The 57,671-nt window shown below is 50.1% G+C and carries 48 protein-coding genes (1 of these 48 running past the window's edge); 17 read left to right on the forward strand and 31 right to left on the reverse strand.

Annotated features, from left to right (window positions below):
• Window positions 1–248: 248 nt before the first annotated feature.
• From trpE to ACN4EG_RS11650, 14 genes are all read right to left on the reverse strand, one after another.
• A complete protein-coding gene (gene trpE, locus ACN4EG_RS11585) occupies window positions 249–1,781 on the reverse strand; it encodes an anthranilate synthase component I (protein ID WP_431629596.1) in 1,533 nt (510 codons plus the stop codon).
• Window positions 1,782–2,136: 355 nt separating this feature from the next.
• Entirely contained in the window at window positions 2,137–2,559 is a 423-nt protein-coding gene (gene psaD / locus ACN4EG_RS11590; RefSeq protein ID WP_431629597.1) for a photosystem I reaction center subunit II PsaD, read from the reverse strand.
• A gap of 281 nt (window positions 2,560–2,840) precedes the next feature.
• On the reverse strand, window positions 2,841–3,383 hold the full coding sequence (locus tag ACN4EG_RS11595) for a cyclic nucleotide-binding domain-containing protein (protein WP_431629599.1): 543 nt from the start codon (window positions 3,381–3,383) through the stop codon (window positions 2,841–2,843).
• 262 nt (window positions 3,384–3,645) lie between these two features.
• Window positions 3,646–4,980 carry an MFS transporter gene (locus ACN4EG_RS11600; RefSeq protein ID WP_431629601.1) on the reverse strand — a complete coding sequence of 445 codons (1,335 nt, stop codon included), beginning with the start codon at window positions 4,978–4,980 and terminating at the stop codon, window positions 3,646–3,648.
• Between the two features lie 944 nt (window positions 4,981–5,924).
• The gene (gene proC, locus ACN4EG_RS11605; protein ID WP_431629678.1) at window positions 5,925–6,716 is read right to left on the reverse strand and encodes a pyrroline-5-carboxylate reductase; all 792 of its coding nucleotides are present in this window, start codon (window positions 6,714–6,716) and stop codon (window positions 5,925–5,927) included.
• 72 nt (window positions 6,717–6,788) lie between these two features.
• Window positions 6,789–7,394 carry a cell division protein SepF gene (locus ACN4EG_RS11610; RefSeq protein ID WP_431629603.1) on the reverse strand — a complete coding sequence of 202 codons (606 nt, stop codon included), beginning with the start codon at window positions 7,392–7,394 and terminating at the stop codon, window positions 6,789–6,791.
• 1,002 nt (window positions 7,395–8,396) lie between these two features.
• Complete coding sequence (locus ACN4EG_RS11615) at window positions 8,397–9,152, reverse strand: YggS family pyridoxal phosphate-dependent enzyme (RefSeq protein ID WP_431629605.1); 756 nt, start codon at window positions 9,150–9,152, stop codon at window positions 8,397–8,399.
• 203 nt (window positions 9,153–9,355) lie between these two features.
• A complete protein-coding gene (gene pipX, locus ACN4EG_RS11620) occupies window positions 9,356–9,622 on the reverse strand; it encodes a transcriptional coactivator PipX (protein WP_431629607.1) in 267 nt (88 codons plus the stop codon).
• A gap of 249 nt (window positions 9,623–9,871) precedes the next feature.
• Window positions 9,872–10,741, reverse strand: coding sequence for an alpha/beta fold hydrolase (locus ACN4EG_RS11625; protein WP_431629608.1), 870 nt, complete (start codon window positions 10,739–10,741; stop codon window positions 9,872–9,874).
• A 45-nt stretch (window positions 10,742–10,786) separates the two neighbouring features.
• A complete protein-coding gene (locus ACN4EG_RS11630) occupies window positions 10,787–11,128 on the reverse strand; it encodes a DUF1815 family protein (protein WP_431629610.1) in 342 nt (113 codons plus the stop codon).
• A gap of 564 nt (window positions 11,129–11,692) precedes the next feature.
• Window positions 11,693–11,914: a DUF2839 domain-containing protein gene (locus ACN4EG_RS11635; protein ID WP_431629612.1), complete on the reverse strand. Its 222-nt coding sequence runs from the start codon at window positions 11,912–11,914 to the stop codon at window positions 11,693–11,695.
• A gap of 111 nt (window positions 11,915–12,025) precedes the next feature.
• Window positions 12,026–13,543 (reverse strand): ATP-dependent DNA helicase, encoded by a 1,518-nt coding sequence (locus ACN4EG_RS11640; protein WP_431629614.1) that lies wholly within the window; start codon window positions 13,541–13,543, stop codon window positions 12,026–12,028.
• Between the two features lie 123 nt (window positions 13,544–13,666).
• Window positions 13,667–14,647, reverse strand: a complete 981-nt coding sequence (locus ACN4EG_RS11645; RefSeq protein ID WP_431629615.1) for a hypothetical protein — start codon at window positions 14,645–14,647, stop codon at window positions 13,667–13,669.
• Between the two features lie 131 nt (window positions 14,648–14,778).
• A complete protein-coding gene (locus ACN4EG_RS11650) occupies window positions 14,779–15,378 on the reverse strand; it encodes a DUF1517 domain-containing protein (RefSeq protein WP_431629617.1) in 600 nt (199 codons plus the stop codon).
• A gap of 450 nt (window positions 15,379–15,828) precedes the next feature.
• Between ACN4EG_RS11650 and ACN4EG_RS11655 the strand changes: the two genes are divergently transcribed.
• Window positions 15,829–17,682, forward strand: a complete 1,854-nt coding sequence (locus tag ACN4EG_RS11655; RefSeq protein ID WP_431629618.1) for an APC family permease — start codon at window positions 15,829–15,831, stop codon at window positions 17,680–17,682.
• 280 nt (window positions 17,683–17,962) lie between these two features.
• Here ACN4EG_RS11655 and ACN4EG_RS11660 read toward each other — a convergent pair whose 3' ends face one another.
• A complete protein-coding gene (locus tag ACN4EG_RS11660) occupies window positions 17,963–21,943 on the reverse strand; it encodes a DNA-directed RNA polymerase subunit beta' (protein ID WP_431629620.1) in 3,981 nt (1,326 codons plus the stop codon).
• On the opposite strand from ACN4EG_RS11660, the gene ACN4EG_RS11665 reads away from it, so the two are divergent.
• Complete coding sequence (locus tag ACN4EG_RS11665) at window positions 21,942–22,088, forward strand: hypothetical protein (RefSeq protein WP_431629621.1); 147 nt, start codon at window positions 21,942–21,944, stop codon at window positions 22,086–22,088. The two genes, ACN4EG_RS11660 and ACN4EG_RS11665, sit on opposite strands and share 2 nt — an antisense overlap.
• On the opposite strand, the gene ACN4EG_RS11670 is transcribed toward ACN4EG_RS11665, so the two are convergent.
• The 4 genes from ACN4EG_RS11670 to rpsT all read right to left on the reverse strand — a co-directional run bounded on the left by ACN4EG_RS11670 (window position 22,085) and on the right by rpsT (window position 28,924).
• Complete coding sequence (locus ACN4EG_RS11670) at window positions 22,085–23,956, reverse strand: DNA-directed RNA polymerase subunit gamma (protein WP_431629622.1); 1,872 nt, start codon at window positions 23,954–23,956, stop codon at window positions 22,085–22,087. The genes ACN4EG_RS11665 and ACN4EG_RS11670 overlap by 4 nt on opposite strands.
• 157 nt (window positions 23,957–24,113) lie before the next feature.
• On the reverse strand, window positions 24,114–27,428 hold the full coding sequence (rpoB, locus tag ACN4EG_RS11675; RefSeq protein WP_431629624.1) for a DNA-directed RNA polymerase subunit beta: 3,315 nt from the start codon (window positions 27,426–27,428) through the stop codon (window positions 24,114–24,116).
• Between the two features lie 353 nt (window positions 27,429–27,781).
• A complete protein-coding gene (locus ACN4EG_RS11680; RefSeq protein WP_431629626.1) occupies window positions 27,782–28,615 on the reverse strand; it encodes a TatD family hydrolase in 834 nt (277 codons plus the stop codon).
• Window positions 28,616–28,627: 12 nt separating this feature from the next.
• Complete coding sequence (rpsT, locus tag ACN4EG_RS11685) at window positions 28,628–28,924, reverse strand: 30S ribosomal protein S20 (protein WP_431629628.1); 297 nt, start codon at window positions 28,922–28,924, stop codon at window positions 28,628–28,630.
• Window positions 28,925–29,057: 133 nt separating this feature from the next.
• Here rpsT and hisD point away from each other — a divergent pair, with 133 nt between their 5' ends.
• Together hisD and ACN4EG_RS11695 are read left to right on the forward strand one after the other, a co-directional pair.
• A complete protein-coding gene (gene hisD / locus ACN4EG_RS11690; RefSeq protein WP_431629629.1) occupies window positions 29,058–30,356 on the forward strand; it encodes a histidinol dehydrogenase in 1,299 nt (432 codons plus the stop codon).
• A gap of 242 nt (window positions 30,357–30,598) precedes the next feature.
• Window positions 30,599–31,054, forward strand: coding sequence for a universal stress protein (locus ACN4EG_RS11695; protein ID WP_431629631.1), 456 nt, complete (start codon window positions 30,599–30,601; stop codon window positions 31,052–31,054).
• A gap of 42 nt (window positions 31,055–31,096) precedes the next feature.
• Here ACN4EG_RS11695 and ACN4EG_RS11700 read toward each other — a convergent pair whose 3' ends face one another.
• The 3 genes from ACN4EG_RS11700 to ACN4EG_RS11710 form a co-directional block, all read right to left on the reverse strand.
• Complete coding sequence (locus ACN4EG_RS11700; RefSeq protein WP_431629633.1) at window positions 31,097–32,962, reverse strand: iron uptake porin; 1,866 nt, start codon at window positions 32,960–32,962, stop codon at window positions 31,097–31,099.
• 250 nt (window positions 32,963–33,212) lie between these two features.
• Window positions 33,213–33,959 carry a 3-oxoacyl-[acyl-carrier-protein] reductase gene (gene fabG, locus ACN4EG_RS11705; protein WP_431629634.1) on the reverse strand — a complete coding sequence of 249 codons (747 nt, stop codon included), beginning with the start codon at window positions 33,957–33,959 and terminating at the stop codon, window positions 33,213–33,215.
• Between the two features lie 128 nt (window positions 33,960–34,087).
• The gene (locus tag ACN4EG_RS11710; protein WP_431629636.1) at window positions 34,088–34,810 is read right to left on the reverse strand and encodes a Uma2 family endonuclease; all 723 of its coding nucleotides are present in this window, start codon (window positions 34,808–34,810) and stop codon (window positions 34,088–34,090) included.
• 179 nt (window positions 34,811–34,989) lie between these two features.
• Here ACN4EG_RS11710 and ACN4EG_RS11715 point away from each other — a divergent pair, with 179 nt between their 5' ends.
• A complete protein-coding gene (locus ACN4EG_RS11715; RefSeq protein WP_431629638.1) occupies window positions 34,990–37,098 on the forward strand; it encodes a hypothetical protein in 2,109 nt (702 codons plus the stop codon).
• A 55-nt stretch (window positions 37,099–37,153) separates the two neighbouring features.
• Here the strand turns inward: ACN4EG_RS11715 and ACN4EG_RS11720 are convergent, their stop codons facing one another.
• On the reverse strand, window positions 37,154–37,948 hold the full coding sequence (locus ACN4EG_RS11720; RefSeq protein WP_431629640.1) for a hypothetical protein: 795 nt from the start codon (window positions 37,946–37,948) through the stop codon (window positions 37,154–37,156).
• 547 nt (window positions 37,949–38,495) lie between these two features.
• Window positions 38,496–40,004, reverse strand: a complete 1,509-nt coding sequence (gene crtD, locus ACN4EG_RS11725) for a C-3',4' desaturase CrtD (protein WP_431629642.1) — start codon at window positions 40,002–40,004, stop codon at window positions 38,496–38,498.
• 198 nt (window positions 40,005–40,202) lie between these two features.
• Here crtD and ACN4EG_RS11730 point away from each other — a divergent pair, with 198 nt between their 5' ends.
• The 5 genes from ACN4EG_RS11730 to ACN4EG_RS11750 all read left to right on the forward strand — a co-directional run bounded on the left by ACN4EG_RS11730 (window position 40,203) and on the right by ACN4EG_RS11750 (window position 44,346).
• Window positions 40,203–40,694: an NUDIX hydrolase gene (locus ACN4EG_RS11730; RefSeq protein WP_431629643.1), complete on the forward strand. Its 492-nt coding sequence runs from the start codon at window positions 40,203–40,205 to the stop codon at window positions 40,692–40,694.
• Between the two features lie 23 nt (window positions 40,695–40,717).
• The gene (locus tag ACN4EG_RS11735) at window positions 40,718–41,239 is read left to right on the forward strand and encodes a photosystem I assembly protein Ycf3 (protein ID WP_431629645.1); all 522 of its coding nucleotides are present in this window, start codon (window positions 40,718–40,720) and stop codon (window positions 41,237–41,239) included.
• A 74-nt stretch (window positions 41,240–41,313) separates the two neighbouring features.
• Entirely contained in the window at window positions 41,314–41,607 is a 294-nt protein-coding gene (gatC, locus tag ACN4EG_RS11740; protein ID WP_431629647.1) for an Asp-tRNA(Asn)/Glu-tRNA(Gln) amidotransferase subunit GatC, read from the forward strand.
• Window positions 41,608–42,353: 746 nt separating this feature from the next.
• Entirely contained in the window at window positions 42,354–42,566 is a 213-nt protein-coding gene (locus tag ACN4EG_RS11745; protein ID WP_190574683.1) for a hypothetical protein, read from the forward strand.
• 379 nt (window positions 42,567–42,945) lie between these two features.
• Entirely contained in the window at window positions 42,946–44,346 is a 1,401-nt protein-coding gene (locus ACN4EG_RS11750; RefSeq protein ID WP_431629649.1) for a hypothetical protein, read from the forward strand.
• 98 nt (window positions 44,347–44,444) lie between these two features.
• On the opposite strand, the gene ACN4EG_RS11755 is transcribed toward ACN4EG_RS11750, so the two are convergent.
• Entirely contained in the window at window positions 44,445–44,606 is a 162-nt protein-coding gene (locus tag ACN4EG_RS11755) for a hypothetical protein (RefSeq protein WP_431629650.1), read from the reverse strand.
• A 687-nt stretch (window positions 44,607–45,293) separates the two neighbouring features.
• On the opposite strand from ACN4EG_RS11755, the gene ACN4EG_RS11760 reads away from it, so the two are divergent.
• The 4 genes from ACN4EG_RS11760 (at window position 45,294) to ACN4EG_RS11775 (ending at window position 46,932) form a co-directional block, all read left to right on the forward strand.
• Window positions 45,294–45,548 carry a hypothetical protein gene (locus tag ACN4EG_RS11760; RefSeq protein WP_431629652.1) on the forward strand — a complete coding sequence of 85 codons (255 nt, stop codon included), beginning with the start codon at window positions 45,294–45,296 and terminating at the stop codon, window positions 45,546–45,548.
• Window positions 45,545–45,892: a type II toxin-antitoxin system RelE/ParE family toxin gene (locus tag ACN4EG_RS11765; RefSeq protein ID WP_431629653.1), complete on the forward strand. Its 348-nt coding sequence runs from the start codon at window positions 45,545–45,547 to the stop codon at window positions 45,890–45,892. The genes ACN4EG_RS11760 and ACN4EG_RS11765 overlap by 4 nt, the downstream gene beginning before the upstream one ends.
• A 400-nt stretch (window positions 45,893–46,292) precedes the next feature.
• Window positions 46,293–46,601, forward strand: a complete 309-nt coding sequence (locus ACN4EG_RS11770) for a nucleotidyltransferase family protein (RefSeq protein ID WP_431629654.1) — start codon at window positions 46,293–46,295, stop codon at window positions 46,599–46,601.
• Window positions 46,588–46,932 carry a HepT-like ribonuclease domain-containing protein gene (locus ACN4EG_RS11775; protein WP_431629655.1) on the forward strand — a complete coding sequence of 115 codons (345 nt, stop codon included), beginning with the start codon at window positions 46,588–46,590 and terminating at the stop codon, window positions 46,930–46,932. Before ACN4EG_RS11770 ends, ACN4EG_RS11775 begins: the two co-directional genes overlap by 14 nt.
• Window positions 46,933–46,949: 17 nt before the next feature.
• Here ACN4EG_RS11775 and ACN4EG_RS11780 read toward each other — a convergent pair whose 3' ends face one another.
• Together ACN4EG_RS11780 and ACN4EG_RS11785 are read right to left on the reverse strand one after the other, a co-directional pair.
• Complete coding sequence (locus tag ACN4EG_RS11780) at window positions 46,950–47,516, reverse strand: Uma2 family endonuclease (protein WP_431629656.1); 567 nt, start codon at window positions 47,514–47,516, stop codon at window positions 46,950–46,952.
• Between the two features lie 104 nt (window positions 47,517–47,620).
• On the reverse strand, window positions 47,621–48,934 hold the full coding sequence (locus ACN4EG_RS11785; RefSeq protein WP_431629657.1) for a homoserine dehydrogenase: 1,314 nt from the start codon (window positions 48,932–48,934) through the stop codon (window positions 47,621–47,623).
• Between the two features lie 117 nt (window positions 48,935–49,051).
• On the opposite strand from ACN4EG_RS11785, the gene ACN4EG_RS11790 reads away from it, so the two are divergent.
• On the forward strand, window positions 49,052–50,116 hold the full coding sequence (locus ACN4EG_RS11790; RefSeq protein ID WP_431629658.1) for a ChaN family lipoprotein: 1,065 nt from the start codon (window positions 49,052–49,054) through the stop codon (window positions 50,114–50,116).
• Between the two features lie 53 nt (window positions 50,117–50,169).
• On the opposite strand, the gene pgsA is transcribed toward ACN4EG_RS11790, so the two are convergent.
• From pgsA to ACN4EG_RS11805, 3 genes are all read right to left on the reverse strand, one after another.
• The gene (pgsA, locus tag ACN4EG_RS11795; protein ID WP_431629659.1) at window positions 50,170–50,709 is read right to left on the reverse strand and encodes a CDP-diacylglycerol--glycerol-3-phosphate 3-phosphatidyltransferase; all 540 of its coding nucleotides are present in this window, start codon (window positions 50,707–50,709) and stop codon (window positions 50,170–50,172) included.
• A gap of 158 nt (window positions 50,710–50,867) precedes the next feature.
• Window positions 50,868–51,536 carry a sugar transferase gene (locus tag ACN4EG_RS11800; RefSeq protein WP_431629661.1) on the reverse strand — a complete coding sequence of 223 codons (669 nt, stop codon included), beginning with the start codon at window positions 51,534–51,536 and terminating at the stop codon, window positions 50,868–50,870.
• Between the two features lie 669 nt (window positions 51,537–52,205).
• Window positions 52,206–53,522 (reverse strand): hypothetical protein, encoded by a 1,317-nt coding sequence (locus ACN4EG_RS11805; RefSeq protein WP_431629662.1) that lies wholly within the window; start codon window positions 53,520–53,522, stop codon window positions 52,206–52,208.
• Window positions 53,523–54,544: 1,022 nt separating this feature from the next.
• On the opposite strand from ACN4EG_RS11805, the gene ACN4EG_RS11810 reads away from it, so the two are divergent.
• On the forward strand, window positions 54,545–55,243 hold the full coding sequence (locus ACN4EG_RS11810) for a Crp/Fnr family transcriptional regulator (RefSeq protein WP_431629664.1): 699 nt from the start codon (window positions 54,545–54,547) through the stop codon (window positions 55,241–55,243).
• Between the two features lie 39 nt (window positions 55,244–55,282).
• Here the strand turns inward: ACN4EG_RS11810 and ACN4EG_RS11815 are convergent, their stop codons facing one another.
• Window positions 55,283–56,935 carry a Ppx/GppA phosphatase family protein gene (locus ACN4EG_RS11815; protein ID WP_431629665.1) on the reverse strand — a complete coding sequence of 551 codons (1,653 nt, stop codon included), beginning with the start codon at window positions 56,933–56,935 and terminating at the stop codon, window positions 55,283–55,285.
• Between the two features lie 351 nt (window positions 56,936–57,286).
• Here ACN4EG_RS11815 and ACN4EG_RS11820 point away from each other — a divergent pair, with 351 nt between their 5' ends.
• Window positions 57,287–57,671: the beginning of a 4-hydroxybenzoate solanesyltransferase gene (locus tag ACN4EG_RS11820; RefSeq protein ID WP_431629667.1), read on the forward strand. It continues 545 nt past the right edge of the window; 385 of the gene's 930 nt are visible here — the first part of the coding sequence; its start codon is at window positions 57,287–57,289; its stop codon lies beyond the right edge, outside the window.

The following is a 57,671-nucleotide window of genomic DNA, read 5'->3' on the forward strand; positions in this document are numbered from 1 at the left end:
TTGGCCCTAGTGCAAAGTAGTGGCGACCCTGGCTAGCCCGCGATTTTCTCAATCCAGGGGGGATCGGTCTACCACTACTCTTAAGATACAAGGGGGGATCGGATCTGTGGCATGGATGAATCCATTTGATACCACTGTCCTAAATCTATGGGCTATGGCTATATCCAGCCAGTAATCCACGCAACATTATCCCCTACATTACACAGCGAATCGCCTCCAGCATTGCCTGCGCTTTGCAACATTATCCCCTACATTACACAGCGAATCGCCTCCAGCATTGCCCGCGCTTTATTCAGCGTTTCCTCATACTCACTTTCCGGCACCGAGTCCGCCACCAAGCCAGCCCCCGCCTGCACACTCACCCGATGCTGACCATTCTCCAGCGGCTGCACAATCATGGTACGAATCGCGATCGCGCTATTCAGTTGCCCCTCAAAATCGTAGTAACCATACACCCCGGAATACACTCCCCGACGGCAAGGCTCTAAATCGTGAATAATTTGCATCGCCCGAATCTTGGGCGCACCACTCACCGTTCCCGCTGGGAAACAAGCTTTCAGCAAATCCCAAGCTGTTTTATCAGACCGTAAATCCCCAATCACATTACTCACAATATGCATTACGTGGGAATAGCGCTCAATGATCATCAACTCGTCCACCTTCACGCTTCCGTTAACGCAAACGCGACCGAGATCATTTCGGCCCAAATCCACCAGCATCACATGTTCCGCAACTTCCTTCGGATCGCTCAGCAAATCCTGCTCTAAGGCCAACTCTTCCTGGGGCGTTTTACCCCGCTTCCGCGTTCCGGCGATCGGACGTACCGTGGCAATTTTACGATCGCCCTCCGGCGCGTTTTCCGCCTTCACCATAATTTCTGGACTGGAACCAATAATCTGCCAATCGCCAAAATTAAAGTACGACATGTAGGGCGATGGATTAACCAGCCGCAACGATCGATACAAATTAAACGGATCACCCGAATAATCCGTAGACAACCGCTGGGAAATCACCACTTGGAAGATATCCCCAGCCTTAATATGTCCCTTGGCTTTCTCCACCGCCGCGCAGAAATTTTCCTGGGTAAAATTGCTCGTAATGGCAATCTCCTGGGCATTACTTCTAGCGTTGTTCGGTTTCCAATCGAAGCGTTTCGCTCGATCGGTCATAGGCGATTCTAACTTCTGAACCAGTTCCTTCACCCGATCGCAGGCTTTAGCATAGGCCGTTTGTAAATCGGTATTGGGGTCGCGCAAATCCGCATAGGCGATCGCCCACAGCTTCCGCTTCACCTGATCGAAAATCAATAAGCTATCGATCTGCATCCACAGACCATCGGGTAAATCCCCCTCCTGGGGCGGATAAATCGTAACCGTCGGTTCAATCCAATTAATTAACTCATACCCCCAAAAGCCAAACAGCCCCCCAATGCCCGGTGGCAATTCCGGCAACTTAACCGGCTGGAAGTCCGCCAAACAGGTAGATAATGCCGCAAACGGATCCCCCGTAAATTCATGCTGGGAGCCATCACGGTAGGTTTGTGTGGTTCTATCCCCCCGCGCTTCCATAATCCACAGCGGATCGCAGCCCAAAAAGCTGTAGCGACCGATGGTTTCGCCCCCTTCCACAGATTCCAACAGAAAGTTGTAGGGGCGATCGCTACAGACCCGATACCAAGCAGAAACGGGCGTATCCAAATCCGCGACCCACTCCTGGTACACGGGAACAAAATTACCTTGCTGAGCCAACTCAGAAAACTGATTAAAGTCAGGAAAAATCATGGGGTTTCTACTCAAGATCGATGAGACAGCAGAATGATGGAGATAGCAGATGGCAACTTGCAGCGAAAAACTATTGGGCGGCCTCCGCCCATCCTTTCCATCCGATCGTCCACAGATTCTGCATCACCCTAGTCATGATTACTGGAAAATTCTACTCTAACGATTGTACGAGTTAACGTCCCAGTTCCCTGAAAAATCTTCCTGGTTAGGCAGATTGATCACCCGTCAATTCATCGAATTAGACTTGATTTCGATCGTGCAAAAAAAATAGTAGAGACGCCCTAGGTGAGCATCTCTACTATCGTGCTAGTCTAGCTAGACTAATCGAACTAGACTAATCCGATCAAACCAGACATTACGGATCGATCGTCCGCTTGCCGCTGAACTTCAGCGTAGAAGGGTTGGGGTTAGAACCAATATTCCGAGGAACGTGGTTCACCATTTCCCGACCAGCATTCACCTTTTCAGGGAACACGCCATCGGCAGGGTGCAGATATTGGATCTCACCGTTGGGATAAACCCGGTAGATCTTGTAGTTCGTGATTTTAAACTTCGTCTTAAGTTGGGTGCCAAGCGCTAGGCAGTGCTCCTTACGAGCGAGGTATACCAGGTTCTCGCCCTCATGCATGGTTGCCGCACCACCTAAAGGCATTTCGAACACTTGGGACTTTTTACTTTCCCAGGTGATGGCATACTTTTCTTCAACCTCAGCCTTGGTCAGCAGGCCGCCGGTGCTGCCCGGAAAGATGGGCGCTTTTCCAGTAAGCGTTTCTGACATGGTTCTCTCTCTAAGAACATTTTCCGCAATTCTACCTTTCAGACTTCCCTGGTTTAGCGAGTTCGTTGGGATCTGTAACAGTTGTTAATACCTATTCGATTCCCAGACCAATTCGGGCCCATCCCCAAGCCCCCTAGATAGATCGTCACTCTATCTTCTTGGGGATCCAACAAACGATCGCACAATCCTATGACCTGATCCTGAGCACATCTGTGAGCGATTGAGGATCTGTGAATGAGTCCATTAGGCTCGACAATCTACCATCGTCGCTCAAGCTTGGGTTAATAGCCCCGAAGTCGTTTCACCAAGGTTTCTAGGCGATGACGCGCTTGCGGCAGTTTTGCGACCACCATGGGGCTGAGATCCCTAACCATGGGAATGGGTGAGTCCGGTACATATTCATTGCCGTAACCCATCATGCCTACCGTATTACGCATCCGATCGGCCAAAAAGAGGGCGATCGCTCGATAGAAGTGAGCAGCAAAGTCTCCATCTTCGTCCAGTTTGCGCTGCAAAGCTTCACGGGGAATGGCAAAGACCAAACTATCTCGCTCGGCTGTCACCGTTGCCATGGGCGGGCGGGTATCTAGAAAGGAAATTTCTCCCACCACATCCCCACTGGTCAATTGAGAAACTTGGATCCCTTGATGGGATTCTATAGAGACTTTGAGAAGACCACTGAGGACAATGTAAAACGCATCGATGGGGTAGCCTTCTTCAATCAGTTTAGTTCCTGCTGGAAGCTGCTCCTTACGCCCCACATACAGCATCCAATCCATATCGCTATCACTCAATTCTCCCAGCAAGAAGAAGATTTTTCGCATAGGGCTACCTCTGCGGTGCCAAAAAAAGACAACTATAAAGACAACTACGAAAAAGACAACTACAACGTGCAGCTACAACACATAGCCATTATGACGTGCAGATCTCTACACGCAGCCATAGCCTATGGTAGGTAGGTTTACAAACTGATGCCGTACTTGTCTTAAGTTTATCGAGAGTCATGGAAACGCCCGATATTTCATAGAAAATCTTCTGATTTGTCAGAGAAAGAGTTAATGGGTGAAGAATTTGGAGGAAATTTAATTATTTTTTGTCAAAAGCATAGATATCGGTACCTCCTTTGAGGGAGAAATGTAAGGAATGTGCCAAATCTTTGCTAGAAAGGGTCGTAAACAGCAGGAGGCCCACCATCGACAGACCTGCTGCAATGCCAAAGACCCCACGATATCCCACCCAATCCGCCAATCCGCCCACCAAAGGCCCTGCCAGAAAAACACCCAGGTCAAACCCTGCAATACAGAGGCTAAAAATCCGCCCCCGTTCTCCGGCCTGTGATCGATCGGCCAGCAACGCGATGGTAATAGGCAGCAGCGTCCCACCACCAATGCCTTCCAGCAGTCCTGCCAAAATGAATAAATCATTGCGGGGAGCAAGCCACAACAGCAACATGGCGCAGCAGTAGCAGATTAAGCCTAAAGTGATAAACCGCCCCCGGCCATAGCGATCGCTGTTGCGGCCCGCCAAAAATCGCATCAAAAAACTGGTGGTGGCTGCGGAGGTGTAAAAGGTGCCAGCGGTGACAGCAAGGTTGGTTTCTCGCAGGTACAAAGGCACAAAAATACTGAGAATCCCGAAAGCTACCCCTACAATCAACAGTGTCAATGTCGGGGTTCGCAGCCGATCGCTCCAAAGAATTTGCCAAAAAGGTTGATTGTGAGAAGCAGAATTGAAGCCAGATGAACTTGGGTAGGAGACAACTTGCAACGATTCTGGGCTGAATTGCCTAGGGGTAGAAGCGGGGCTGCTGGAGGGATGAATAACAGGAAGTGGCTGGGATTGGGCTTCAGGAACGCCCTGAATTGCCAACCCAAAGATCAAACTGATGGCGGCGATCGCACTAGCAGCCAAAAAACATAGGCTATATCCCCAGTGATGCAGCAACCAATCGCCCAACAACGGCCCCAGAGCCATCCCGATCGGCGTCACCAAAGTCATGTAGCCAATCACCTCACCTCGGCTCTGGGGCGGGGCAATGTCGGTGACGAGGGTGCTGTAGGCGGTAGTAAAGGCCGCAATACTGAGCCCATGAAATACCCGCACCAGCAAAAGGATTTCCCGAGGCTGGGTCAAGAAATATCCTAACGGGGCGATCGCAGCGGCCACAATACCAATCAGAAGAACAACCTTCCGGCCTCGACGATCGGCCAATCGTCCCATTTGTGGACGGAAAAGCAATAGGCCAACAGCAAAGGCAGCCATAACAATACCGATTTCTTGAGCCGTTGCACCGTTATCGCGGATATACAGCGGCAAGACAGGCAGCAGGCTAGCCATGCACATCCAAAATAACAATCCACAGGCAAATAATGCCCCTAGACTACGGCGAATAGAAGACGAAAGCTGCTCGATCGCACCCATAGTAAAAACACAAGTTCAGTGCAGGAGGTTAGACAGAAGCTCTAGGATAGCAACTAAACTTAACCCTTGACCGGCCCGTGCTAGATGAAACCCAGGATGGCAATTGATAGCAATTTATATCGGAGAAAAATGTACAGCAGAATTGTACTGGGCACAATTTTAGTTAACCCATTTTAGTTAACCTATTTTAGTTAACCCATAGGTTTGACTGTACTGGAGACAATCCCGTTTAGTCACCGGAATTGATCTAGGAATGAATGATAAATGAATTAACATCCAGATCAAGCCTAGGGCAAAATTAAATTACAATGAAATCTTAAATAGCAATGAAATCGAATTGAGATTGTAGTAAATTACGACTCAATATTGAATTTCGATCGAACACAACCAGATCAACTTAACAATGCTGGAAGAAATATTTACTCAAGACAACACCACACCGCAAAACAAATTCGTAAAAAATTAAGTCCAAGCCATACAACGATGACTTGGACTCAGTTTTGATATTCCAGCCTTATATAAAAATGCAGTCTTAAAACTACAACTTGGCCAGAGGTTTTAATCAAGAAAACTAACTTTTTTGCTATCTGATTTCAGAGTAATGGGAAGCCAATCGAGGTTGTTGAAATCTATACATAACTTTATACAACCTGTTAGCTTCCGTTACAGAGGGGACGCCTATCCTCAGGTTTTATTTTTCGCTCACAATGATTAAATCTATCATCGTGAATCTATCCTCATATTTGTCAAAGCAGCATGATTCTAAATGGATTCTAGAATGTATTCTACAATGCAGTTTTAAACTACAGTTTTAGCATCCATTGTGCAATTAACTGAATTAACAATGTGTCACTAAAACCGTGGGCTTGCAACAGACAAAAACCGTGGGCTTGCAAAAATTAGGATGCTAAAATTGCGAACTCAGCAATCTGAACTGAGCAATTCTACCGATCTCCTAACTCTTTGGAACGATTTGCGGCTACACAAACCGCTTCAATTAACGCCGATCGCAGTCCTTGTTTTTCTAATTGGGCAATGCCAGCAATCGTTGTTCCCCCTGGGCTAGTCACGCGATCCTTTAATTCTCCGGGATGCAACCCTGACTCTTGTAACAATTGTGCCGTTCCCAACACGGTTTGAATGGCTAATTGCAGTGCAATCGATCGAGGCAGTCCTGCGACCACTCCGCCATCGGCCAAAGCTTCAATCACCAACGCAACATAACCTGGCCCAGACCCCGATAAACCGGTTACCGCATCCATCAGCGTCTCCGGGACTTCAATGACACTGCCCACGGTCTCCAAAATTTTCTGGGCTTGTTCCACATGGTGCGCTTGGGCATGCTGTCCACGGGCGATCGCCGTTATCCCAGCCCCCACTTGCGCAGGGGTATTCGGCATGGCCCGCAGAATGGGTTGATTCAGGAAAGCCGTTTCTAACTGTGCAATCGAAGTCCCCGCCAGAATCGACACCAGCACCGCCGTCGAAGTTTGCAGCGTGCTTTGCAGTTCCATTGCTACCTGCGGAAAAATTTGGGGCTTAATTGCTAGCAAAATGACATCACTAGCTTGGGCCGCTTGGGTGTTCTCTGAAGTGACTTGAACCCCGTATTGAGACTGCAAAAAATGACGTCGATCGAAGTTCGGTTCACTGACCAAAACTTCGATCGGCTGATAAATGGACTTCATAATTAAGCGGGATATGAGCGCTTCGCCCATGACCCCGCCTCCAATCATGCCTAATTTAACCAAGTTCGTCTCACTGAATAACAACTCTAAGTTACTGCATCAAGAGCAACTTAGCCACTATTACTGTACCATGCGAACTTGTTCAGTAGCCCAAGAGGGAGCCGCTGTTGTTGCGGGACGAGCAGGCCGTGCCGGTTGGGGCTGAGGCACTTCATGAATAACCCCGGATTGGGTGCTGACCTGGACGCAACTGGGGGTAAAGAGGAAAATACTCTCACCAATGCGTTCTTGGTGTCCATCGATCGCGTAGGTACCACCCGCCACAAAATCTACAGCTCGTTGCGCTTGGTCAGGGTCCATGATGGTGAGATTAAGAACCACGGACTTGCGCTCACGCAGGGCTTGGATAACCTGAGGCATTTCTTCAAAGGAACGAGGCTCCATCACAACAACCTCAGAGATTCCATTTGCAGCACCCGGCATACCAATTACATTACCCATAGGGACTGTTGCGGCAGAAGGAGGAGTAGCAGATTCAGAACTGGACAAGGAAGAACGATCGCGAAAACGGCGACGAGCGCGAGAATCTTCATCTTGACCAGAAGCGACATTTTCTTCCTGGTAAAGATCTTGGTACTCTTGCCCATCCATTTCGTCGTACTCGTACTCGTAATCCATGGATTCGTTAAAACCAACAAAGTCACGAAGCTTACCGAAGATACCCATTATTCACACTCCATTACAACCAGAAACCACAGGGAAAGCACGTTTATCCATTAAACCGATGCAAATCTGTATCAACAGATACATCAACAATTAAAATTTAAGAGGGAATACCCAAAACATGGAACACACTGCATCTCAAATCAATAGTCAGACCCCAGATATCTTTTATAGATGCACACCTGACCTGATTGAGGAGTAGATTATATTGCCGCTGAATACTTCAGAATCGAGTCGTGTAGGACAAAACAACTGAGTATTTACCGTGCGTTAAATTTATACCTTACCTCAGGGGTTTGATCAATCCGTTATATGCCCATTGACAATTTCTTGAAAACCTGATTTTGCAAGTTGTTCAGAAAAGCTATTAAGCAAATTTAGGCCAATCATTCAACTAGGTCAAACATGTGCAGCAATTGCTTTACAAATAGCAACAAACCAGCATCCAACCATCTAAGCGAGATGAAATGCAAGCGTACTAGTCAGCCCCCCTTGAAACAAAAAAATGAATGATAACGTTCAACTGCATTTTTACCTTCAAGAATATGATTCAATAGCACTTTAACTATTTATTTAGAATGCTACGAATTGTAGTCTTGGAGGAGGAAGAAGAGAAGGCAAAACTCACAATTGAACCAGCTACTAAGAAGATGTATCCACAGATCCTTAGGTTCTAACCGGAAGAGCGATCGACAAATTAATATAAATTTTGCCGGGGCAGATCAGCTTACAGAAACCGTGATACTCACTCAATTCATTAAATTCAAGAACCAATGACTTGATTGATGACGGTGGAATACATTGCTGAATCGTGAGCTAAACGTGATTTGAACAATCCCAACGTATCGACTCAAATGGGGAACAATGGTGCACTCCAGGAATCGGTTGGGCGTTGTGGACAACAATCTAGCACAAAAATTTCGAATGATCTACTATATGTGGAACTTTTTCGGATATTTTTTTGAAACGTACACCAGAGGTAGTGTCATCAGCGAAGGTAAGGGTCTAGGATACCCGTGACGATCGCGCACCGAAGAGGATTTGACCAGGCCGAATCATTGTAGCGCCAGATGCGATCGCCAACTGATAATCATCAGACATTCCCATAGAAAGTTCCTGGAGATGCAAGCGCGACCAGGCTTGTTGATTCACCACATTGGCCAAATCACGGGCCTGTCGGAAAAACTGGCATAACTCCGATTCCGACAATCCTAGCGGCGGAATGACCATCAGTCCAGCGATGCGAACATGCTGAAGTTGATTGAGTTGCGGGAGGTCAGCCAACAATTGTTCAATACTCCAGCCAGATTTATTGGGATCGGAGCGTAATTTAACCTGGAGGCACAACTGGGGGGGGTGTGCCAATGGGAGGGCTAATCGATCGATGCGCTCTGCCAATTTCAGGTTATCCACCGAATGAATCCACTGAAATAGCTCTAGGGCCTTAGCCACTTTGTTGCTTTGCAAATGGCCAATGAAATGCCATGTCACATCCTGGAGGTCAACCAATTCTGCTTGTTTTTGAGCAGCTTCTTGAACCCGACTTTCCCCAAAGTGGCGCAGTCCGGCTGCATAGGCTGCTCGCATCTGTTCCACCGATGCTTGTTTGGTAACTGCAATCGTGGTGACGTTGGCAGGAATGCTTTGTTGAAATTGGCAAATGTGATGGACTAGACAGTCAAAGGCGATCGGCTCCATTTTGATTGAGCAAGTGAATTGATAGGGAATTGAGATGGAGGGGACATATTGAGGGGGGGGCATAGAGTGCCATGAGATGCAAGGCAGACTAATGCCAGCAACGTCCCCATAACAATATCTCTGTAACAGTGGCCCCGTAACGTAACAAGGGTCTTCGTAACAAGGGTCTCCGTAGCAATATCTCTGTAACAGTAGCCCTGTAAAAGTGGCACCGTAACAGCAATATCTAGCATGAGAGCGACAGCACAGCTAGGATTCAGGCATTACTAAAATGTCTGACGATGAACAGCCAGAAGCTGGGTATATTCCTGCGATGTTCCCTGACGACGCAGCAATCGCATACGGTTCTCGACCAGAATTTTGGCATCTGCTCGAGTAATCGAGTTAAATTGCAAGCCCCCAGAGTCGTTGCTGACGAGAAAGAAGAGTCTCTGGGCATACAACGTGGTAAATAGCTCTTGGTGCTCTTCAATCAAACAAACTCGAAACAGCAGGCCGAACGTAGGATGGTTAAGATAGGATTCAATGTCCATTCAAGGATGTAATCGCAAAAGGGTGAGTGCCGAAAGGACAGTTACTACCGTAACCGTTTTCGATCGAAAACGTAAAAATTGTAGATAAAAAACGCACAAATGCTTAGCTAATTTGACCGATAGTCGGGAAATTGAACCCGTGGAATTCCCTATCCCATCCTCCACAGGAAATAGTCAACTTAAATAGCTGAGCACTTTTCAGACTCCTGATCCCCGCCATTCTCCAAAGAGTTTTAGACCTGTTAAGCATTAGGGTGCAGTTGGGGCCAGCAGAAAGGCCAAGAGTTCTCGGTTTACGGTCTGAGGAGCTTCCTGTTGAATCCAATGGCCACAGTTAGGCACAAATTTGAGCTGAAAGGGCGCAATCACCGCTTTTCGCAAATCCTCAGCTAACGATCGGCTCAAAACGGCGTCCTCATCGCCCCACAGAACCAAAGTGGGTGCGGTAATGAGGTGGGGATCAGCCACCCAACCTTTGATCCAAGGCATGGGAGAGAGCAGTTGACGGTAATAGTTTAGGGCAGCCCCGATCGCCCCCGGTTTCTCGAGAGCCGCTTCATACATTTTGGCATTTTCCTGGGTGAAAACCCCTTTGCGAACCGCAAGCCCTCGAAAAACACTGCGAACAAACTCCGGAAGATTATTTTGGATTAGCCATTCTGGCAATCCAGGAATTTGGAAGGCAAACAGATACCAACTCCGCTGAAGTTGATCTAGGTTACTTGCAAGGTACGGCAAAAAGCGTTGAGGATGGGGCGCACTCAAAATCGCTAAACGTTCTAAGGACTGGGGAAATTGTTGGGCAAAGTTCCACGCGATCGCCCCACCCCAGTCATGACCAATCACATGGGCACGGCCATACCCCAAGGTTTGAACTAATCCCTGAATGTCCGCCGTTAGTGTGGCGAGATCGTAACCACTATCGGGTTTATCAGAATCGTTGTATCCCCGTAAATCTGGCACAACCACCCGAAAGTGTTGGGCTAAAGCAGGAATCTGGTATCTCCAGGAATACCAAAATTCAGGAAAGCCGTGCAAAAGCACAACGAGAGGGCCGTCTCCCTGAGTTACACAGTGGAGACGGATCCGATTAGTCTCAATAAATTGATGATGCCACACGAGATGATTCCAATAAACAACCCGTGCGATCGTGATTGAGAAGGCCTAAATAGAAGCTCCAACCAGTAGAGGCTCTGCGGACTGCACTGGAAACTTAATCAGGTCAGCTAACTCCTGAAGCTGACTAATCGCTTCCGCCCCTTCTAGCTTCATCAGTTCCCGATCGTCCCGCATCTCAGTCCAAGTGATGCCATAGTCTGATACGAGGAACCGAATTAAGTGATTTTCGCCCAAGCTCACCATAAAGGAGGCACTATTCATCTCACCGCCACAGGTATAGCAGGATGCTAAGTAGCCGCGGTTCTCTAGAACGATCGCCAGTGCTTGGAGGTTCATCACAAGATCCTGGACGAATTGACGATGTTGATCTGCAAGTCTTGTGAACACAGTGGGACTCCATTCACCACTAACAATTCTAAAACTTTTCTTAAGACTCTCACTCTAACCTGAGAATCAATCTATTGAACTCCGTGGATGAATAAAAGTAAGGTTAAAAATATTACCAACCTAAGTGACCTATATCCTAACGCTATCCGGATAAAATGTGACGTAGTAAATATAACAAATCCGCGAAAAGCAGCTTGAAGCTAGGATTAGACAAGTTTTAGCTAACTTCACACTCCTATCCAGCCCCCTTCAGTAGTTCTTATTACCATCAGTTTTAGTAATGAACTACATAGGTAATTCTGATAGGTGATCGTGATGGATGCGGCCCTGCCAATCCCACAATCCCAGCATGCATTGCTCTCCTCAAACCGTGCTCTCAGGCTATGGTCGCAGACCGTGCTCTTAGGCCACAATCATGCCTACCCGGAATCATGCCCGCAATCAATGCTGTGAGTACAGACAAAGACATCAAAAAGCGGGGCATACGTGCACGCATACCCCTGCTCTTTAAAGCAATTACAGAGTTGTCTACTCCGTTTATGGTTCAGTACGCAAGCCAATTGGCTATTGCAGACCCGCTAGCTGCCACCAACCGAACGCTGGGCCAATAAAGCGAATGGTGACCCATCCCGCCACTAGAAGACCAATGCCGATCCAGGCTCCTGTTGTTGTAATCCGATTAAATTGTTCCGCTTGGGACTTAGTAACAGGCAACCAAGGCAGAAAGCGTTCTTCTTTACCGTAATTTTCTCCAAGGGTTTCTTTACGCCGTTTTGAATCACCCATTTGAATCACCCGTCGGTTTCTTTGAAAGTTCACTGAAGGTCTAATAATTGTCCATTATCCCGCACGGACTGATTCCTAGAGCCTGTCGATTCCAGAGTTCGATCGGCCCACTTAAGCACCCAGAGTTTCTTCGTCCCACGGCGTTTCCAGATAACTGATGCGGGCAAAGGGGCTCAACGCCGCTAAAACCTGCTGTCCATAGCTACGGTGTAGGACGCGGCTGTCAAGCAAAGCAACCAATCCTTGGGCATCCCGAATGGGGGCGATCGCCCGCTGAAGTTCCATCAGTGCAGTGGGCAAGAGGTAGAGCCGGAACCAATCCTGACGATTTTTTTTGTAATAGTTAACGCGACCCGCCACTAAGGGGTGCTCAAGGGAGGGAATGGGCAGTGTAGCGATCGCCATACAAGCAGGGGATGGTAAGACCTGTTGCTGGGTTCGCCAAAACTCCCAGCCACAGACCAAAATGCTGTATTGATCCAGACTCGTCCGCTCGACTTGAACCCGAGAGCCAAATTCAGCAGCTAAGACCGATCCCACCTGGTTGCGAAGAGGGGTATCTCCTACTAGCACAACGGCAGGCCCTTGGGGAGCATGACTCAAGAGATAGCGAAGTTCTTGGAGAAGACTGGCTTGGAACTGGGGCGTATTGGGCATCGGCACGCCCTCCGGTTGATAGAGTTGCACGATCGCTTCCTGCCGATCGGGGGAAAACTTAAGACAGGTTAGATCCCCAAGACCCACGGTTTGCCGATAGATCGTTGCTTCCGTTTCTAAATCTAAGGCACTACCAATCAAGACGGTCGGCTGGGTCAACCACAGAGAATTCAGGAAAGATCCCACTTCCGTAGGGCTACTGTGTAGAGAGAAGGTGCCTTGGGTTCGGTGGATCGTGGCCCAAACCAAGCGGTTGCTCTGGTGCAGTTGTTCAAAAAAGAGTTGCCAGGAGGGAGGCAGAGTAGGCTGGGAAACTTTAACCAGCCGCTGGAGATCCTGAAGGAGAGATCGTTCGGTATCGTCCATCAAATAGCACTCGTAGGGAGTGGCAGGTCGATGGAAAATCGATCGAGTTAAGCCCACCCGAATATCACGAATCACATCAATCTGGCTGGGGATCGCTAACATTAAGCTGTCCCATTCAGTGACTGGAAGGTGGCTGGTCAAGACTTGGCGAGCCCAAGTCTCCAAATCATCGACACCGTCCATGACGGTGGAAATTCCAATGGGAAATCGGCCCTCATGGTAAAGACGATCGCGCAGCCAAGATTCTGGCGTGGTTAACAAAATCCCTTCAAAGTTTCCACTGGGCCAGCGATCGCCGACCTGAATGGATTTAGGTTGAGCCATCCATTGCTGGAGCCGAGGTAACTCTGTTTGCAGCAACGGTTGATGCAGTCGCTCAGGCGTGACCAACAAAACGGGGCCTTTCCAGATCAACAATGGCAACAGATAACTCAACCGATAGGGAGCAGGAAACCCGGTCGTTGTTCCCGTTTGGATCAGGGCACTTCTCCCTAAACGCAGCGCACGAGCCACCAATCTTGCCATCGTCAGATGGTGAGCCCAGTGGGGTTCTCGCTGCTCTCGCAGAAAGGCTCGCAATTGCTGATGAACCTCGGCTTCGATCACACGGTTTTACTTAGAGGGTGAAAGGTTATTTGATCATTGTGGCACAGCGTTTATGAGGAAATTAGAAACCCTACAGAAGATCCTGATTTTTGCTGAATCTATTCCAATAGGTCATCGCTTAGGTCATCGACGACTCCGACGACTGCCAAAGGACGATCGGGAACGAGAAGCCCCTGATCCCAAGGAACGAGATCGATTGCTACTGCCAAAACTACTACTCGATCGCCTTGGGGCAGTTTGGCGAGAAGGCTCAAGATTACTGGAACCATAGCCAGATCCCGTCGATCGATCGCGATTTTCCAACGATCGATTGGGAGAACTTAAACGATTAGGAGAGCTCACCCGATTTGGGGAACTGGCAGAATTACTGGGAACGCTGATCCGTCCAGTGCTGCGAAAGTTGGTACGATTGCGCACCGCAACAGGATCCTGTTGATAGCGATCGCGGTAACTGCGGACAGCGTCATTCGCACTCAAACCATAGCCACCGTAACCCGTCATGGCAATGCCTGGTTGATATTGGGGCGGCATGTAATGTTGGGGACGGAAGAGCATATTCCCGATCGCCTGCCCCGCCAAGTTTCCAGCTAAGCTTCCGGCAAAGGGACTCCAAAAGTTCGACTCCCTTTGCACAACGACGGTTTCAGTGCGCCCTGTATTGGGATTAGTTTGCTGTTCAGTGACACTATGGATGTATTGAATTTTGAAGTCTTCCGTTAAGTAGAGGGCTGGTTGCCCGTTTTCCACCTTGAGGAAGCTTTTCTCACCGGCTTTGATTTGCTCATCGGTCAGCCGTGCCATGGGGACATTCTCGAGTTGCAGTGCTGAACTATATCCCTGGGGTGCATTCAGCACCATCACACCATAACGACCATCAACATCGTTATAAGTTGCCTGTTGTAAGGGATATTGGCCATCCGGCAGCATCCGTTGGTTTTGCAGTGTGGGTTGACTTGTGCCATTTGAGTTAGCCGATCGCACTTCCCTAGATTGATTGGCCGGTTGATTGGCTTGGGGGGACGATTGATTTAGGTCAGCATCACAGCCGATCGTAATGCTGCCAAACAAAATAATCAGGGAGAAAAGAACAAATCTACGAAACATGGTGTTCTCTGAAAAAATATTTTCGAACAAAGGAATAGAGGGGATAGCAGCAGCTTAGAGTCTTGCAACTGTTTAAGTCTTTGGCACCCAGCCCAGTAACCAACAACATCACCTTTAAAGCGACGGCACCTTTAAAGTGGAATCAACTCTGGAAATTGTTGCAAAACGTGGTCATCCGTCAGTTCGTCCCCAACTTGAGCGGGCGAGAAATGAACTTGGATAGCCCGAAGGCGATTCTGTTCGACTAAGTTTGTCAAACTGAGTAAGCCTTGTTTCAATGCATTCAAATCGGCGAGATCCGTTTCCAGATGCGGATCTTCTCCCTCAAAGGCGACGGTAATCATCACCACTAAATTGTGGCTAATCGGTAAAGACAGGGGATTGTTATCGGACAAGTCTTCAGGTGGTAAGTCACTTAAGTACCGTTGGGCTGAATCCATAAATAACTCGTTAACAAACTGTTCTGCTTCACCCTCCGACCTAAAGACTTCACCTTCGTTAGCCGCTGCATACCAATAGGTTTGATGTTGCAGCAGGCTCTGGCAAATTTGGATCAAACCCTTGCCCAAGACTGCCAAATCCCCCTCTGCAAAGGCCGCATCTCGTCCCGTTTGGTTCAACACCCCCAGCAAGGGTGCAACTTCTTGCCCTTTGAGATGGATAAATAACCGACAAACGACCAAGCGATCGTGGCCTGTGAAGGGATTCAAGCGTTCGTGCCAGGAATTCATTGCAAACTTTTATCCTGCTAGTTATTGATCAGGTTACTTGCGTATTGAGTCACGTCTTACGTGCTAGCCGCGTTTTGAGCCGCGTCTGACGGATTGATTGCAGCAATGGCCATCAACCCGTCATACCAGCAGTGTAGATCTCGCTTAGGGGAATGACCATAGCGGCTAAACGAACCAGCCGTTCGGACAATTTCAGTCCCCCAGTGTCTTCCTACAAATCATGAACTTTTGTCGATGGGGTTCAAAGTAAGTGATATCTAGAGAAATACCGTCATGCAATGGGGCCGATCTCAACTCCAGTTTCGCCTAAACAAGAAGGGGAACTGACCGAAGATTGAGCAACTCATGGCACAATTTCTCTTCATTCACTTCACCTACTTTTCAGAACCTATGCCCATTTGCACCCTACACACTGATTTCGATCGATTTATCGGTGGTTGAGAGATTGATATGACATTTTCACAATTCAAGCGGTTACTGGTGGGGGAAACCCTCCCAACCAGTGCCCATACGGAAGAACGCTTAACCAAAGCCGCAGCCTTGGCTGTTTTATCTTCCGATGCCCTCTCATCCGTAGCCTATGCGACCCAGGAAACCCTGCTGGTCTTAATGGCTGCGGGAACCAGTCGCCACGTTTTAGGCTGGTCTTTGCCCATCGCCCTCGCGATCGTCACTTTGTTGATTATCGTCATAGTGTCCTACCGTCAAACTATTCGGGCCTATCCCCAAGGGGGCGGATCCTACATTGTGGCGCGGGAAAACTTGGGACTCTATCCCGGCCTGATTGCTGGAGCCTCGTTAATGATTGACTACATCTTGACGGTGGCAGTCAGTGTTTCGGCAGGTATTGATAATTTAGTTTCTGCCTTGCCCACGCTACGTCCCTTCACAGTGGATCTATGCCTGGTATTTATCTTTCTACTGATGATTGCCAATCTGCGGGGGGTCAAGGAATCGGGACGAATTTTTATGGTGCCGACCTATGCCTTTATTGGGAGTATTTTTCTGCTGCTGGGAATGGGATTTTTGAATCAACTGACTGGAAATATCACGTCTGTGCCTTCCCCAGCAGAATCTATTCACCATGTGGGCGAAGAACTGAGTTTATTCTTGGTGCTGCGGGCATTTGCGGCGGGATGTACTGCTCTGACTGGGGTCGAGGCAATTTCTGATGGGGTTCTCGCCTTTAAACCACCAGAATGGAAAAATGCAAGGCAAACGTTGTTAGCCTTGGGGATTATTCTCGGCGTAATGTTTTTAGGAATTACCTACCTTGCGAACCTCTATCAAGTGGTTCCCTCAGACAATGGCGAAACGGTGCTTTCAATTCTCAGTCGGCACATTGTAGGCACCAATTTTCTCTACTACTTTATTGTCCTCTTCGCGACGCCAACCATTCTGTTATTGGCCGCTAATACGAGCTATGCAGATTTCCCCCGTCTTTGCTACTTCCTAGCACGGGATGGATTTTTACCTCGACAGTTGTCGCTGTTGGGCGATCGCCTGGTTTATTCCAATGGAATCCTATTACTCAGCTTGTCGGCAGCATTATTGGTGATTGTGTTTAAAGGAGATACCACTGCCATCATTCCACTGTATGCCGTGGGAGTCTTTACCTCCTTTACCCTGTCCCAAGCGGGCATGGTACGCCATTGGTTTAAAGAACAATCAAAGGGTTGGCAGGCCAGTGCTTGGATTAATGGCATTGGAACTTTGGCAACATTATTGGTGTTGGAGATCGTCATTTGGACAAAATTTGCCCTAGGGGCATGGGTAGTCGTGTTTGCCATTCCCTGCCTCGTCATCTTTTTTGGCAGTATTCATCGCCATTACCGTTACGTGGCAGATAAGTTGAGTTTGACCACCATCACCCCCAAGCAATATGTTGCCAAGCCTGCCACAACTACAGTGTCCCATCCCGCGATCGTGGTGGTGGGGCAAGTGCATCGCGGGACGATCGAAGCTCTGGACTACGCGCGAGGCATTGCCGATAAGATTGTGGCCGTTCACGTAGACATCGGGGGCGACAACGAGAAGTTTCAACGGGATTGGCAAGCCTTTGCACCAGATATTCCCCTCAAAGTCCTCCCTTCACCCTACCGATCGGTCGTGGAACCGATCGTGGATTATGTGCGGGATTTTGAGGCGCGCTATCCCGACGTCTTAACCACCATTATTATTCCGGCCTTTGTTACTCGACGCTGGTGGGAAGAACTGCTACACAACCAAACCACACTGTTTTTAAAAAATGCTCTTCGAACGAAGAAGAGTCGCGTCATTACTACAGTTCGCTATTACCTGTAGTCAACCGAATCGTTAGTCAATTGAACGAGTGACGGATGGCTAGATCTGGAAAGCTTGTCAGAGATAACGTGAATTCGAGGAGCTTGTATAGTTAAAAATTTTCTAGTACAACACCCGCCAATTCATTGTGAAGCGACAGGCCAACTGCTTCAATCGTTGCAACAAAACACGAGAAAAAAGGAGGCTAAAGTAGCCTCCTTTTGATTACTGCGAGTCACTCTCTATCCGAGCAAAGAACTCGCTGATTAGACGAATACTTATCCGATGAAGACCTATCCGGTTACAGATCATCATCGTCTAAGTCATCATCATCGCGGTTCACACTACTGTCATCAATCAGTTCATCATCATCCAAGATGGGCGAAAAACCACTGGCAAACTCACCCTCTCCTTCTCCAGAGCCAAAGCTCTCGAAGCTGAAACTGGGACGATCTTCGAAGCTTTCTAAGCCATAGGCTCGAGCCGTACGATCGTCCAGCACAACGTCCGTTAAATCGGCATCATCATCTAACATTTCGAAGCTGAGATCAATGTCCTGCGGCCCGCCCGATTCTTCGTAGGCGTTGAAGCCCGTCCCTGCCGGAATCAGACGACCGATGATGACGTTTTCCTTGAGACCTCGCAACCAGTCAGATTTACCTTCGATCGCCGCTTCTGTCAGAACCCGTGTAGTTTCTTGGAAGGATGCCGCCGAGATAAAGCTATCCGTGTTCAACGAAGCCTTAGTAATCCCCAACAGAACCGGCGTATATTTGGCCGGTGCACCTCCGGTAATCGCCATGGCTTCATTCACCTGTTCCAGTTGGTTCAATTCCACCAACTCACCAGGCAGCATCGTGGTGTCTCCACCATCATCTACCCGGACTTTCGAGGTCATCTGCCTGACAACCACTTCGATGTGTTTGTCAGAAATGTCGATCCCTTGGGATTGGTAAACCCCTTGCACTTCAGCCACCAAGAAGGTTTGTACTTCTTGCAAGCTCTTCAATGCGGCTTCGTGAATGCCCTGTTTTTCGGAGTTGGCTAAAAAGAGAATTTCCAGCAACTCGTGGGGATTAGTCGGGCCATCGGTCAGACGCTCCCCAGCTTCAACGGCTTGACCATCCATGACAATTACGTTTTGTCCTGGGCCTAGGGGATATTCCGTAATCAAACCGTCCTGATCGACAATCTTGACTTCCACGGAGTCATCTTCGGCATAGATCACTTGAGCTGTTCCCGATTGACGCGCAATCACGCAAGCTTCCTTGGGCTTCCGGGCTTCCAACAGCTCTTCAATCCGAGGCAGACCTTGAATGATATCTCCTGTCTTCGCCCGTTCAAAGATGAGCAGAACCAAGCTGTCACCCCGTTGCACAAGGTCGCCATCATCAATGTGCAAGACCGCACCGGGAGACACTCGATAGGGGCGAGCAAGACGGAGCTTCGCTTGTGTCCCTGTAATCGCTAGAACTTGCCCAGATTCCTTGAGATGCTCACCCAAGCCATGGGATCCACTGACGAGAAGATCATTCTTTTTGATTTTCGCAGATTCAGGGAAATCGATCGTCACAGTATCCGCATCCCGTACCACAAGGATCCGGCGAACGGCTTCACTCCCATCTCGGATTCCTTGCACTTCACCGGCTTCTTTACAAAGGATCTCTGTTCGAGCAACCACTGCACCAGGAGGAATTTGATCACCATCCTCTACGAGAATTCGGGTGTTCGTACTGCCTTGGGTGGTATCAGCGGTGATATCCCGACGAATCACCAAGGATTCTAGGATTACCAATTGCAACCGTAGAAGTTCTTCATCAGTGTCATCAGGCACCAACTCGATATCAGCGGCTAACTGTGATTCCTGATCTACCTCTAGAACCAATTGGGTCCGAAGGAGTTCTAATCCTTCGATCGATCGAACCCGCTCTCCATCTTTGTAGGGAATGCGTTGCACCGCCCGCAAACGAATCGATCGACCCGATTCCTGCGCCCCAGAATCTTGACTAGGCACAGCAGGTTCATCAGGCACTTGGAATTCCACCACAGGCCGACTCAACAATGCGGGGCCTTCGGGGGTTTCCACGTACTCAACATAGGCCAGTTCTTCCGCAGTCAGTCCCGGCATGATCAGCTGTCCGGGATTGACCAACACCGGCTCACGGGTATTGACTCCTTCCAAACTATCCAGCATGTGGATCGAACCCGGTTTGATCACGACTTCCCGCAGAATGTCGTTCTTCTGGGTCACTTCGATGACGCCGCTACTTTGGCAGAAGATTTCTTTGACGACTTCCGTTCCCGCTTCAACGTACTGGCCGTCTTCCACCATCAACAGCGAAATGTCCTTGTTGACTTCGTGGGACTCTTCTGGAATCCACAACAGGGTGCCGCCCTTCAGCACTTCATAGCCCTGCTTGGCCTTACCGCGTTTACCAATTTCCACACCGGAATAGCGCAAAATCCCGCCCGTTTGAGTGTGGTAGCGATCGTCGATCAATTCTGCGACAACTTGGCCATTCGTCACTTGGGTTCCGGGAGCCGCCTTGAGGGAGAAGGTTTGTCCGTTCGTAGTTTCGAGACGGTATTGGTCGCCCCCTTGATGGCTTTCAACTTTCCGCACCCGAGCCTGATCCAGCATGACCGAGGCGGTAATGATTTGGATTTCGCGTCCACCCTTGCCTTCGCTACCTTCCGAAAGCCGTACTGCACCGCCGTTTTCCGTAATCACCTTGGTTTCGGCAATCACACCATTAGTTTCAACCCGATCGCCGTTTTTGACCGCAGGCTCAGCACCGGGCGGCAGGTTATACACATCCCCCGAGAGCACCCACATCAAGCCACCCCGCTGGGCAATGCGGGTCGTGTTGCCTTGACGGTCTTTCTTTTCTTCCGGAACCACATCTGCGAACATGACTTCCCCAGCCAAGTGGGAGAACACGTCCATGGTGGCCTTTTCAGTGGTCTTCCGACCGCGACCGGAGAGGGGAATTTCTGCCAAAATTTGGCCGCGCTTCACCGTTTCACCATCGCGAACCATGAGGGTTGCCCCCTGGGCGGCGGTAAAGACTTGGTTTTTTCCACTACTGCCTTCAATCGTAATCTTGTTGGCAGAATCTGCCGATTCCACGGTCAGGGCTTCTTCGCCGTGGCGGGTTCGGAACGCTCGGGATTTCAGCTTCTTCGGCAGCTTGACTACGCCATCAAATTCCGCCCGTTCCTGCCGTGCCATTTCCCCGGAGAAGACCCCCCCGGTGTGAAAGGTACGCATGGTGAGCTGGGTACCGGGTTCTCCGATCGACTGAGCAGCAATGATTCCCACCGCTTCCCCAATATCGACAAGGTGGGCATGGGCCAAACTCCAGCCATAGCAACGTTGGCATACCGATCGGGGCGATTCACAGGTCAGGGGCGATCGCACCACCACTTCCTGCACTTTGGCTTTACCAATTTCCTCGGCAATTTCATTGGAAATCGCATCATTGCGGGCCACAATGACGTCTCCCGTTTCTGGATGCAACACATCCTGGGCTACGACCCGGCCTAGCAGACGATCTTTGAGCGGAATTAATACCCGTTCCCCATCGGTCATGCTGCGCACGGGAATGCCTCGGGTCGTGCTGCAATCCAATTCACGAATAATTACATCCTGGGACACATCCACCAGACGGCGGGTTAGGTAACCGGAGTCCGCTGTTCGCAGAGCGGTATCCACCAAGCCTTTCCGTGCCCCGTAGGAGGAAATGATGTACTCAGTAACCGTCAGCCCTTCCCGGAAGTTGGTTTTAATCGGAAGGTCAATAATTTCCCCTTGGGGGTTTGCCATCAGGCCCCGCATCCCGACTAACTGGCGCACCTGGGAGATATTCCCCCGCGCACCGGAGAAGGCCATCATGTAGACGGAATTGAGCGGATCATTGGAGCGGAAGTGCTTGACCACCTCATCCTTCAGCTCTTCCGAGGTTCCATTCCAGGTGTCAATCACCTTTTGGAACCGTTCCACCTCGGTAATTTCTCCGCGTGTGTATTTTTCTTCCGTCGATCGAATGGTTTCTTCGGCACTTTCCAGCAGTGCTTTTTTCGTTGGAGGAATTTGTAGATCGTCTACGGAAATGGACACCCCAGCGCGGGTGGCATAGCGAAAACCCAAGTCCTTCACGGCGTCTGCCATTTGAGCAGTTCGTGCAGTGCCGTAATGGGTAAAGGCCCAAGAGACGAGGTTTTGTAGTTGCTTTTTATTGATGACGCGGTTACGGAAAACTTGCTTGCCTTGCTCTGCCATGTCTGCCCCACCAAATGCTGATGTTGGATTGAAGTTAGATAACGAAGGGGGAAAGGTGTGGTTGCTTGCCCTTGCTGCCAAGACTGGCCACACCTACCTTTTCAAGAAACTAAATGGGTTGGAACGGTTCGATCTCGCTGGTTAATCAGCTAATGAATCGATCACGGTTTTGTTGTAGATAATCCGACCAGGAGTTGTCTTGATGTATTGAGAAATCAAGTTGCCATCGGCATCTTGTCGCACTCGACGGTAGTTGTACAAGCGGGTCACAAACCCCTCATCGGAGGTTGTTTCCTCAACCAAAGCATCATCCAAATCGGTTTCAACATCGCCATCAAAGCGCACCCATACGTAGGAATGGAGATCGACTTCCTTTTGCTCATAAGCGGTGATGGCATCGTCAAGGTTAGCGAAGTACCGCCCTGCGCCCTTAGTCGCTGCAGGATTTTCCGCCGTCAGGTAATAACAGCCCAGAACCATGTCTTGGCTCGGAGTAACGATCGGGCGACCGGTGGCCGGAGACAGGATGTTATTCGAAGCCAGCATCAACAAACGGGCTTCGGCCTGGGCCTCCAAAGACAACGGCACGTGCACGGCCATTTGGTCTCCGTCAAAGTCAGCGTTGAAGGCTGGACAGACGAGGGGGTGGAGTTGAATGGCTCGACCATCGACGAGAATCGGCTCAAAGGCTTGAATCCCCAACCGGTGCAGCGTGGGTGCCCGGTTCAGCATGACGGGGTGACCTTCGATCACTTCATCCAAGACATCCCAAACCGTCGGATCATTGCGCTGAATTAGCTTCTTGGCGGCCTTAATGTTGTTGACCAAGCCTTGGCGAATCAGACGGTGAATCACAAAGGGTTGGAACAGTTCGATCGCCATTTCCTTAGGCAGACCGCACTGGTGAATCTTCAGTTTCGGCCCCACCACAATCACAGAACGACCGGAGTAGTCCACCCGTTTCCCCAACAGGTTTTGCCGGAAGCGACCCTGTTTCCCTTCAATAATGTCCGATAGAGACTTGAGGGGACGGTTATTTGCACCCACCACAGTTCGACCGCGCCGACCGTTGTCGATCAGGGCATCCACCGCCTCCTGAAGCATCCGTTTTTCGTTCCGGACGATGATTTCAGGGGCAAGAATTTCCTGCAAACGAGCCAGACGATTGTTCCGGTTAATCACCCGGCGGTACAGATCGTTCAAGTCAGAGGTCGCAAAACGGCCCCCATCCAGTTGCACCATCGGGCGCAGATCCGGTGGAATCACCGGAATCACATCCAAGACCATCCAGTCAGGTTTGGATCCCGTTGCAATAAAGTTATCAATTACCCGCAGCCGCTTGATCAGCTTGGCCCGCTTTTGGCCTTTGGATGCTGCAATTTCTTCCCGGAGCCGTTCCGCTTCTTCATCTAACTGAATGTCTTGCAGGAGTTGCTGAAGCGCTTCGGCTCCAATCCCAACTTCGATGCCTTCCAGTTTTGAATCTTCGCTATACAGTTCGTCTTCAATTTCAATCCACTGATCTTCCGTCAGTAATTGCTTGTAGCTCAAACCCTCAGCATTACCGGGGTTCAGTACGACATAGGCATTGAAGTAAACGATTTGCTCTACGTCCCGCAGGGGCATGTCTAGCAAAATGGCCATGTAGCTGGGAATCCCCTTCAAGTACCACACGTGGGCCACGGGAGCCGCCAGCTTGATATAGCCCATGCGGTGACGGCGGACACGGGATTCCGTTACTTCCACACCACAGCGTTCGCAGACAATCCCCCGGTGGCGAACCCGTTTGTATTTCCCACAGTGGCATTCCCAGTCTTTGGCAGGCCCAAAAATCCGCTCACAAAAGAGACCATCCATTTCCGGTTTGAGCGTCCGGTAGTTGATGGTTTCGGGTTTGGTGACCTCACCGACAATTTGGCCATTGGGAAGGGTTCGTTCACCCCACTGACGAATTCGTTCCGGGGATGCCAGACCAATTTTGACGTAGTCGAATCGCTGTTCAAGCTTGGGCATCGCGTTCTCTTTCCTGAAGTGATTACGGGTTGACGGGTGCTGTTTGACAAGTACGGTTCGAAAAAGCCCCATAGGAAGCCAATGGCCAAGAGGGTAGATCAAGCACTTCGGATATCTCCCCTTCTAGCGGATTGGACTTCCTAAGAAGCCACGTTAATTAATCGTCGTCATCGTCCATGGAGACGCTGCTAATCGATTCATACGTGGGCCGAGAGGGGGCACGACGGTTACTGACATCGGCCATGAGATCCACTTCGACATCTCGGCTGCTGCCATCTTCGCGGGTTTCCACCTTATGCACCGCCACATCCAAACAGAGGGATTGCAGCTCTCGCATGAGAACCTTGAAGGATTCCGGAGTCCCAGGGCGGGGGATAGATTTGCCTTTGACGATCGCGTTGAGGGCTTCGTTCCGACCTTGCATATCGTCGGATTTCACCGTCAACAACTCTTGCAGGGTGTAGGCTGCTCCAAAGGCTTCCAAGGCCCACACTTCCATTTCCCCGAAACGCTGTCCCCCTTGCTGAGCCTTTCCACCCAAGGGTTGCTGCGTAACCAAGGAGTAGGGGCCCGTAGAACGAGCGTGGATCTTGTCGTCCACCAAGTGCACCAGTTTCAGCATGTAGGCTTTGCCGACGGTGACGGGTCGATCGAAGGGTTCCCCGGTACGACCATCGTAGACTTGGATCTTGCCAGGGTTACTTTCGTCAAAGACCCATTCGCCTTCCCCAGTGTGGTCAATCCGGTGCTCGCGAGCTTCATAGAGCTTGCCATGGACGCTTTCGCGGGATTTTTCTTCTCCGTGCATTTCATCAAAGGGCACGATCTTGAACCGAGCACTCAGGTTCTCCGCAGCCCAGCCCAGCAGACATTCGTAGACTTGGCCCACGTTCATCCGGGAGGGAACCCCTAGGGGATTGAGCACAATGTCCATGGGGGTACCATCGGGCAGGTAGGGCATGTCTTCGATCGGCAGAATGCGGGAAATAATGCCCTTGTTCCCGTGGCGACCCGCCATCTTGTCGCCGACTTGGATTTTCCGTTTTTGGGCCACGTAGACTCGAACGACCATGTTGGCACCGGGGGGCAGTTCATCGCCTTGTTCGCGCGTGAAGACCCGCACATCGACGATCCGGCCTTTTTCACCGTTGGGCACTCGTAGGGAGTTATCCCGTACGTCCCGCGCTTTTTCCCCGAAGATGGCTCGCAACAGTTTTTCTTCCGGCGGTTGGTCAGATTCACCCTTGGGCGTTACTTTACCGACCAAGATATCGCCGGACTCTACCCAAGCCCCAATGCGGATGATGCCATTTTCGTCCAAATTGCGTAGGGCATCTTCCCCAACGTTGGGAATTTCTCGGGTAATTTCTTCTGGCCCCAGCTTGGTCTGACGGGCTTCAATTTCGTACTTCTCAATGTGAATGGAAGTATAAACGTCGTCGTAAACCAACCGCTCACTGATCAGGATGGCGTCCTCGTAGTTATAGCCTTCCCAGGGCATATAGGCCACGAGAATGTTTTGTCCCAGCGCCAGTTCGCCCTTTTCCGTAGCAGAACCATCGGCCAAAATTTGCCCCGCAACCACCTTTTCGCCCAAGCGGACGATCGGCTTCTGGTTGAGGCAAGTGTCTTGGTTCGATCGTTGATACTTCTGCAAATGGTAGTTGTAGTCTCGGCCTTCCGGCGACTTGACACAAATCCGTTTGGCATCCACATAGACAACTTCGCCATCGGTACGACTGACGATAACCATCCCGGAGTCACGGGCAGCTTGGGCTTCTAGCCCCGTTCCCACCAGAGGCCGCTCGGGGCGCAGCAGGGGGACTGCCTGACGTTGCATGTTGGAACCCATGAGGGCACGGTTAGCATCATCGTGCTCCAGAAAGGGAATCAACGAGGTCGCTACGGAAATGATTTGAACCGGAGACACCGCCACAAAGTCCACTTCATTGGGAGACGCGGTGGTGAAGTCTTGGCGATAGCGCACGGTGACCTTTTCACCGAGAATTCGTCCCGCCTCATCGGTGGGCAAGTCCCCTGCTGCGACCCGCAGATCATCCTCTTCGTCCGCCGTCATATATACCGGGGGCACATCGCGACGCACCACCCCGCCTTCCACGCGGGAGAAGGGCGTTTCAATAAAGCCGTAGGAGTTCACACGGGCGTGGGTTGCCAGGGAGCCGATCAGACCTGCGTTGGGACCTTCCGGCGTTTCCACCGGACAAATCCGTCCGTAGTGGGAGGGGTGAATGTCCCGCACGGCAAACCCCGCCCGTTCGCGGGTTAGACCGCCAGGGCCGAGGGCGCTGAGACGACGCTTGTGGGTCAGTTCCGCCAGGGGATTGGTTTGATCCATGAACTGGGAGAGCTGGGACGACCCAAAGAACTCCTTAATCGCAGCCACCAAGGGTTTTGGGTTCACCAAGGAGGCGGGAGTCAAGGTGTTGGAATCGGACACCGTCATCCGTTCCCGGATGATCCGCTCTAAGCGGTTCAGCCCAACCCGGACTTGGTTTTGCAGCAACTCACCTACCGATCGCACGCGACGATTGCCCAAGTGGTCAATGTCATCGATCTGGCCGATGTCGAATTCCAGGTTAATCAGATAGTCGATCGCCGCCAAAATATCCTGGGGCGTCAACACCCGAGTGGAGTCGGGCACATTTAAGTGCAGCTTGCGATTGAGCTTGTAGCGCCCCACCTTACCCAAATCGTAGCGTTTGGGATCAAAGAAACGAGACTCCAACAACTGCGCCCCACCAGCCACCGTTGGGGGTTCACCCGGTCGCAGCTTGCGATACAGTTCCATCAGCGCGTCATCTTCGCTGAATTCCCCTTCTTTTTCGATCGTCTTCAAGAAATATTCTGGGTGCCGCATGGCGTCCAGAATCTCCCCTGTAGAGAGCCCTAATGCCTTAAGCAGAACCTGGGCAGACAGTTTGCGGGTTTTGTCGATGCGAACCCAAACCAAATCATTTTTGTCGGTTTCAAACTTCAGCCAAGCGCCTCGGTTAGGAATCAGGCTGGCGTTGTAAGTCCGCCGACCATTCTTGTCTGTTTCAGATTTGTAATAAACCCCAGGACTCCGCACGATCTGGTTGACAATGACCCGCTCCGCACCGTTGATAATAAAGGTACCGCGATCGGTCATGAGGGGCAGATCGCCAATAAAAACTTCCTGCTCAGTAATTTCCCCGGTCTCTTTGTTGATTAACCTTGTAGGGACATACATTTGAACAGCATAGGTGGCATCCCGGCTCTTGGCCTCATCCACATGGTATTTCGGGTGCTTCAGCTTGTAATCCTTACCAATGAAGTGAAGCTCCAATTTACCGGTGTAATCCGTAATCGGGGAGAAACTATCCAGTTCCTCAATCAGACCCTCTTCAAGAAACCAGCGGAAACTCTCCCGCTGAATCTCAACCAAGTCTGGCAGAACGAAAGCGGGTGTGGTGTAGGTTAGCTCAGTCATGCGTCTCCTCTAAAGGTTCACGCCCAGCGCGAATCCCAGATTTTAGGCTACTTGCACAGTTATGTCAACATAAAAACATTGGCTCCTGACGGCAGGATCCAATTTATTGAAATGAATATTGGGGTTAAAACTCTAAAGGCATTGATTGGGTGGGGGCTTGAAAGTCTTCTGACAGGGGGAATACAGCCATTACATCAAGCTAGTGGCAAATGACCACTCCCATTATTACCCACAAAGGCTCAAATGTGGCTTGACGAATCCAAGAAAATTGTGTAGGAAAATCAGACGGTGAGACAGTCGAACCATGAACAGGGAACTCTGGTGGCCCAATAAGATCGAGGGGTATCGATTTTTTAAGCCTGTAAGGCCGCAAAATCTACCGCGATCGACTTTGCCGTCTCCGGTGGAGCCAGCCGAAACAACCGACAAGCATTCACCGTTGTGTGATGGGCAATTTCAGCTAAGTTTGCATGCCGCAACAGGGCGACCTGCTGAGCCACGTACTGCACATAGGCGGGTTCATTCCGTTTTTGTCCCCGCTTGGGCACTGGAGCCAAAAACGGACAGTCCGTTTCGACCAAAAGACGATCTAAGGGAACCATTTTGGCCGACGCCTGAATCGACTCCGCCTTTTTGAACGTCACCGTCCCACTAAAACTGATATAGAAACCCAAGTCCAAAAACCACTGAGTTTCCTCGGGCGATCCACCCCAGCAGTGCATAACACCTTGAACCGATCCCACGCGCTGCCAAAACCCTTGAAGGAATTCTGCGAGCACTGAAGCTGCGTCTCGGCAGTGGAGAATAACGGGCAAATTGAGCTGATGGGCAATCCGAAGTTGCGCCTCAAGACTCTCTAACTGTTGATCTACGTTATCAGCCTTGAAGAAATCTAAGCCCGTTTCTCCGATCGCGACAACCCGATTGTCCGATTGAGCTAGGGCCAAAATTTCGGCTTCTCGTTTAGGATGCCACAGATCCGCTACATCCAAGGGATGCAACCCCACCGCAAAGGCAACCTCCGGGTAACGATCGGCAATCGATCGAATCGCTGGAAACTCAGAGGGTTCGACACACGAATGAACCAGACGCACAACACCGGCTTCTCGCCATCGCGTAGCCACGGCATCTAAGTCTGGTTCAAACAAGTCGAAATTGATATGGACGTGCGTGTCAATTAATTGCATGGAGGCTGATGCTTACTTCGTCACCAAGGCCACTTTTTTGAGGGCACGGGCCAGACGAGACTTTTTGCGTGCGCCATTGTTTTGGTGCAACACACCGCGTTTGACGGCTTTGTCGATTTTGCTAGTCGCAGCAGACATCGCAGCTTTAGCTTCCTTCAGAGTGTCTTCAGAAGGAGTCGCAGCATACTTGTCAACAGCTACAAAGTAGCTCTTGATCAGGGTTTTGACCGCAGAAGAATAGGCTTTATTGCGCATGCGGTTGCGCTCGGCAATCTGAACTCGCTTTTCAGCAGACTTGATGTTAGGCACGGTTCTCTCGAAAGTAACGCTATCTAAGGTGTTTAAGAATTTCCAGACATACTAATATAGCACCAATTTCCCCTCAACATGATCCACAAAAATCCAGTTAAGCTATAGAAACGATACTGACACTCCTAACTCCATGCTGCGAATCATTACCCAGTTGACCGAGGCGAAAGCTGAACTGCGCCGGATTTGCGATCGTACCCACGACGATCAAGTTTTTAATAAGGAAGCAACGGTGCGGCAAGTTTTGCAAACGGTGAAGCGGCAAGGGGACAAAGCAGTTCTGGACTACACCTTAGAATTTGATGGACAGGCATTTACCGCCGATCAACTGCGGGTGTCACCTGAGGAACTGGATGCCGCTTACCATAAAGTGGATCAGGATCTGATTGCGGCAATTCGTCTTGCCAAGGACAAAATTGAAGCCTTTCACAAAATGCGGGTGCCCCAAAGTTGGGTGCATTTCGCAGAGGATGAGGTGGTGCTGGGCAAACGCTACACCCCAGTGGATTCTGCGGGTCTTTATGTACCAGGGGGACGTGCGGCCTATCCCAGTACGGTGCTGATGAATGCTGTCCCTGCCACCGTTGCCAAGGTTCCCCATGTTGTGATGGTGACGCCGCCGGGGCCGGAAGGCGTGATCAACCCTGCGGTATTGGTAGCTGCCCAAGAAGCAGGCATTCAGGAAATCTATCGCGTCGGTGGTGCACAGGCGATCGCGGCTCTCGCCTATGGGACGGAGACGATTCCCAAAGTAGATGTGATTACAGGCCCAGGCAATATCTATGTGACCCTGGCCAAGAAGCAGGTCTACGGCACCGTCGGCATCGATTCCCTAGCGGGGCCATCCGAAGTTTTGGTGATTGCCGATGCTACGGCTAACCCGACCCATGTCGCGGCAGATCTGTTAGCGCAGGCGGAGCATGACCCAATGGCCGCAGCGATTCTAATTACCACAGATAGCAACTTGGCCCAGAAAGTGGTTCAGGAAGTGGAAGATCAACTGGCGGATCATCCTCGAAAACTACTGACAGAAAAGGCGATCGCCCACTACGGCCTAATTATTGTGGTGGACGACTTAGAGGCCGCAGCGGAACTGTCTAACGAGTTTGCACCGGAGCATTTGGAACTTGAAATTGCTGAACCTTGGGATCTTTTACCCAAGATTCGTCATGCAGGCGCAATTTTCCTCGGGAGCTCAACACCAGAAGCAGTGGGAGATTACTTAGCGGGGCCTAACCATACCCTACCGACTTCTGGATCCGCTCGTTATGCATCGCCTTTAGGGGTAGAGACCTTCTTGAAACATTCCAGCCTGATCCAATATTCCCCCACGGCTCTGCGCAAAACCGCAGCGGCGATCGAAACCCTCACCTTGGCGGAAGGCTTGCCCTCCCATGGCAAATCTGTCTCCCTGCGCATGGAGCAGCCTTAAGCGGAATAGAAGGTTATAGGTCACAGCGTGTAACTAGGATCCCACGGGGATGGGTGGATGGGTAGATGGGTGGATTAACAGAGGATGTTATTTCTCAGCAGATTCCTACCCACTCCAATAACTTCAGTGGCTTCCGGGGCGGATCGCAGGGAAACGTTAATTTATGCGGCGCGATTGCCCCAATTCTAACTGCCCCGTATTACTCTCAAAACTACAGGGTATCGATGTTTGGAGGGATTGCCATGCTGAAAACCATTTTGGTGGCATTAGATCCGGTAGATCTCAATGCTTCTACGCAGGCATCGATGACCAGCCAGGTGATGATAGCCTTACAAACCTTGCATTTGGATGCCAACAGCAAGGTGGTGCTATCCCATGTAGTGCCCACAGAGCATTTGGACATTGATGTCTTGAGCGATCGGCCTACGGTGGAAACGCAAACCATGAACGATCTATGGGCGGCTCACCTCTCTGCCTACCAAGAAAAACTCCCCTGCCCCAGTACCCTCGAAATTGTTACGGGGGATCCAGCAGAGGAGATTATTCGTCTGGCCAAAATTCACCAAGCCGATCTAATTGTGATTGGCAGTCGAGGGCTGACGGGAATGCAACGTATTTTGCAGCGATCGGTGAGCAGTCAGGTGTTTGATGAAGCCCCTTGCTCAGTCTTGGTAGTTAAGCCCAATGCCGATCGCTAAACACCTGTAATCCCTATCAGTCCTCAAACATCTAGATCTTCCCTAGAACGTAAAGGTTGTGCGAATCACAGGAACGATCGCGGTGGAATTATCCTTAAAGCCTTCCGGGTTAAAGATGACAAATACTCCCGGCGTAATGCTGATATGGTCATTCACCCGATAGTTAAAGTAACCTTCCAACTGGTAAGGCTTGGTGTCTTCGGGACGAACAGCTAGACCACCCACCGCTGTACGAGCCAAAGGCTGTCCAAAGATCAGCCCCGCAGAGTTCCCCTTTTGTCCAATATCCTTGGCATGGATGCCCACTAGCCAACTCATGAAGTCCGTAGAAGCGTTGACATCCACTAGATCGCTAAAGATGTAAGAAAAGGAGCCTGCCAGCGTAATCGTCGGGTTAAGGCGATAGGCCGCCGTTAGCCCCAGCGTATCCATCTTGATGCCTTGGTTAGCCAGATCTCCCAAGGAGGTTGCGGGAAACAAAATTGCGCCAATATCAGAACTGCTGAGCCCCGTTCCCAGGATATTGATCTGGTGGTAGCTGTGGGCATAGTTCACCCCAATATCGAAATTGGCAGAGGGTTTGATCGTCAACTGTGCCGCTGCGACATAGCTACCATTAAACAGACCCGAGCCCAAAGGCGTTCCCGGAAAACCCTGATTTTGGGGCAAATTAGCATTCACACTGCCGTAGAGGGCGCGGAAGTCGATCGCATCCGAAATCTTAAAGATCACCCCAGCAGCAGCAGCCAGCCCCGTTTGGGACGTGCCACCGGAGACCCGATGGGCGGCGGGTAAGGTGGCAAACCGCGAGAGCGCACCTTGGCCTTCTCCCGCAAAGGGCAGAATGGACGGAAATGCGTCGGAGACTTCTGCATTGGTTCCGATAAAGGCCGTCAAGCGATCGGCCACTGGAAAGATATACAACAGCTTGTAGAGTTCCAAACTATTGTTCCCACCCTTGGGTTGGAGATTTTGGGGATTGCGGGTGGGGAACTGCGGCTCGTAGCCTAAGCGAACATTACTGTTATTGCCGAAAATCACATCGCCATAGCCCAGGGTTCCAGCCAAGCTAGCGCCATTGTCAAACCCTGGGAACGCGGTGCTGGGGCCACTCCCAAAGTTGTAGGCTTGCAATCCGGTAATCAGTAAATCTTTGCCTGTAAAACTGGTGTTGAGGTTGAGCCGCACCCGGTTGTTGAGCGTAATGTTGGCATCTCGCCCAGCAGTAGGGGAGGGTAACGCAGCAACGGGTGTCCCCGGTGGGAAAAGAACCGCTGCATTCGTGTTATTGACAAACGCCAGATTGCCCCCGTCGTAGGCTCCGTAGGCTCCCGCTAGGCTGAAAATGACTTCGCCATTCAGCTTCGTGGTGGTGGAAAATTGTTGTTTCTCCAGGGTGGCGGTTTTGGCTTCTAGGGCATCGACCCGACCGCGCAGCGTCGCTAATTCAGCGGCAAACTCCTCTTGCAGTTTTTGCAGGGTAACCAAGTCCTCTTTCTTCACCAAATCAGCAGTGGCCGCAGCGATTAGCTCGTTGACGCGATCCATGCAGGCATTTAGCCCAGCGGCAAACTCATAGCGCGTCATGGCCCGGTTGCCACGATAGGTGCGATCGGGATAGCCCGCAATGCAACCATAGCGCTCCACCAGCGACTGTAATGCCTGAAAAGCCCAGTCCGTGGGTTTGACATCGGAGAGTTGGGAAACTGACGTGACCTGCCCCATTCCTGAAGCTGGCGTATCCGTGGAACTGAGGGTATCAACCTCGATCAACTCAACTGAATTTTGAGGAACGGCTTGCCCTTGATTCTCTGCCGCCCTGGAGGGAGCTACGCCCCATAAAAGAACTGCCAGCCCTAGGACAGGCAGACTCAAAGTCGTGAGAAAGGAAAAAGGTAGGCGGGGCATAGGGGTTTCCTCCGAACATCAGGGATCAGGTCAACGAGGATTTAACATCCTCAGTGAATACCTCAAATCCTATCGGCTCGTAGGCATCTAATTGAAGCTTAGAACCTTCAAAAAATTCAGCAGAAGATAATAGAAAACCCTTATGCCATCAGCCTTCAGAAAATCTAGGTGTTGCCCATAGAGTCTACCGCATAGTCTTTTTGTACTTAATTAGGTAGATCTTTTGCACTAGATTCTACGGTGATTTTCCCTAGGCCATGACCATGCCACCATCCACATTAAAGACTTGTCCTGTGACATAGGCCGCTGCGGGCGAGGCTACCAAAAATTGAATCATCCCTGCCACTTCTTCCGGTTGGCCGTAGCGGTTGAGCGGAATCATTTGCAAAATCGGTTCAGCGTTCAAGTCGTTGGTCATATCCGTCGCGATAAACCCAGGTGCCACTGCATTTACCGTGATGCCACGGGGGGCAAGTTCCCGCGCCACAGTTCTGGTGAAGCCAATCACCCCAGCTTTTGCAGCGCTGTAATTAGCTTGGCCAGGATTGCCCATTTGGCCTGCTACGGAGGTGATATTGACAATCCGACCGGATTTTTGCTTCAGCATAATTTTGCTAACGGCACGGGTACAGAGAAAAACGCCCGTCAGGTTCAAATCGATAACGGCTTGCCAATCTTCGGGTTTCATCCGCAGCAGCAAAGTATCGCGGGTGATGCCTGCATTGTTGACCAGTACGTCAATGCGACCAAATTTAGCCATGGTGGCTTCAATCATTTGATCGACTTCTGCTGCCTTGGACACATCTGCTTTGAGGGCGATCGCGGTTCCTCCCGCTTGCTCAATTTCGGCAACCACTGCATCAGCAGCGCCACTGGAACTTGCGTAGTTGACCACCACCGAGGCTCCTTCCGAGGCCAGGGCTAGGGCGGTAGCGCGTCCAATGCCCCGCGATGCTCCGGTGACGATCGCGACTTTACCCTGCAAGTTCTGTGCCATAGCGCTATCTCCCTTGAAATGTCTCCCGCTCAAACCGATTAACCATCATATCGGCAAAGGGGGCATTGTTTGAGAGAGACTTAACTCTTTGGCAACCTGCTCAAGAGATTCGCTCAGCAAGCAAGCGACTAGATCTGATGGGGGTCAATTCCTAATTCTCGTAATCGATCGGCCAAACGATCGGCTTTGGCTTCAGTTTCCGCTAATTTGTGTAGAGCTTGTTCCTTGGCTTGGCGTTCCTGTTCAAGCTGCTGGGCAATTTCGGTGTAGCTCTGGAAAATAACGCCATCTGGACGATACAGCTGTAGGACATCCTGGGTCAGGTCAAAGCGAATGCCTAACCGAGGGCTGATCCATTGATCGATCGTCGCAATTTCATCGAAATAGCCATCGACCCTGAGCCAACCTCGGCATAGGTTTTGGGCTGGATCGTATAGATAGTATTCTTCGACGCCATAGCGTTCATAGAACAAAAGCTTACGTTCCATTTCTAGGGCAGTATTACCAGGAGAAAGGATTTCAAATACTACCTGAGGAGGAATATTTTCCTCTTGCCACTGCTGGTAGGAACCCCGTTCTTCTTTCGGACGACCAAAAACGACTAAAGCATCCGGTGCAATCCGAATTTTGGGATTCCCCTCCACCGGGTACCACAGCAAATCTCCCGCAACAAAGACATGCGGATCATTAATGAAGAGAAGATCCAAATTCTTCTTAATCAAAACGATCCATTCAAACTGCTTTGTATTATCTGCCATGGGTTGCCCATCGCTGTCCGGGTACACAACTTCACGTAAATTTTCATTTGTAACAATGACGTTGGTTTGGGCAGACGGTTGAAGGTGCACCATAATCCCAAGAGTCCAGTTGAAGGGACAGGTTCAACCTAGCATAATTTTTTTAGAGAGTTCCCCACCCCACCCTGATTCAGAAAAAATTTGGATTTTTCAACATTGGGGGTTAGGATGTCATCAAAATTCTGCTGCTTCCAGTGTGGTGGTAGAAAGCAACTGCTGTTTCTGAGTTAGCTATGACGAGAAAACAGGGAATTCCAAATCGTCGCGATCGTCTGGCGGATGCATCCCAGAAGCCGCGCCAACCTTCTCAAGGAGCGGCATCGCGGGCAAAATCCACGGCATCCTCAGCCTCGGAATCAGCAGTCAATTCTGAGTTTGGTTCGCCTAAGCTGCCGATCGGTCAACCTTCCCAACCATCTTGGCCCTTAGCGCAATCGGAACAATCGGAACAATCTGCTCCAGCGCATCAATCGCAGCCCGATCGTCGTTCCGATCGGCGTTCCCGGCGGCCTCCAGGGGCTCATCGCAACCCACCTTCCGACAGTGCGAAGTCGGTCTTTTGGGCTAATCTACAACGGCGTTTATTGGATTGGCGGTTTATTGCGATCGTAGGTTTGCTGCTCAGTGGGGGGCTGACCATCCTGTCACTGGCGTTTCTCTTTAAATTGCCAGCGGTGCCCAACTGTCCGTCAGTCTTCTGGCCCTTGGCTCCGGCCTCGTTACGGCTCCACTGTGCTCAAATTGCAGCGGGCAAGGAGACGGTGAAAGACTTGCTAGAGGCGATCGAACTGGTGAAGTCATTACCGAAGGATCATCCCCTCTATCCCGAAGCTAGCCGCTTGATGGAACAATGGGCGACGGATTTGCTCGACCTAGCGGAAAAGAGCTTTCAAGAAGGCAACATCCAGGAAGCCGTCAGTGCTGCCCGCAAAGTTCCCCAGGATTCCTCTGCCTACAAACTGGTGGAAGAGCGGGTGACAAGCTGGGAGAAAATTTGGTCTGAGGCTGAGACGATCGCCAGAAAAGTTGAAGACTTGCTGCGGAAACAAAATTGGCGGCAAGCCTCTCTGGAAGCCACGAAGCTCCTGGGATTAGAAAATGAATATTGGCAAACGAAAAAATATCCAGAAATTACCCAGCTAATTGCCACAACGCGGGACGACATCACCAAATTGAGCCAAGCGCAACGGGCCATCGATCGAGGGAATGCCGATGATCTGATTAAGGCCGTAGATAATGTGGCCAGTATTAGCGATAAAAGCTATGTCTACCAAGATGCCCAGGACATGTTGCCTCGCTTGGGTAAACGCTTGATGGAACTGGCTGAATCTGCCGCTGAACGACGCAACTTTGACGAAGCCCTTCGCATTGCCAACCGCATTCCCGATCGCTTGAAGCTGAAGCAGGATATAGACGACTTTATTGTGCTAGTAGGGGCGCAATCCCGTGCTGCGAAGGGTTTGGAAGTGGATTTGGAAGACGCGATCGCCCAGGTGCAGCGCATTGGTGCGGGTCGTCCCCTGTACGATCGGGCGCAACGGTTGGCCAGCCGTTGGCAAGCGGAACTGACCGCCCTAGGCCAACTGAATCGTGCCCGTCAACTAGCCAAGAGTGGCAATCCGAGCGAAATTCAACAGGCGATCGCAGAAGCCTCGCAAATTGATGCATCTACCGCACAGTATGGCGATGCCAGAAAACTGATTGAAGAAGTCACCAGCCAAACCCAGGCAGCGGAAGATCGCCCAATTTTGGAGCAGGCCGATCAACTGGCCGCAGCGGGGGATGTGACTTCGTTGCAAGCGGCGATCGCCCAAGCCCAACAGATTCAGTCCAATCGATCGCTCTATAAACAGGCCCAGGAGAAAATCCGGCGCTGGAGTGATCAGATGGCTCGAACTCAGTACCAGCCAACTCTTGATAATGCTGAGAGCTTAGCGGAATCCGGAGATTTGGAAGCCGCGATCGCGCAATTGGAACAAATTCCACCGGGCACTTCGGCCTACGACACCGCCCAGGCCAAAATTGAGAAATTCCGCAGCCGTGCCCAAGCCGAGCAAGTTCTACCCAGAGCCGTCGAACGCGCCAGTGGGGGAACTCCCGATGCTTTGGTGGAAGCCATTGGCCTCGCCCGTCAGGTGCCGGGTTCCAGTCCGTTACGATCGCAAGCCTCCCAAGCTGTCGATCAATGGAGCCAGCAAATTTTAGACATTGCCTTGGGTCAAGCCAGTTCCGGCGATTTTCCAGGGGCGATCGCAACGGCGCAAAAAGTTCCATCTGGCACTGTTGCCTATGGCCAAGCTCAATCGCAAATCAGTCAATGGCGTAGGTTAATCGGGCAATAGTCACTCAAACCGTTACTGCCTTCAGCACCCTCAGCAGAAACGTCCGATCGCAGGGCTAAATATTGATAGAGGGGATTGTTGAAGTGGGGGGAGCGATCGTCGTAGAGAGATGGGTCGGGGCTTGTGCACGCTGGCCCTCACTAATACAAGCCAAGCAGTGCTGAATGTTATAAAATTCTTCGAACTGAAAATCGCTCAACACTTGGTAGATCGGCGACTTCATCTCAACCCATAGTGCCCACCTTTGGCTAGAAATGGTGAGGAGCGCTGCAATTTGACGACTGACCAGACCACACAGAATGGGATAGGCGTAGCGTTTGTAATGGTCTTCAATGTTGTAAATCAAGCCGTAGAGATCGTCGTGATAGCGCAGTCCTTCTTGAATGCCCTGGTGGTGAAAAAATTTAAACCGACTCGTCAATGTTTCCGTCAGAAGGGGCGGCATCGTTTGGGTGACGGGATGGCGCGGCAGTTCCAGAATGCTTAAGACCCCAGCTTCAACTTCCTCCAAGCTCATACTCATCGATCGACCTTGCAGGATATGACTATGGGCAAGCGTTAACACTTCCAACCGCTGCACCGATTGGTAACGCTGACGAGTATTGGGATAAAGGCACAGTAATAAGACGTTAAGGTCGATAGCCTCTAAGTTGTGGAGATTGGGGGGGGGATCCTGTACAGTTTCGAGATGATGATTAATAAATTTCCGTAAAATCTTCCGGACTTGATACTGAGCAACAGCAGATAGGGTTGTGAGATCGGAAGACGATCGGAAACCATTGGTCCGCAAGGGAATCGATACAGGTGAATACTGATCGGAAGGCTGCTCTGAGAAAGACCAAGTTTGCATAGAACGCACTGACTTAACGATTGAAACACCATTCACAGAACAGGAACCGTTCATTAGTGAACCATCATTGAATCTCAAGGTTTTATGCTGTTACTCGATCGAATTTTCTGCATGCCTAAAAACGAGCAGATAAATCTCAATTTCAATGTTGCCGTTCGATTGAGTCTGCCACAGGGTCTGTGAGATCAAACAACTTTAATTAATAAATTTAAGTCGGGATGGAAGAAACCCTGGGGTAGTTACTGAACCTTATTTCGTGATAGGTCCCTAACAATGGTCTTCTGTGTAGGATGCCTTATCACCCACCTGAGTTAGAAAAGCCCAGTCAAAAAGCAGCCACTTAGCGGAGCAATATTTCGCAAATCAGAAAAGAATGTAAAATATTTTACAAATTTAGAAAGGTTATGTTTAGGAAGCGATCGCTAATGAGCAGTACTCCTTTTCTGTACTACCTCTGGGAAATCGCTTGCAGTCCTTACTCACCAGTTGCGATACCACACACCAGTTGCACTTAAAAGGAGCCTTCCCGACTTCCCGAACCTTGGTTTCAATTGCAAGCTTCAATCTGGCGTGCCACTGTCAGAGCAGAGTAACTAACCCCTGCGGTTCCTTCACCGGGATGGGTGGAGTCGCCGACGAGCCAGAGGTGGGGCACGGGGGTGCGATTGGCAAAACCAAAGGGGCCAAAGGTGGATAGCCGCATTCCTACACCACCCACGAACCCTTTGTGCCGTGCGGTGTAGCGCCAAAAGGTCAACGGTGTAGCGGCTTCTTGATAGACGATCGTACCTTCTAGATCAAAATGCTGGGCCAATCGCGCGATCGCGGTGTCGGTATAAGCCTGTTTACGGGCTTGGTAGTCTTCGGGTTTGTCTTTGATGGCCCACCAAGGGCTGGCATCGACAAAAGAGGACGCAATCAGCGTAGCTTTCCCTTCCGGGGCGCGGCCATCCCCCGGTTTGCTGACGGAGACAAAGAGGGAGTTATTTTCTCCGATCGGGCCGTTGTAGTCGTACAGGAATTGCAAATGGGGGGGGCAGTCCTTGGGGATGGCCGATTGATCAACGCCCAGGTAGACCACAAAAGCTCCAGAAGGATCGGTGAGTTGATCGACCCGTTGGCGATATCCCCTAGGTGCTCGATCGCCCAGCAGTCGCACGGCATCCTGCACCGTCACGTTGGCCACAATATGATCGGCGGCTTCGATCCAAGTTTCCCCAGTTTTTTGATTGCGGACGGTGATGCCCGTGGCTTGGGTGCCGTTGGTGTGAATGGCTTCGACGGTGTGGCGCAGGTGTAGACTGCCGCCGTGGTTTTCTAGGGCGGAGGTGAGGCGATCGCTGAGGACTTGCAAACTGCCCTGCAAATGCCAGAGTCCGTAGGGGGCTTGGGAAACGGCGAGGGCGGTGGCGGCGTAGAGAAGGGCGGTTTCGTCGGCGTTGACCTGGGAATAGAGCTTGAGTTGGACATCGAGGAAGGTGCGCAAGCGCCGATCGTTGTACAGGCCAAACCATCGCAGCGCGTCGCCTACGGTAGACAGGGCAAAGGGGGCCGTGATTAAGGTATCGGGGCGGAGGGCTTGCAGGAGTTGGCCCAAATCCCACAGGTTACGGGGGGGGAGAACTGGATCGCGGCCTTGGAACTTCCAACTGGCTTCAAACAGGGTATTCAGCAATTGCCAGAAGGGTTCACTGCCGGGGAATTGCCGTTGGCGTTCGGCTTGCCATTTCGCCCGATCGCGCCAAATTTGGATTGCTTCTGCTTCACCGGGCAACCAGACCGCGCAGGCTGGGTCGCACAGGGTAGCGGCGGGCAGATCAATTCCCAATTCGGTAAAGATGCGATGGTGAATGCCGCCCGGTTCCAATCCAGCAACTTGGGTCGCCCCGACATCAAAGGTAAAGCCCCGCCGCTGGAAGGTGGACGCACAACCCCCCGGCACGATCGCCTGATCGAAAATTTTGACCTGATAGCCCCGTTTAGCCAGCAATGCACCAGCGGTTAAGCCTCCGATTCCGGCTCCGATGACTGCAATGGATTTTGCGGGACTCATCATATCGTTACATTTCGTAATATTTCTTTCATCTTAAAAGGAATTCGGGCGATCGGGGATGAAAATTCCGGTCAAAGGGGTGGAATGATCAATAGCAATTTTTTGGCAATTGCAGAATTCCTGGAAAACGGTGTTTCACCCCATGCCGAGTTGGGGAAACTTCGTTAGCATAGTTGCTCGATCGTTCATCCTACTGCTGTCATGAATCCTCCTCCTGCCCCATCGGTGAAACGCAAAGTTCTGGCCTACATTACCCATCAAGAAGAACTATTGGTGTTTCGGCAGGAAGATTATCCTTACTTTGGCATTCAGGTTCCAGGGGGGTCGATCGAAGCGGGAGAGACGATCGTCGATGCCCTGTTGCGGGAGGTGTACGAAGAAACGGGGTTGAAGGCGGTTCAGATTGTGGATTATTTAGGTAGCTTTTGGAAGGTGGGACAGGCGCGGATGCGGGAATACCATGCCTTCCATTTGCAACTAACGGCCCCTGCGCCCCGACGGTGGCGGCATTATGAAGAATTTTCGGGGGCGCGCAAAGGCCCGATCGCCTTTGATTTTTTTTGGGTGCCCTTGGGAAATACTGATTGGACGCTGTTTCGGGGGCAGGAAATGGTGCCTTGGTTGCGGCGATCGTTTCCTGCGGCATTCCCCCAACCCGTGATACCCCAAGCCCTTACAATGGGAGCTAGATAAATTGCTGCTTTAACGAGACAGTCATGCCTAGATCCCAACGCAACGACAACTTCATTGATAAAAGCTTTACCGTGATGGCGGATATCATCCTCAAGGTGTTTCCCGCCAGCAAAAAGGAAAAGGAAGCGTTTGCTTACTATCGGGATGGGATGTCTGCCCAGGCGGATGGGGAATATGCAGAGGCGCTGGATAACTACTTTGAGGCGCTGAAGCTGGAGGAAGATAGCAACGATCGCAGCTTTATTCTCTACAACATTGGTTTGATCAAGGCGAGTGTGGGTGATCAGGCGGAAGCGCTGGACTATTATCACCAGGCGCTGGAACTGAATCCTCGGATGCCCCAGGCGTTGAACAATATTGCGGTGATTTACCATTACCAAGGGGAGCAGGCCAAGGAAGAGGGCTTGGATGAGGAAGGGGAAGCGCTGTTTGATAAGGCGGCGGAGTATTGGAAGCGGGCGATTTTGCTTGCGCCGAATAACTACATTGAAGCGCAGAACTGGTTGAAGACGACGGGCCGATCGACGATCGATGTCTATTTCTAATTCCGGTCTGTTTTTTTGGGATGGCGATTTCTGAGCTAGAATAAACGACGGTTTTCTGGAGGCAAGGTTGAGATATGTCCCTCGATCGCGAACAGGTTCATAAGGTGGCGACGTTGGCTCGGTTGGCGCTGACGCCGGAGGAAGAGGAAAAATTTGCGGGGCAACTCACAAGCATTTTGGACTATGTGGAGCAGTTGAATGAGTTGGATGTGGCGGATGTGCCACCGACGACTCGGGCGATCGATGTGAGTAATGTGACGCGGGTGGATGTGCAACGGGCCTACGAAAACCGGGAGGCAATTCTGAATTCTGCGCCCGATCGGGAAGATGATTTCTTTAAGGTGCCGAAGATTGTTACGGGTGACTAATTCGATTGATGATTGGATTAATTAACAGTTGATTAATCGGTATAGATGTTAACAGTGAAACAGCGGCGATCGTGTTTAGTGCGATCGTCGCTGTTTTTGCTTAATTGCTTGCATAAATGTAGCTGTCGTCAAGCCAAGTAGAACAACCTTATCTTTGCTAGCTCTAGCTATCCGATCCCCCTAAATCCCCCTTAAAAAGGGGGACTTTGAAAAAATTTGACCGAATTCCCCCTTTTTTAAGGGGGGCTAGGGGGGATCGGATTTGTATCATAAATGAATTTATTTGATGCCGCTATCCTAAATTGTGGGCTATGGCTATATCTGCTGAATTAGATAGTCAATGTTAATTCACAACAATACAAATTAAGCAGTTTTGTAAAGTGGGATTGACAGGCATGCGCGTTTATTTGTACTGTGTTCAGTCATAGCGATTCGCCATGGACATCCTTCTTGCGTAAGACGGTTTGTTACGAAGCATGGGGTCGCTTGTATCCTAAAAATTTAGGGCACTACCCTTCGTTGGTGAGACAACTCCGGGTAGCTATTCCCCCTCGCTGAGAGTGCAGCAAGGAGGCTTGATGAGGATTTTAACATCTGACCGAGCCACTCTTGTTTGTGATGTCAAACGGGGTGGCTCTAAATTTTTGGGCTTTTTTCCGCCCTCATCCCCAGCTCTTCTTCCAGATTCGGAGGGAGTAAGTTTGCATTCGGGATAGGATTCACTACAAACAGGAGAAGCTCACAATATGGCGAAAGGTTCTAGCGATCGGAGCGATCGCTCGATCGAACAGTTGCATCCATACTATCGGTTACAGCTTTTTGGCACGAAGGAAACGGTTGAGTCAATCATTAACCGATTACATTCGATCGGATTTGTGGATAGGGTTTACTGGGGAAAACCCATGCCTGTGCCTGGGGTAGAAGGCGAATGGGTTAGCGTGTTGCAACGCCGTTGGTAAAAGCTGAGGCGTAAGTGTCCCGCAGGTCTGCTTATCTTGGAGTCTGTGGGCACCTTTACTACGGCGCTCGGGGGGTTAGTAAAAGCAGCGATCGAGGTACTTGAGGAGCGATCGTACATTTTCTCCCTCATTTGTGTGATGCAAAGTTCGATCGGCTTTTCAGATTGTTTCGTAGGCAGTCGTTTTTCGGTAAAAATCTAGAAACTTTATCATTGGCCTAGTGTGATCGATCGTCGCACCTGACTGGCAATGCTACACTATTTCCAGCAAAATCAACTCACAGCAGGTGATCTTTGCGTTAGGCTGCATATTAAAGCTGAATTAAGTCAGGCTGCTAAAGTCTAATCACTATGTTTTGCCGAGTAAGTCAGGAGCAAGCATGAGTCGCAAAAGTATCGCAACAAATATTGTTCGTAAACTTTGGGCGCAGTGTGGTGGCTTCTGTCAAAACCCAAATTGTAACAAGTATCTCTTCGCTGAGGTCGAGGATGATGTAGTTAGCCTTGCGAATGTAGCTCACATAATCGGTCATGGTAAGAATGGCCCGCGAAGTGAACATGAATTAGCTGACTATATTGACAAAGATGGAATGACTAATCTAGTGATGCTTTGCCTGGAGTGTCACAAAGTTGTTGACGAGCTAGAGAATAAATTTTCTGTCGAGCAAATGCAGGAATGGAAGTCATCTCACGAAATGAAGATAAATTCACTCTTTGATTATCCTCAGATTCGTAATGAAAGAGAAATACTTGAGCAAGTCAACGACTTGTTGATTGAGAATAAAGTGATCTTTGAAGAATATGGGCCTTTCTCAAGTCAGGCATTGAATGGAACTTCTGGCGACGCATCTACCATCTGGCGGCGACGCTGCCTAGACACGATTCTTCCAAACAACCAGAGGATAGTTGGGTTAATTGAGACTAACAAGAATAATTTCCCTTATCCATGGCAATTGTATAGAGAAATGCTGAATTATAAAATTCATTCAGATTCTTTTCGAGACAACTGCCTGTTGGAAAAGAAGGTTAATGACTATAAGCTATTTCCCAAAGAGTTTGATAACTTTATCAAGCAGAGCCTCAGTTTACCTGTAGAAAGTTCAGAGAACAGACCCGAAGAAGAAATTGAATTTAGAACGGCGACAGTTACAACATATATCGAGAAATTTTTGGCAACCCACTCATTTATCAAACGGATGGAGAAACTCAATATAGCCATGTTTGATGTTGATCTTAAAGATAATCGCAGCCTTCGGGTATTTGCGACAAATACTTATTTCTTTACCGAATATACATTCGAACAGATTATGGCGATCGATCCAGGGGTTGATGTAATTATCTGTTCTAGCCCCTATGGGACTTATACACAGGAAACCAAAGCTCTGTGCATTGATCATAAAATCGGTTTATTCACGCTTAAGACATTCATGGGTGCAATCCGTAAAAATGGTGACGAATTTCTGAACTATCTTTTACAAGAAGAGAGGACTAGTCGTCTTAGCCACTTAAAGCTTCTGTTGGATAAAGCCTCAGTTCCTGTAGATTTTCGAGTGTATGTATTTGGTTCGTATTTAAGACGGGAAATTTACAAAGATATTGATCTCATTCTGATCTATCCAGTGGGTGCCACTGAGAAATTAATTTCTTCAACAGTAGAAAGCATAAATAAAGTATTCAAAGAAAAGTTATCACAGCTTGACATACTTGATATGACAGTATGTTCGGAGGCAGAATATAAAGCTATGAATTTTGAAAATGACAACCGCACTAAGATTAGATAATCAGTAATATCACAAAATAGCCCAACAAGCACAATGCATCGGAACTTTGAAGTATAATAATTGATGGCTAGACTTTCTGAGTCCGGTGATTGCGAACGTTATGCTGACTGCCCAGAGAGAAAACCCCCCTTCCATTCTCTGTCTTTCCAGCATTTCAGCTTACGTTTCAGAATTGTGGTAATTACGATCGCTTCATCGATCGAATTATCAATGTTATTCGAGACTCGGCGCAGACTCATCGATCGAGGTTTTTGCGACATTGATCCGTTCGTTTTCCCAGCATTTAATCGATCGAGGTTCTAGCAAAAGTAACTGGCTCATTTACCCAGGAACCCGTCCACGGAAGCAGAGAGGGTGGTCATTGAGAGCGATCGTGCGATCCCTCTTCGATCGCATCTATTCCCCAAGACAATGAAAGCGAAGCGATTCCTTCAGAGTTCTACTCTTCGCCAACCGCACCCATCGGAGAACCCCAAGATGTAAATTCACCCTGAACTAGACAGCGACTCTGTAAATAAGCTCGCATACATTCAGCAACAAACTCAGAAAGATATTAACGAATCGATTAGAATCGCGATCGATTACTACTATCAAAAACTACACCCCCCCAAAAGACACCACTAGAAGCCCTAACCCAATCTGGTTTCATCGGCTGCGGCTACGCTGAATCTGATCTCTCAGTAAACTATAAAGCGGTTCTCCAAGAACAGCTTCAGCAAAAATATGATCATCGTTGTCACCGGATTTTGGCTTGCCTTAGCCAACGATCGCGATCAATATTACCAGCAAGCTAAAGAGGTGCTGGAGAAACTGCGAAAAGAGTAAGCACGTCATTGGAATTAGGGGCTATGCTTCCTTACCTTGCCATCTCAAGAACTAACGATTCAGGCCCTCCCCTTGCTTTTGCTAAAATACGGTTAAAGGTTCTAGCCCTAGGAGGTCGATCGATGGCAATAGTGGTTACTCTGAGCCCAGAGTTAGAAGGATTGCTGATTGACAAAGCTGCTCAGCGAGGTCAAGATGTTAACCTTGTTGCATCTGAATTGTTAGCTAGTATTTTAAAGTGGGAAGAGCAGGATTCAGAAGAAGCTATCCAGGGTATTCAGCAAGGATTAGACGATTTTGAGTCAGGACGATTCCGGTCTTTTCAAGAGTTTGCTGAAGAACAACGCAAAAAGCACAACCTGTCAGCCGATTCATGAAGTACCGCATCGAAATTTCAAGCATTGCAGAAGCAGAAGCAGACGGTGCATTTCTACGGTTATCCCAAGTTACTTCTCTTGAAAAGGCTCGTCAGTGGTACTCCGGGCTGCTACAAGCTATTTCATCCTTGTCTCAAATGCCTAAACGCTGCTCCTTGGCCCGAGAGAATGAGTATTTTAGCCAAGAGGTTCGTCAGTTACTTTATGGACGAGGACGTAACTCATACCGCATCCTTTTTATCATTTTGGAGGAACCCGACCCATCAACGGTTCGCATTCTTCATATCCGTCATGTATCACAGCAAACGATCGGGGAAGACCCTGAAGAACCTGGCGTAACTTAACCTCCCTCCTCGTGTATTGCAGACACCTCACCACCGATCAACTTCAACCAGTCGCTGTTTTCATTGCCTTTCTAAAATTTCGAGATAAACACCGCCATATCATTATCACTAGCAAAAAGTAATGGTAAGGTCGCTCTCCTCCCATCATCCGATCGCCCTATTCCACCTCGACCACACCTATTCCCCAATACAATGAAAGCGAAGCGATCGTATCAAACCCTGCCCGTCCCAGGGTGACGCATCCAGAAGTACGATCGTAAAATTCAAGAAAAAGGAGACTTCTGATGCAAACCCTTCGAGTGCGATCGCGAGCTGGAGCCAACGGCACCAGTAAAAGCAAGCATTTTAATACTCAGATAAAATAGAAACAAAGCAGTTCCTTGTTGACAGTAGAGAAACGATGCAATCTACTCTGCCTATTCAAATTTCTCAAGCTAAAATTGCTGAGTTTTGCCAGGAACATCACATCCGCAAGCTCTCTTTATTTGGCTCCGTCTTACGCGCTGACTTTAGCTCCCATAGCGATATTGATGTCTTAGTCGAATTTGAGCCAGGAAAAACGCCTGGATTTGCCATTATCACTCTCCAGCAAGAACTTTCTCATCTCATGGAGAGTCGAACCGTTGATCTACGAACCCCCCACGAACTGAGCCGCTATATCCGCGATCGCGTACTTGCTGAAGCTTTGGTGCTCTATGTCCAACCTTGACGACGCCACTCGACTTCGCCACATGCGTGATGCTGCTCTGGAAGCGGTGGGTTTCATCCGCGATCGCAGCCGATCAGAGTTGGAAAGCGATCGTATGATGGCATTAGCCCTAGTCAAAGATATCGAAATCATTGGAGAAGCCGCAGGCAGAATTTCAGCCGATCTTAGAACCAGATACCCACATATTCCCTGGGTACAAATGATCGGCATGCGCAACCGCTTAACCCATGCCTATTTTGAGATCGACTTGAACATTGTCTGGGAAGTTGTGACCCATGATTTACCGACTTTGATCATCGAACTAGAAAAAATTATTTCACTTGAAATCTAAATTGAGGAGACTCAGTCTTAGGCGTTTGCCATCTTCAACCAACTGAACACTTGATTGACCGTTAGCGCCAGCGAAAGCGGCGGTAGCACCGATGGGCAATCCTCCCCCCGCAACAAAATAGGCTGCTGTCCCGCTTTAAAATCAAGAATTGATCGATCGGCAGGATCAATCAACCACCCCAACTGACACCCCTGCTCCAAGCAATAAAGAATATTGCCAATCACCCGGTTAGAACTCTGGTCAGGGGACAAAATTTCCACCACCCAATCCGGCACTAGCCGGAAATCATTCGGGACTTCCCCATCCGCATCAAACGGAATTCTCTCCCACCGAAACACCGCCACATCAGGCACTAGCGATCGGGAACCAAAACTACAGCGCAACTCCGGAAAAGCATAGGCAATTTGCCCAGCCTCAGCATAGTCATTAATGCAGTCACAAAGTTTCAGCTGCAAACGACTATGCTTTCCTTTTGGCATGGGCTTTTGGACAATTTCACCGTTTAGGAATTCACTAGCTGGCTTTGTTTCTGGCAATGCCAGAAATTCCTCCAAACTTAAACCTGGTATGGTCGCAGTGGACATAACTCTTCAGGTACACGATCGCTACCCTCAGTTTAGCAAGATATTTTTTGGGGTTTATGGAGCTACAGTTTGATCCGTAGAAACAGATATAACCGCCAGCCCACCTACAACACCCGCAACACACTTGCCACCTTCGCCACTGCTGGCATTTGCTCAATTTCCGCCAACGCCTTACGGAAGTTGCCCTCCTGCACATCGTGGGTCACCACCACAATTTCCGCCAACCCATCGCGAATCCCCGCCTGCACCACCGACTCCAGACTCACCTGATGATCCCCAAAGCAAGTGCCCAACTTGCCAATCACCCCCGGATAATCCTGGGTCAAGAACCGCGCATAGAACCGCGTCACCAGATCATCCATCGGCGCGATCGCGCAGTAGTCATGGTGCGAACAAGCCAGCAACGGATCAAGTAACGGCGTTCCATCAGCCTGCTTCGCGCAATCACGACCCACCTTCAGTAGCGCCGCAATATTGAGAATATCCGACACCACTGCACTTGCCGTCGGGCCAGCTCCCGCCCCGCGACCAAAGAACATCACCTGGCCCACCGGATCGCCTTCCACCAAAATGGCGTTATACACATCATTCACACTCGCCAAGGGATGGGCCTTGGGCACCAGCGTCGGATGCACCCGCACTTGCAGCGCATCTCCGGACTCCGGACGTTTCGCGATCGCCAATAGCTTAATCACAAACCCCAACTTATCCGCATAGGCAATTTCCGCCGCACTCACCTCGCGAATCCCTTCACAGGAAATCGCCTCCCGATCGATGCGTCCCCCAAAGGCTAGGGATGCCAAAATCGCAATTTTATCCGCCGCATCCCAACCATCCACATCCGCCGTCGGATCAGCTTCCGCATAGCCCAACCGTTGCGCATCGGCTAGCACATCCCCAAAATCCGCCCCCTCCTGCACCATGCGGGTCAGGATGTAATTGGTTGTCCCGTTGATAATCCCAGTAACGCTGTTGATTCGGTTGGCACAGAGGGACTGCTTCAACGGCTCGATCACCGGAATGCCTCCCCCCACCGCCGCTTCCAGCAAGACATAAACCCCATGCTTTGCCGCTGCGGTAAAAATTTCTTCCCCAAAGCGAGAAATCGCTGCCTTATTGGCCGTAACGACATGCTTCCCCTGCTCGATCGCCTTCAGCATCAACGATCGGGCTGGTTCCAATCCCCCCATCACTTCGACGACGATATCCACCTCAGGATCGGTCACGATCGACTCGAGATCCGTCGTGAGCTGCTCTGCGGGAATCTCCACTGTCCGAGGCTTATCCAGCGATCGCACCCCGACTTTATGAATTTCCAATTCCCGCAAAAGGGGATGACGTTGGCTTGGGGTATTTAAAATCTCCACAGTGCCAGTGCCAACGGTGCCGAGTCCCAACAAACCAACTTTGAAAGCCACAGCGTTCTTCGCAATCACAACAGCCTTTTCATTGTAGGGGATGTGGTCGGGCGCGTTAACCCAATGCGCTCCGAACAGGTGCGAGAATTTGCCGCCACCACCACTGACTAAACTCCCATGGCACAATTGAAAGCGATGATGAACACTTTCAAAAAGACACCCCGAATGTTTCCGATCTCCCACCCGATCGCTCGCCCGATCGTCCAATTGTGCGGTTGCTGGCTCGGTATTTTAATTGGCTGTACGTTGCCCAGTGCAGGCCACTTGTCCCCAGCCCTTGCACTGGAACCCCAGGGAGATCAGCCGATGCAATCATCGGCTCGGGTTATCGTACCTCCCGTGGGAGTTCCCCCCGGTTTATCCTCGGAACATCCCATGGCTGAGGTGTTACAGCAACTCGCCCAGGCCCAAGTCGTTTACCTCGGCGAAATCCACGACAGCGAAGCCGATCACCAAGCCCAGCGCTTCATTCTGGAACAACTCCACACCCAGCGCCCCCACTTGACGATCGCGATGGAAATGTTCCAACGCCCCTTTCAATCGGTGCTCGATCGCTATCTCAAGGGCGAAATCAGCGAGCAAATCTTGTTAGAGCGCACCCAATATCAAAAACGGTGGGGCTTTCCCTGGCGGTTTTACCAGCCGATCGTGCAATTTGCTAAGCAGCAGCAATTGCCCGTCGTTGCCCTGAATGCCCCTAGCGAAGTGGTGCGCCAGGTGGGACGCAAAGGACTGGATAGCCTCAAGCTGACCGATCGTCGCTTTATTCCTCCTCTATCGGCCATTCGCCTGGAACCAGATTCCTACCGCCAGCGGTTGCAGCAACTTTACAACGACATGCACCAAGGCAAAGGCAATAGCCAACAGTTCGATCGCTTTTTCCAGGCCCAAGTGCTGTGGGATGAAACCATGGCAGAACGCATCAGTCAGCTTGTGCAAGCTAATCCCGATCGTTTAGTCGTCGTTCTCGTTGGGCAGGGCCATGTGACCTACGGTGAAGGCATTCCCCAACGGGTTGCCCGTCGTCTGCGCGATCGATTCCCCAAGTTCACCCAGTTCACCCTGTTGCTCAATCCCAGCCCTGACCTGCAATCTGTCACGACTGAAACCCGACCCATAGCCGACTTTTTCTGGATGCAACCGCTGAACTCGTCCACCGCAGAAGCCCCCACCCTGCCATAACGATCGCCTGCTTACTACCGCCACTGCAATTTTCCCTACAAATCCCCCAGAATTTAGGCGTCAGACGTTTGCGGCAGGAGATAAATCAGACCCGAGATCCAAGTCAGTCCCACGGAAACCCAAAAAATCAGGATCCCCAGGGGCTGATAGGCCGTCGGTAAGGGAGCAATCAGTAACGCGATCGCAATCATCTGCACTACGGTTTTCACCTTGCCCCATAGGTTAGCCCCTGGCACTGAACCTGTTTGCAGCGAAGGATTAACCCGCCAACCTGCGATCGTTAATTCCCGTGCCAAAATCAGAAACACGCCCCAAGCTGGAATCTGCCCCAATTCTACCAACGACATCAACGGTGCAAGCACCAGTAACTTATCCACCAAAGGATCTAAAAACTTACCCAAGTCCGTCACTTGATTCAACCGTCGCGCCAGATATCCGTCTAGCCAATCAGTACCCGACACCAGCACAAAAATACCGACCATCCACCACCGCACTGTATCCGTAGGATTCTGCAATCCATACAGCAAAATAGGGACACCCAATAATCGTGAAATTGTGATCCAAGTCGGTAAGTTTATTTGGGGTAAATTCATTCAAAGTTCTTCATGCTGTCTTCCTCTTCTTACCCTACAACGCAGAGTTGACAACGGAAATCTCTGAAAAAGGTTAACCATGAAAAAAGGAGCCCATTTTGGACTCCTCAAACCATGAACTCAGGGATAACTTTAAAAATGTTGATAGGTTACAAGAATTAGCAAGCACCACTTTTGGTAAATACAATCAAGACAGTTTTCAGGATTAGGCGTAAATCATATTGAATCGACCATTTACGCTGGTATTCAAGATCTAGCCGGACAATATCTTCAAAATCTTTAATAGATGACCGTCCATTGGCTTGCCATTCACCGGTAATGCCTGGCTTCACCAGCAAGCGCTTCCAGTGGTGAGCTTCATACTTCGAGACTTCATCGGTGCTGGGAGGCCGCGTTCCCACTAGGCTCATGTCACCTAGTAGAACGTTCAGGAACTGAGGAAACTCATCTAGGCTGGTCTTGCGAAGAATCTTACCGACACGGGTAACTCGGGGATCATTTTCCATCTTAAAGACATGACCCGATGCTTCATTCCGCTCTTGCAGCTTTTGCTTCAGCGCATCAGCATTGGTCACCATCGATCGGAATTTCCAAATCCGGAAAACGCGGCCATTCAGTCCACAGCGCCACTGGCTGTAAAGAATCGGACCAGGATTATCGATTTGAATCGCGATCGCAATCGGAACAAATAGGATGGCTGTGACCAGCAGACCAAGGACTGCACCCGCAATATCAATTAGTCGTTTCGCTTTGCTATGGATTGACGGATGAGGCCGATCAATCACAGTCGATCTTGTAGACGGAGCTAGAGGAAAAGGAGCACTCATACCTACTTCTCTGGAACGAAGAGGAATTGGGCTTTTAGTCATCAACTTAGGGGCGGAAGCTAGTTTAGAGGGAGTAGTGGTAATCACGGGTAGCAGTCAGGTTTGAATAAACAACTCATGTCTCTCTTGACCACATCTTATGGGGCATAATCAGCTGGAAGCCAGCATTCATGGACACTTTTGCTCAATCTTTGAACTGCTTAGGGGTTTTATGAAGTTCAGGTATAATCTCTCAGAAATATTCCTGACTTTTGGAGACTTGATACCTACAAAGAGTGAAATCTCTTCATCCCCCCCCCAAATCCCACGAAATAGTCAACTAGCTAAGGTTATACCTCTGGTTGAAGTAGCGGGAATCTCTGCGCCAATCAGCGGAATTCTACTAGGGTTGCACTGGACTTACTCCAATCAGGCGTACGTCACTCCCCATAGGTTCAAGCCAAACTGAGCGCTGCTCACTTTCTTGATGAGGGCTTTCAATAACTCAATTTCACCAACTAAAAACTTCACTCACTAGATTGCACCCTCTAGCAAGTATGGCAACTATGCTCAAGTCTGGAGATCCGTATCATCGCTCTTGATTACTTTGTAATCGCTTCTTTCGCCCTTCCTGCTGACTCCCTTCGTTGGAGACTCACATTTAATGAATTATTTGGATTGGGACTTTCATTAAGTTGAACGATCGGATTTGACATCTTGAGGCGTAGAACTTACCGAAGGGGCATCTGCGAAGATTGCATGAATCTCATCTAAGGTTAGGTCATTGGACGGAGGGGGATCCCTGCGATCAGAGCCCTGTTGATCAGACATCAGACTCGCTGGATTGCTCGCTGGATGAGAAGCGACTGGTTGAATAGCCCTAGGCACAGGATTCCCCGCAGGAGTATCAGAGTCCCATTCGGGACTATCAAATAACGTTTCAACGGTAACTTGGCTGGCATTGTCGTCCGGAATCAGGAATTCATCGGCGAACAAATCGTCCATAGTACTGAGAGTCAAATCTTCCACCAAGCTTTCACTCACGGCAGGCTGTCCTACCTGAGATGGGGACTCGGATGCTTTAGAATGCAAAGATTCTCCTTGCTCCTCCCAAATATCGAACAAGTCTGAAAGGTTATGAATGGTATCGGATTGAGAGGCCGCTTGGGAGGCTGCTTGCAAATCCGCTTGGGGGAGAACGGGAGACAAATTCTCCGGATTTGAAACAGATTTCGGCTCTGAAGGGAAGGCGGTTGTTTGCTCTTCAGAAATCTGATTCTGGGAAGACTGGAATGAGACGACTAGCGAACGGGAAGGTGTTTCTGGTTCTGTAGTGGGTTGCACTGTATCCAACGCTGGTTCTGCCTGAGGGGCATGAATGTAAGCAGAAGCTTCACGACCCAGTTGCTGAGCGAGATGATTAACGAGGGAACTAAAGAGAACTTCCCCTTGATGGCCTAAACCATGCATGCGATCGATGCCTTGGGCTAAGGACTCTTGGTAAGTGTCTAGATTTCTTTGCAAGGAAGTTAAAGCCAGATGGAGACTGGTATCCATACTGGTGAGCAGATGATCCGTACGATCGCGGAGAGCTTGTAACCGTTCTACTTCTGCACTGTCTAGCGTCGGCTGTGGTTGGCTCAGGATTTGGACTTTGCGGGCTTCTAAAGTGCGGATTTCCTGAAGCAAGCTATCCCGTTGCTGATTGAGGGTCGCAATTTCGGTTTGCAGGGGTTGGATGAGCTGAAGACGCAACTGCTCTAAATCGGAACTAAGAGCCCCAAGAGAAGCCACTGTAGGCAGTACTGAAGCAGGCGAAGTCATTTCAGCCGGAGCGGAAATCGAGGGCCTCTGTTGCATGACCAAAAAGTTGCGAACTCGCTCTAGCGTACGCTTTTGAAGCCGCAATCGCGTCCAGTACGTCCAAAAGCGGAAACTCCTAGGTTGACGTAATACCCGATCGATTTCAGCAATCAGAGCTTGAACTTGTTCAATTTGGTAGGTCACACAGCCTTCCTCACATAACTCTCAACTTCACCCGTCGATTAACCAATGCAGCCATAGAAACATTTGCAGCTACAGAAACATTGACTGGATCCCGACAATCTGGAATTGGACAGCTAAGGTTCTAACTGATAGGGCATCTCAATTTTCACAGTCTTTTCACAGTCGTTGAGACCAATTATTATTGTGCCCAATCATTGTTGTGCCCAATCGTCATTGTGCCTATTTCCGTTCCCATTTTGGGCCGCCCCATAGAATTTGTGAAACCAAAACTGAGCAGACCAGGTTAGGAAACAGCGTACAAATAAAATTCCAATCAGTAGATGGATGGGGCGGGGGGAAAAATCAGAGATGTTATTCTTAGCAAATCCCTGATTCAGTGAAAACCTCAAGAGAAAATTTTTAGTCAGACTGATTCAGACTCAGACATTGAATTGGCTGATGAACCTATCTTCAAAATCCAAAAATCGAGCCAACTTTGGGAGACACGCCCTAACCATCTTCAGCCGGGATGAAAAGGATACCAAGTTCCCAGGGTATGCTGTGCCTAGAACTATGATTTTGTAGAGGAACAGCAATGTGGGTTGGGCAATGGAGGTTGAGCAAGCTGGATTAAACATTGAAATGCATCCTGAGTAGAAATGCATCCTGAGTAGTTTTCCCTCCAATACCTGCGGCTGTACAAGGACTGAGGGAAGCGTTGGCCAGGGAGCGAAAATTAGCGATCGAACGAGCAACCTTGTTGGAGAGCGTAGCGCAGTCAAACCATCGAGGGAGGTAAAACTGGCTAACGACGTAAAACTTAAAGATACAAAGCAGGATTCAGCGCCTAGAATGAAGCCGTTATGCTGAAGAGCAGGTAACCTATATTGATGTTGACCTATTTACATCAATAGGGTGAATGATAGTATCTACAAATCCAACTGCTCCAAACTGCGTCTAGACGAGGGGAGAAGTTTTGTTCCTGAAACAGCTGCGAAATTTAGGCAATAAAGTTTGAATATTGGACGTTTGGTTAGGGGGTTATGGAAGATTGGTCATCGCGGGAATCTAATGGCGACATGCTGATTCGATCGGCTCCTTTTTTTCAGGGGTTGCCTGAGGATGCTGTGGAGCGGGCTGTTTGCCATATGGTGACCCGCAGTCATCCCCCTAATCAAGTGATTCTGCTGGAAAATGATTGGGGCACTTCGGTCTATTTCATTCTGAGTGGGTGGGTGAAAATTCGTACCTATAACCTCGACGGGAAGGAAGTTACCCTCAATATTTTGGGCAAGGGCGAACTATTTGGCGAAATGGCTCCCCTAGACGAAGTGCCCCGATCGACCGATGTAATCACCCTGGCTCCTACGTTGATTGGCAATATGCCCGCCCAGGATTTTGTGAACTTGCTGAATACCGAACCCCAAGCGGGGATCCGCCTTGCTCAACTAATGGCACGGCGACTGCGGCAGGTCAATCGGCGACTGCGACTGCGCGAGTCAGATAGCACTTCGCGGGTGGCGGATGTGTTGCTCTTTTTGGCTGAGGGGCAAGGGATCAAGGTCGCGGGTGGCATTGAAGTCCCCAACCTTCCCCACCGAGAATTGAGTAGCTTAAGTGGATTGGCGCGGGAAACAGTGACACGGGTTCTGAGCAAGCTAGAGAAAAAAGAGCTCATTCTGCGCGAGCGGGAGGTCATGCGAATTCCAGACACCCATGCCTTGGAACGACTAATGCTGTAAAGGCGAATGCTGTTACCAGCATCAGTTGCCCTACCCACACTAAACGCGAGCGGGTTCCAATTCCAAAATTGGAACTAATTTGAGTCGGTACTCTGTTTCAAAACTAGGTTTCTTGTAGGTTAAGCTCCACAGTTCTAGGGCGCAGTCATCGTTAGGCTGGTCGGGGCTGATAAAGAGGCGCATTTCCTGCCGTTCTGTCAAAATTTGACACCGCACGGATTTGACAGAGCCAATTTGTCGCCGATCGAGGGCAACGGCAAGGCGCAACAGGGGATGCAGTTGCTCGACCACACGGCGATGTTTTTTGCTGGTTAGGTTGCGGTAGGTGTCATGTTTCTTTTTGGGCGAGTTTTTGCGGTGATAGCGGGCGAGATTGGCGATCGTTTCCAATTCCATTTCGTTGTAACCCAGTAGATCGGCATGACGAATCAGGTAATAGGAATGCTTGTGGTGGGCATCATGGCTAACGTGGTGACCGCAGTTATGCAAAATAGCCGCTGCCCAAAGCAATTCCCGTTCTTCGGATCCCCACTGGTGCAATTGCCCTTGGGTTTGGTCAAAAAGAGCTAGGGCAAACTTTGCCACCCGTTCGCTATAGGGTAAGTTGACTTGATACTTTTGCGCCGTTTTGTAGATACTGCGTTGCCGGACAGACCCTTGATAGCGCAGCCGATCTTCAATCAACCCATGGGTAATCATCCAATCGACGACAACCCCTTCCCGCAGAGATCGTTCACAAATGGTGATATTTTCGGATCCAAGCAACGTCATGGCCTCTTGCAGTACCAAGCCACCTGCCAGGATAATTTCCGCCCGTCGTTCAGACATCCCTGGAATCGTAATCCGTTCTGCAAACTTCATCCGGCGCAGACGATTTAGCCAATCCCGTAAATCTGCCAGACTCATTTGGTAGCCATTCAGCGGATTGGGCACGGTACCAAATTTTTCCCGCGCATGGAGCGTGGCTAGGGCTTCGATCGTCCCCGAGGTGCCCACCATTTTAATAGTTTCACCCGGTTTAATTTGGGCTTGAATTTCTTCGATCGGACGTTCCAGCATCCCCCGAATATAGGCTTGCAGGGCGAGGAATTCCGTTGAGTTAATGGGATCCGTTGAGATGAAATCGGCGGTCAAGCGCACAGCTCCCACCTTGGTGCTGCTCAAACTCCGGGGTTCGTGGCCATCGCCTAAGATCAGTTCTGTGGAACCTCCACCAATATCAATAATGACGTGGGGCTGAGCATTGAGCGCCATACCAGAAAGAACGCCTAGGTAAATTCGGCGAGCTTCCTCGGGGCCAGAAATTAAGTTAATCCAAAGCCCTAGTGTTTTTTCAACCGTCTGCAGAAATTCCTGTCCATTGGGAGCTTCCCGCACTGCACTGGTGGCAACGGCAATAATTTCATCTGCGTGGAGGCTCGTGGCGATGTCCTGACACCGTTTCAGCGCTGTGATTGCTCGCTCCATGGCCACCGGCGTGAGATTGCCTGTGAGCTTGTCCCGATCGCCGAGTCGCACAGTCGATTTATCACGGGCCACGATCGTAAAGGCTGGGATGGCAGGTTGCACCTTGACCACCACCATGTGAATCGAGTTAGTGCCTACATCAATGGAGGCCAGAATGTAATCCCGATCGTTGGACAAATCAGAAGGCATAACAGTTGGGGTCAAAGGCTGGGTTGAATTCACCATAGCTACCACAGCGGCAACAGGAAGAAAGGGGGCAGAATGGATGCAAGAAAACTAGAGCGAGAGATCGCAGGCAATCGTTCGCAGACAGGATCGCAAACAATGGCTGCTCACAGGTATCTTACTGGCTTCTCCGATTTTTTTGATCAGATAAAGGATAGCTTTTGAGGCAGGCCCCCCTTGTTTCACAACAAAACGCCCCCTACCATAATTCCAGTTTGGTAACGCCTCACTCCTCAGCCCCTCACTCCTCCAACTAGTGCTTCAGCGATTGCTCAGGCCAGGATTCAGCGACTAGGTGGGTTGATTAGGTGAATTCGTTTCCCTTTGTCTTGTACTTTTGAATGGCTATTTATGGCTATGTTTCACGATCGCCCATCCCAGACTGCCCCTGTAGAACCCACTTGGTGGACGATTGTTCGTTTGCTGCGCTGGGACAAGCCGGAAGGACGACTCATTCTGATGCTGCCTGCGCTCTGGGCCGTGTTCTTAGCGACACGGGGCTATCCTTCTGCTCTACTGGTAGGAATTATCATTTTGGGATCCATGGCTACCAGTGCCGCAGGATGTGTGGTTAATGACCTCTGGGATCGCAACATTGATCCGCAGGTGGAACGCACCAAAAATCGCCCCTTAGCCTCCCGCGCCCTTTCCATTCAGGTGGGCATCGGCGTTATGCTTGTGGGATTTCTCTGCGCCTATGGGTTGGCACTTGTGTTGAATCCGTTAACCTTTTGGA

This window comes from Alkalinema pantanalense CENA528 (genome assembly GCF_050753345.1).
GTDB classification, from domain to species: domain Bacteria; phylum Cyanobacteriota; class Cyanobacteriia; order Leptolyngbyales; family Leptolyngbyaceae; genus Alkalinema; species Alkalinema pantanalense.

Bases quoted from the DNA above. Each gene is read 5' to 3' on its own strand.
- ACN4EG_RS11670 (WP_431629622.1), bottom strand. From the start codon at position 23,956: ATGCCCAAGCTTGAACAGCGATTCGACTACGTCAAAATTGGTCTGGCA.
- ACN4EG_RS11645 (WP_431629615.1), bottom strand. From the start codon at position 14,647: ATGTTTCGTAGATTTGTTCTTTTCTCCCTGATTATTTTGTTTGGCAGC.
- ACN4EG_RS11755 (WP_431629650.1), bottom strand. From the start codon at position 44,606: ATGTCGCAAAAACCTCGATCGATGAGTCTGCGCCGAGTCTCGAATAAC.
- ACN4EG_RS11750 (WP_431629649.1), top strand. From the start codon at position 42,946: ATGAGTCGCAAAAGTATCGCAACAAATATTGTTCGTAAACTTTGGGCG.
- ACN4EG_RS11655 (WP_431629618.1), top strand. From the start codon at position 15,829: ATGACATTTTCACAATTCAAGCGGTTACTGGTGGGGGAAACCCTCCCA.
- rpoB (WP_431629624.1), bottom strand. From the start codon at position 27,428: ATGACTGAGCTAACCTACACCACACCCGCTTTCGTTCTGCCAGACTTG.
- ACN4EG_RS11615 (WP_431629605.1), bottom strand. From the start codon at position 9,152: ATGCCCCCCCCTCAATATGTCCCCTCCATCTCAATTCCCTATCAATTC.
- ACN4EG_RS11650 (WP_431629617.1), bottom strand. From the start codon at position 15,378: ATGAATTCCTGGCACGAACGCTTGAATCCCTTCACAGGCCACGATCGC.
- ACN4EG_RS11665 (WP_431629621.1), top strand. From the start codon at position 21,942: ATGTCTGCCCCACCAAATGCTGATGTTGGATTGAAGTTAGATAACGAA.
- ACN4EG_RS11800 (WP_431629661.1), bottom strand. From the start codon at position 51,536: ATGAGTGCTCCTTTTCCTCTAGCTCCGTCTACAAGATCGACTGTGATT.
- fabG (WP_431629634.1), bottom strand. From the start codon at position 33,959: ATGGCACAGAACTTGCAGGGTAAAGTCGCGATCGTCACCGGAGCATCG.
- proC (WP_431629678.1), bottom strand. From the start codon at position 6,716: ATGATTGGAGGCGGGGTCATGGGCGAAGCGCTCATATCCCGCTTAATT.
- ACN4EG_RS11775 (WP_431629655.1), top strand. From the start codon at position 46,588: ATGTCCAACCTTGACGACGCCACTCGACTTCGCCACATGCGTGATGCT.
- ACN4EG_RS11660 (WP_431629620.1), bottom strand. From the start codon at position 21,943: ATGGCAGAGCAAGGCAAGCAAGTTTTCCGTAACCGCGTCATCAATAAA.
- ACN4EG_RS11715 (WP_431629638.1), top strand. From the start codon at position 34,990: ATGACGAGAAAACAGGGAATTCCAAATCGTCGCGATCGTCTGGCGGAT.
- ACN4EG_RS11765 (WP_431629653.1), top strand. From the start codon at position 45,545: ATGAAGTACCGCATCGAAATTTCAAGCATTGCAGAAGCAGAAGCAGAC.
- ACN4EG_RS11700 (WP_431629633.1), bottom strand. From the start codon at position 32,962: ATGCCCCGCCTACCTTTTTCCTTTCTCACGACTTTGAGTCTGCCTGTC.
- ACN4EG_RS11760 (WP_431629652.1), top strand. From the start codon at position 45,294: ATGGCAATAGTGGTTACTCTGAGCCCAGAGTTAGAAGGATTGCTGATT.
- crtD (WP_431629642.1), bottom strand. From the start codon at position 40,004: ATGATGAGTCCCGCAAAATCCATTGCAGTCATCGGAGCCGGAATCGGA.
- pipX (WP_431629607.1), bottom strand. From the start codon at position 9,622: ATGGACATTGAATCCTATCTTAACCATCCTACGTTCGGCCTGCTGTTT.
- ACN4EG_RS11635 (WP_431629612.1), bottom strand. From the start codon at position 11,914: ATGGGTGATTCAAAACGGCGTAAAGAAACCCTTGGAGAAAATTACGGT.
- ACN4EG_RS11745 (WP_190574683.1), top strand. From the start codon at position 42,354: ATGGCGAAAGGTTCTAGCGATCGGAGCGATCGCTCGATCGAACAGTTG.
- ACN4EG_RS11720 (WP_431629640.1), bottom strand. From the start codon at position 37,948: ATGCAAACTTGGTCTTTCTCAGAGCAGCCTTCCGATCAGTATTCACCT.
- ACN4EG_RS11815 (WP_431629665.1), bottom strand. From the start codon at position 56,935: ATGGTGAATTCAACCCAGCCTTTGACCCCAACTGTTATGCCTTCTGAT.
- ACN4EG_RS11600 (WP_431629601.1), bottom strand. From the start codon at position 4,980: ATGGGTGCGATCGAGCAGCTTTCGTCTTCTATTCGCCGTAGTCTAGGG.
- ACN4EG_RS11610 (WP_431629603.1), bottom strand. From the start codon at position 7,394: ATGGGTATCTTCGGTAAGCTTCGTGACTTTGTTGGTTTTAACGAATCC.
- ACN4EG_RS11595 (WP_431629599.1), bottom strand. From the start codon at position 3,383: ATGCGAAAAATCTTCTTCTTGCTGGGAGAATTGAGTGATAGCGATATG.
- ACN4EG_RS11790 (WP_431629658.1), top strand. From the start codon at position 49,052: ATGGCACAATTGAAAGCGATGATGAACACTTTCAAAAAGACACCCCGA.
- ACN4EG_RS11695 (WP_431629631.1), top strand. From the start codon at position 30,599: ATGCTGAAAACCATTTTGGTGGCATTAGATCCGGTAGATCTCAATGCT.
- ACN4EG_RS11810 (WP_431629664.1), top strand. From the start codon at position 54,545: ATGGAAGATTGGTCATCGCGGGAATCTAATGGCGACATGCTGATTCGA.
- ACN4EG_RS11770 (WP_431629654.1), top strand. From the start codon at position 46,293: ATGCAATCTACTCTGCCTATTCAAATTTCTCAAGCTAAAATTGCTGAG.
- psaD (WP_431629597.1), bottom strand. From the start codon at position 2,559: ATGTCAGAAACGCTTACTGGAAAAGCGCCCATCTTTCCGGGCAGCACC.
- gatC (WP_431629647.1), top strand. From the start codon at position 41,314: ATGTCCCTCGATCGCGAACAGGTTCATAAGGTGGCGACGTTGGCTCGG.
- ACN4EG_RS11710 (WP_431629636.1), bottom strand. From the start codon at position 34,810: ATGGTGCACCTTCAACCGTCTGCCCAAACCAACGTCATTGTTACAAAT.
- hisD (WP_431629629.1), top strand. From the start codon at position 29,058: ATGCTGCGAATCATTACCCAGTTGACCGAGGCGAAAGCTGAACTGCGC.
- ACN4EG_RS11730 (WP_431629643.1), top strand. From the start codon at position 40,203: ATGAATCCTCCTCCTGCCCCATCGGTGAAACGCAAAGTTCTGGCCTAC.
- ACN4EG_RS11680 (WP_431629626.1), bottom strand. From the start codon at position 28,615: ATGCAATTAATTGACACGCACGTCCATATCAATTTCGACTTGTTTGAA.
- ACN4EG_RS11780 (WP_431629656.1), bottom strand. From the start codon at position 47,516: ATGTCCACTGCGACCATACCAGGTTTAAGTTTGGAGGAATTTCTGGCA.
- pgsA (WP_431629659.1), bottom strand. From the start codon at position 50,709: ATGAATTTACCCCAAATAAACTTACCGACTTGGATCACAATTTCACGA.
- trpE (WP_431629596.1), bottom strand. From the start codon at position 1,781: ATGATTTTTCCTGACTTTAATCAGTTTTCTGAGTTGGCTCAGCAAGGT.
- ACN4EG_RS11735 (WP_431629645.1), top strand. From the start codon at position 40,718: ATGCCTAGATCCCAACGCAACGACAACTTCATTGATAAAAGCTTTACC.